At 46.0% G+C, this 57,671-nt stretch carries 48 protein-coding genes and 1 other annotated feature (1 of these 49 running past the window's edge); of the genes, 12 read left to right on the top strand and 36 right to left on the bottom strand.

What is annotated here, in order from left to right; translation table 11 throughout:
* From NIE88_RS14405 to NIE88_RS14380, 6 genes are all read right to left on the bottom strand, one after another.
* A protein-coding gene (locus NIE88_RS14405) for an MFS transporter (RefSeq protein ID WP_290446510.1) crosses the window boundary here: on the bottom strand, window positions 1–1,030 show its 5' portion. It extends 203 nt beyond the left edge of the window; 1,030 of the gene's 1,233 nt are visible here — the first part of the coding sequence; its start codon is at window positions 1,028–1,030; its stop codon lies beyond the left edge, outside the window.
* A gap of 862 nt (window positions 1,031–1,892) precedes the next feature.
* Window positions 1,893–3,077 carry a trans-sulfuration enzyme family protein gene (locus tag NIE88_RS14400; protein WP_253063146.1) on the bottom strand — a complete coding sequence of 395 codons (1,185 nt, stop codon included), beginning with the start codon at window positions 3,075–3,077 and terminating at the stop codon, window positions 1,893–1,895.
* 256 nt (window positions 3,078–3,333) lie between these two features.
* Window positions 3,334–4,464, bottom strand: a complete 1,131-nt coding sequence (locus NIE88_RS14395) for a glycosyltransferase (protein ID WP_253063145.1) — start codon at window positions 4,462–4,464, stop codon at window positions 3,334–3,336.
* Window positions 4,445–5,632 (bottom strand): glycosyltransferase family 4 protein, encoded by a 1,188-nt coding sequence (locus NIE88_RS14390; protein ID WP_253063144.1) that lies wholly within the window; start codon window positions 5,630–5,632, stop codon window positions 4,445–4,447. The genes NIE88_RS14395 and NIE88_RS14390 overlap by 20 nt, the downstream gene beginning before the upstream one ends.
* A 314-nt stretch (window positions 5,633–5,946) precedes the next feature.
* On the bottom strand, window positions 5,947–7,176 hold the full coding sequence (locus NIE88_RS14385; protein ID WP_253063143.1) for a peptidase U32 family protein: 1,230 nt from the start codon (window positions 7,174–7,176) through the stop codon (window positions 5,947–5,949).
* Between the two features lie 331 nt (window positions 7,177–7,507).
* Window positions 7,508–8,410, bottom strand: a complete 903-nt coding sequence (locus tag NIE88_RS14380; protein WP_253063173.1) for a peptidase U32 family protein — start codon at window positions 8,408–8,410, stop codon at window positions 7,508–7,510.
* 236 nt (window positions 8,411–8,646) lie between these two features.
* On the opposite strand from NIE88_RS14380, the gene NIE88_RS14375 reads away from it, so the two are divergent.
* A complete protein-coding gene (locus tag NIE88_RS14375; protein ID WP_253063141.1) occupies window positions 8,647–9,510 on the top strand; it encodes an NAD(P)-dependent oxidoreductase in 864 nt (287 codons plus the stop codon).
* A 46-nt stretch (window positions 9,511–9,556) separates the two neighbouring features.
* Here NIE88_RS14375 and NIE88_RS14370 read toward each other — a convergent pair whose 3' ends face one another.
* Both NIE88_RS14370 and manA read right to left on the bottom strand, forming a co-directional pair.
* Window positions 9,557–9,964, bottom strand: coding sequence for a hypothetical protein (locus NIE88_RS14370; protein WP_253063139.1), 408 nt, complete (start codon window positions 9,962–9,964; stop codon window positions 9,557–9,559).
* Entirely contained in the window at window positions 9,965–10,924 is a 960-nt protein-coding gene (manA, locus tag NIE88_RS14365) for a mannose-6-phosphate isomerase, class I (protein WP_253063137.1), read from the bottom strand. It abuts the gene before it with no gap.
* Window positions 10,925–11,266: 342 nt separating this feature from the next.
* Between manA and NIE88_RS14360 the strand changes: the two genes are divergently transcribed.
* Window positions 11,267–12,607: a nucleobase:cation symporter-2 family protein gene (locus NIE88_RS14360; RefSeq protein ID WP_253063135.1), complete on the top strand. Its 1,341-nt coding sequence runs from the start codon at window positions 11,267–11,269 to the stop codon at window positions 12,605–12,607.
* 76 nt (window positions 12,608–12,683) lie between these two features.
* Here NIE88_RS14360 and NIE88_RS14355 read toward each other — a convergent pair whose 3' ends face one another.
* Complete coding sequence (locus NIE88_RS14355; protein ID WP_253063133.1) at window positions 12,684–13,103, bottom strand: YjdF family protein; 420 nt, start codon at window positions 13,101–13,103, stop codon at window positions 12,684–12,686.
* A gap of 232 nt (window positions 13,104–13,335) precedes the next feature.
* Between NIE88_RS14355 and NIE88_RS14350 the strand changes: the two genes are divergently transcribed.
* The 4 genes from NIE88_RS14350 to NIE88_RS14335 are packed head-to-tail and all read left to right on the top strand — an operon-like array spanning window position 13,336 to window position 14,741.
* On the top strand, window positions 13,336–13,926 hold the full coding sequence (locus NIE88_RS14350) for a TetR/AcrR family transcriptional regulator (protein WP_253063131.1): 591 nt from the start codon (window positions 13,336–13,338) through the stop codon (window positions 13,924–13,926).
* A complete protein-coding gene (locus NIE88_RS14345; protein ID WP_253063129.1) occupies window positions 13,923–14,237 on the top strand; it encodes a carboxymuconolactone decarboxylase family protein in 315 nt (104 codons plus the stop codon). Before NIE88_RS14350 ends, NIE88_RS14345 begins: the two co-directional genes overlap by 4 nt.
* On the top strand, window positions 14,234–14,482 hold the full coding sequence (locus NIE88_RS14340) for a zinc ribbon domain-containing protein (protein ID WP_253063127.1): 249 nt from the start codon (window positions 14,234–14,236) through the stop codon (window positions 14,480–14,482). Before NIE88_RS14345 ends, NIE88_RS14340 begins: the two co-directional genes overlap by 4 nt.
* Window positions 14,475–14,741 (top strand): TfoX/Sxy family protein, encoded by a 267-nt coding sequence (locus tag NIE88_RS14335; protein WP_253063125.1) that lies wholly within the window; start codon window positions 14,475–14,477, stop codon window positions 14,739–14,741. Before NIE88_RS14340 ends, NIE88_RS14335 begins: the two co-directional genes overlap by 8 nt.
* A gap of 406 nt (window positions 14,742–15,147) precedes the next feature.
* Here NIE88_RS14335 and NIE88_RS14330 read toward each other — a convergent pair whose 3' ends face one another.
* From NIE88_RS14330 to NIE88_RS14285, 10 genes are all read right to left on the bottom strand, one after another.
* Complete coding sequence (locus NIE88_RS14330) at window positions 15,148–16,605, bottom strand: NCS1 family nucleobase:cation symporter-1 (protein ID WP_253063123.1); 1,458 nt, start codon at window positions 16,603–16,605, stop codon at window positions 15,148–15,150.
* Between the two features lie 330 nt (window positions 16,606–16,935).
* Window positions 16,936–18,288: an allantoinase gene (locus NIE88_RS14325; protein ID WP_253063121.1), complete on the bottom strand. Its 1,353-nt coding sequence runs from the start codon at window positions 18,286–18,288 to the stop codon at window positions 16,936–16,938.
* 41 nt (window positions 18,289–18,329) lie between these two features.
* Window positions 18,330–19,574 (bottom strand): pyridoxal-phosphate-dependent aminotransferase family protein, encoded by a 1,245-nt coding sequence (gene pucG, locus NIE88_RS14320; RefSeq protein ID WP_253063119.1) that lies wholly within the window; start codon window positions 19,572–19,574, stop codon window positions 18,330–18,332.
* A 29-nt stretch (window positions 19,575–19,603) separates the two neighbouring features.
* On the bottom strand, window positions 19,604–20,845 hold the full coding sequence (allC, locus tag NIE88_RS14315) for an allantoate deiminase (protein ID WP_253063117.1): 1,242 nt from the start codon (window positions 20,843–20,845) through the stop codon (window positions 19,604–19,606).
* 132 nt (window positions 20,846–20,977) lie between these two features.
* The gene (locus NIE88_RS14310; protein ID WP_253063172.1) at window positions 20,978–22,618 is read right to left on the bottom strand and encodes a PucR family transcriptional regulator; all 1,641 of its coding nucleotides are present in this window, start codon (window positions 22,616–22,618) and stop codon (window positions 20,978–20,980) included.
* Between the two features lie 167 nt (window positions 22,619–22,785).
* Window positions 22,786–24,138: an allantoinase AllB gene (gene allB / locus NIE88_RS14305; protein ID WP_253063114.1), complete on the bottom strand. Its 1,353-nt coding sequence runs from the start codon at window positions 24,136–24,138 to the stop codon at window positions 22,786–22,788.
* A gap of 16 nt (window positions 24,139–24,154) precedes the next feature.
* The gene (locus NIE88_RS14300) at window positions 24,155–25,204 is read right to left on the bottom strand and encodes an ABC transporter substrate-binding protein (RefSeq protein ID WP_253063113.1); all 1,050 of its coding nucleotides are present in this window, start codon (window positions 25,202–25,204) and stop codon (window positions 24,155–24,157) included.
* Between the two features lie 24 nt (window positions 25,205–25,228).
* Window positions 25,229–26,092, bottom strand: a complete 864-nt coding sequence (locus tag NIE88_RS14295; protein ID WP_253063112.1) for an ABC transporter permease — start codon at window positions 26,090–26,092, stop codon at window positions 25,229–25,231.
* 59 nt (window positions 26,093–26,151) lie between these two features.
* On the bottom strand, window positions 26,152–26,898 hold the full coding sequence (locus NIE88_RS14290; RefSeq protein ID WP_253063111.1) for an ABC transporter ATP-binding protein: 747 nt from the start codon (window positions 26,896–26,898) through the stop codon (window positions 26,152–26,154).
* Between the two features lie 276 nt (window positions 26,899–27,174).
* Window positions 27,175–28,323, bottom strand: a complete 1,149-nt coding sequence (locus tag NIE88_RS14285; RefSeq protein WP_253063170.1) for an amidase — start codon at window positions 28,321–28,323, stop codon at window positions 27,175–27,177.
* Window positions 28,324–28,361: 38 nt separating this feature from the next.
* On the opposite strand from NIE88_RS14285, the gene NIE88_RS14280 reads away from it, so the two are divergent.
* From NIE88_RS14280 to NIE88_RS14270, 3 genes are all read left to right on the top strand, one after another.
* Window positions 28,362–28,622 carry a hypothetical protein gene (locus tag NIE88_RS14280; RefSeq protein ID WP_253063110.1) on the top strand — a complete coding sequence of 87 codons (261 nt, stop codon included), beginning with the start codon at window positions 28,362–28,364 and terminating at the stop codon, window positions 28,620–28,622.
* A 530-nt stretch (window positions 28,623–29,152) separates the two neighbouring features.
* Entirely contained in the window at window positions 29,153–30,148 is a 996-nt protein-coding gene (locus NIE88_RS14275; protein ID WP_253063109.1) for an ATP-binding cassette domain-containing protein, read from the top strand.
* Window positions 30,145–30,966 (top strand): ABC transporter permease, encoded by an 822-nt coding sequence (locus tag NIE88_RS14270; RefSeq protein ID WP_253063108.1) that lies wholly within the window; start codon window positions 30,145–30,147, stop codon window positions 30,964–30,966. The genes NIE88_RS14275 and NIE88_RS14270 overlap by 4 nt, the downstream gene beginning before the upstream one ends.
* 45 nt (window positions 30,967–31,011) lie before the next feature.
* Here the strand turns inward: NIE88_RS14270 and NIE88_RS14265 are convergent, their stop codons facing one another.
* From NIE88_RS14265 to NIE88_RS14235, 7 genes are all read right to left on the bottom strand, one after another.
* Window positions 31,012–32,301 carry an MDR family MFS transporter gene (locus tag NIE88_RS14265; protein WP_253063107.1) on the bottom strand — a complete coding sequence of 430 codons (1,290 nt, stop codon included), beginning with the start codon at window positions 32,299–32,301 and terminating at the stop codon, window positions 31,012–31,014.
* A 620-nt stretch (window positions 32,302–32,921) separates the two neighbouring features.
* Window positions 32,922–33,776 (bottom strand): D-amino-acid transaminase, encoded by an 855-nt coding sequence (gene dat / locus NIE88_RS14260; protein WP_253063106.1) that lies wholly within the window; start codon window positions 33,774–33,776, stop codon window positions 32,922–32,924.
* A 183-nt stretch (window positions 33,777–33,959) separates the two neighbouring features.
* A complete protein-coding gene (locus tag NIE88_RS14255) occupies window positions 33,960–35,021 on the bottom strand; it encodes an iron-containing alcohol dehydrogenase family protein (RefSeq protein ID WP_253063104.1) in 1,062 nt (353 codons plus the stop codon).
* Complete coding sequence (locus NIE88_RS14250; protein ID WP_253063102.1) at window positions 35,008–35,679, bottom strand: MtnX-like HAD-IB family phosphatase; 672 nt, start codon at window positions 35,677–35,679, stop codon at window positions 35,008–35,010. The genes NIE88_RS14255 and NIE88_RS14250 overlap by 14 nt, the downstream gene beginning before the upstream one ends.
* Before the next feature lie 244 nt (window positions 35,680–35,923).
* Window positions 35,924–36,514: a competence protein ComK gene (locus NIE88_RS14245; protein ID WP_253063100.1), complete on the bottom strand. Its 591-nt coding sequence runs from the start codon at window positions 36,512–36,514 to the stop codon at window positions 35,924–35,926.
* A 470-nt stretch (window positions 36,515–36,984) separates the two neighbouring features.
* Complete coding sequence (locus tag NIE88_RS14240) at window positions 36,985–38,049, bottom strand: PTS sugar transporter subunit IIC (protein WP_253063098.1); 1,065 nt, start codon at window positions 38,047–38,049, stop codon at window positions 36,985–36,987.
* Between the two features lie 185 nt (window positions 38,050–38,234).
* Window positions 38,235–40,562: a YfhO family protein gene (locus tag NIE88_RS14235; protein WP_253063097.1), complete on the bottom strand. Its 2,328-nt coding sequence runs from the start codon at window positions 40,560–40,562 to the stop codon at window positions 38,235–38,237.
* A 325-nt stretch (window positions 40,563–40,887) separates the two neighbouring features.
* On the opposite strand from NIE88_RS14235, the gene NIE88_RS14230 reads away from it, so the two are divergent.
* The 3 genes from NIE88_RS14230 to NIE88_RS14220 are packed head-to-tail and all read left to right on the top strand — an operon-like array spanning window position 40,888 to window position 42,410.
* Window positions 40,888–41,322 carry a DNA alkylation repair protein gene (locus NIE88_RS14230; protein ID WP_253063095.1) on the top strand — a complete coding sequence of 145 codons (435 nt, stop codon included), beginning with the start codon at window positions 40,888–40,890 and terminating at the stop codon, window positions 41,320–41,322.
* Entirely contained in the window at window positions 41,316–41,483 is a 168-nt protein-coding gene (locus NIE88_RS14225; protein ID WP_309247042.1) for a DNA alkylation repair protein, read from the top strand. Before NIE88_RS14230 ends, NIE88_RS14225 begins: the two co-directional genes overlap by 7 nt.
* A gap of 21 nt (window positions 41,484–41,504) precedes the next feature.
* On the top strand, window positions 41,505–42,410 hold the full coding sequence (locus tag NIE88_RS14220) for an aldo/keto reductase (protein WP_253063093.1): 906 nt from the start codon (window positions 41,505–41,507) through the stop codon (window positions 42,408–42,410).
* Window positions 42,411–42,465: 55 nt separating this feature from the next.
* On the opposite strand, the gene NIE88_RS14215 is transcribed toward NIE88_RS14220, so the two are convergent.
* The 10 genes from NIE88_RS14215 to NIE88_RS14170 all read right to left on the bottom strand — a co-directional run bounded on the left by NIE88_RS14215 (window position 42,466) and on the right by NIE88_RS14170 (window position 57,233).
* Window positions 42,466–43,296 (bottom strand): energy-coupling factor transporter transmembrane component T family protein, encoded by an 831-nt coding sequence (locus NIE88_RS14215; protein WP_253063091.1) that lies wholly within the window; start codon window positions 43,294–43,296, stop codon window positions 42,466–42,468.
* Window positions 43,268–45,001: an ABC transporter ATP-binding protein gene (locus tag NIE88_RS14210; RefSeq protein ID WP_253063089.1), complete on the bottom strand. Its 1,734-nt coding sequence runs from the start codon at window positions 44,999–45,001 to the stop codon at window positions 43,268–43,270. Before NIE88_RS14210 ends, NIE88_RS14215 begins: the two co-directional genes overlap by 29 nt.
* Window positions 45,002–45,029: 28 nt before the next feature.
* Window positions 45,030–45,587 carry an ECF-type riboflavin transporter substrate-binding protein gene (locus NIE88_RS14205; RefSeq protein ID WP_253063087.1) on the bottom strand — a complete coding sequence of 186 codons (558 nt, stop codon included), beginning with the start codon at window positions 45,585–45,587 and terminating at the stop codon, window positions 45,030–45,032.
* A 206-nt stretch (window positions 45,588–45,793) separates the two neighbouring features.
* Entirely contained in the window at window positions 45,794–46,633 is an 840-nt protein-coding gene (locus NIE88_RS14200; protein ID WP_253063085.1) for an SAM hydrolase/SAM-dependent halogenase family protein, read from the bottom strand.
* A 70-nt stretch (window positions 46,634–46,703) separates the two neighbouring features.
* Window positions 46,704–46,969 (bottom strand) — a binding site (T-box leader).
* Between the two features lie 53 nt (window positions 46,970–47,022).
* Complete coding sequence (locus NIE88_RS14195; RefSeq protein WP_253063083.1) at window positions 47,023–47,703, bottom strand: YczE/YyaS/YitT family protein; 681 nt, start codon at window positions 47,701–47,703, stop codon at window positions 47,023–47,025.
* A 331-nt stretch (window positions 47,704–48,034) separates the two neighbouring features.
* Window positions 48,035–49,441, bottom strand: coding sequence for a dipeptidase PepV (gene pepV / locus NIE88_RS14190; RefSeq protein ID WP_253063081.1), 1,407 nt, complete (start codon window positions 49,439–49,441; stop codon window positions 48,035–48,037).
* A gap of 259 nt (window positions 49,442–49,700) precedes the next feature.
* Window positions 49,701–50,495: an alpha/beta hydrolase family protein gene (locus NIE88_RS14185; RefSeq protein WP_253063079.1), complete on the bottom strand. Its 795-nt coding sequence runs from the start codon at window positions 50,493–50,495 to the stop codon at window positions 49,701–49,703.
* A gap of 769 nt (window positions 50,496–51,264) precedes the next feature.
* The gene (locus NIE88_RS14180; protein WP_253063077.1) at window positions 51,265–52,641 is read right to left on the bottom strand and encodes a sugar phosphate nucleotidyltransferase; all 1,377 of its coding nucleotides are present in this window, start codon (window positions 52,639–52,641) and stop codon (window positions 51,265–51,267) included.
* 166 nt (window positions 52,642–52,807) lie between these two features.
* Complete coding sequence (locus tag NIE88_RS14175; protein WP_253063075.1) at window positions 52,808–55,363, bottom strand: AAA family ATPase; 2,556 nt, start codon at window positions 55,361–55,363, stop codon at window positions 52,808–52,810.
* A 568-nt stretch (window positions 55,364–55,931) separates the two neighbouring features.
* A complete protein-coding gene (locus tag NIE88_RS14170) occupies window positions 55,932–57,233 on the bottom strand; it encodes an MFS transporter (RefSeq protein ID WP_253063073.1) in 1,302 nt (433 codons plus the stop codon).
* Window positions 57,234–57,671: the final 438 nt, after the last annotated feature.

The raw sequence follows: 57,671 nt of genomic DNA, 5'->3' as shown, positions 1-57,671 counted from the left end.
GTGCACGGATTTCGGTTGGGAACAGTTCGGCTTTAACAATCGCATTGATTGAGGTATAACCGGTAACGATGATCAGACCAACCATCATCAACAGAAATGCGGCAATAACGCTGTGCGATGAGTGCATCAGCATGAACAGCGGTACGGTCAGCACCGTCCCGGAAATACCGAAAAAGAACAGCAGCGGTTTGCGGCCGATGTGATCAGATAGCAGGCCGGCAAGCGGCTGTAGGATTAAGAAGATAAGCAGTGCGACAAAATTGATAATGCTGACAACTTCCTTATCAAGTCCGACTGAGTTGATCATGAATTTCTGCAAATACGTTGTGTATGTGTAAAAAGCGACCGTGCCTCCAAGTGTTAGTCCGACAACCGTTAAGACAGCACGTGGATATTTCATCAATGCTTTGATTGTTCCGGCGCTCTTTTTCGACTTGCCGGACATGTTCTTAAATTGATCGGATTCATCCATCGACAGTCGAAGCCAGAGAACAGCCAGCGCGCCAAGTGCTCCGATCACAAACGGAATGCGCCAGCCCCATAATTTGAGCTGCGCCTCGTTCAATAACAATTGAAGCACAATTTGGACACCAAGTGCGACTAATTGGCCACCGACCAAGGTAACATATTGGAAGCTGGAATAAAAACCACGGCGGCCTTTATTCGCCATTTCGGACAGATAGGTCGCTGAGGTTCCGTACTCGCCGCCAAGAGAAAGCCCTTGGAAGAGCCGGGCTAAGACAAGAATGATTGGTGCGAAAACACCAATTGTCTGGAAGTTCGGCGTGACGGCGATCACCAGTGATCCACCGGCCATGATCGTAATCGACAAGGTCAGCGCAGCGCGACGACCATGGCGATCCGCATAACGACCCATGATCAAACTGCCGATCGGCCGCATTAGAAAGCCGATCGCAAAGATAGCGGCTGTGTTCAGCAGCTGTGATGTTGTATCTCCTGAAGGGAAAAAATCAGTCGAGAAATACACTGCAAAGGCAGCGTATACGTACCAATCGTACCATTCAATCATGTTACCTAATGATCCTTTTAAAATATTTCCTGCAATACGGCGCGATTCTGCGCGTTCCACATGCTTTGCGTCAGCCACATGAACATCCCCTTTAAACATGAAAATTCGCCCGATCCTTATCAATGAAGAAATAGATTTTCGCTGTCAACAAGTTAACTCTATTAACTACTTTACACGACTCGTCCTGTTGAAGGGAAAAAATACGCTCAAAAGATTTGGACGCACAAACTCCACCCAAAACGATGTCGGTTTCCGTACAACATTCTCGGTTCGGCAATCATTCTTTTTTGTTATCAATACAATAACATACAAATCATCATTATTCATCTATTTTAGACGATAATTTCAAATTTTTTTCATTTTCTTATCATTCTATCGAAATTTTCTTCGACATTCTATTTATTATTAAAAACTTATATCCAGGATGAATCCTTAATCGGAAACGGGATTACGCCTCCAAATCCGACTGTTCTCCCTTATTTTGAGCATTTGATCGCGTTCTCTGAAGTGCCGATTGATTTTTTCCAATAAAATAAGCGGAATTTTTCCGCTTATATGCATCACGGCACTTGTTTCACGGGTAAATAAGAGTAATTTTTCCGTTTATTCAAAGAAAAGCCCTCCATTTTCATGTTTTTCGATTCGATAAACGGAATTTCTCCGTCTATTTAAACAATTTCTCTCATTCATTTTCTATTAAACGGAATTTTTCCGGTTATTTCGCAGATTGGGCGCTTACCTGATCACCCAACTGAATCTTATAACCTTATCGTCGTATCAACAGGCCAAAAAGCCAAACTCTCTTATCTTGTAAAAAAAGAGAATCCATTAATGGACTCCCGAAAAATTTGACTCGATTATATTACAATCCTACTTTTTCAAAGGCCTGCTTTAAATCGGCAATAAGATCATTGGCACTCTCGAGTCCGACACTGAACCGCAGAAATCCATGTTTTCGGAACTCAGCAGGATAAAATTGAATGCGTTCATCATCAGGACCGGTATAGACGATCAGACTTTCATCGTGCCCAATCGAAACAGCGGAAATGATCAGCCTGAGCGAATTCACAAAATCATTATGCAGCGCAACGTCACCGTCAATCCCGAAAGAGAGGACACCGGAATAGAAACCGTGCATCTGTTTCTTGGCAAGTTCATGCTGCGGATGACTCTTGAGTCCCGGATACGCAACGAACGTCACACCAGGATAGCTTTCCAAAAATTCGGCGACCTTAAGTGCAGTCTCGCTATGCTGCTTCATACGAAGCGGCAGAGTTACAACGCCACGGGTAATCAGCCATGCATTGAATGGACTGATCGCTCCGCCGATATTGACCATCGCTTCACGTTTAATTCTATCGATCAGCTCTGTTCTCCCGATCACCGCTCCACCCATTGCATCACCGTGACCATTAATGTATTTGGTAAGGCTGTGAATGACAAGATCCGCACCAAGTTCAAGCGGTCGCTGAATATATGGTGAAGCAAATGTGCTGTCCACGGAAACCAGCGCCCCTACTTTATGAGCGATTTTTACGATTGCAGCTATATCACTGACACGAGTCGTCGGATTTCCCGGTGTTTCTAAATGAACCAGCTTCGTGTTCGAACGAATCGCTTGCCGTACTGCCTCGGGATCCGAAGTATCTACAAGAGAGACGTCAACGCCATATTTATTCGGAAAATATTCATGGAGCAAACGATAAACCGCTATGTACGAGACATCGGTGCAGATGACATGTGCGTCCTTGTCGATAAAGCTGAAAAAGACACCTGCCAGTGCCGCAACACCCGTTGCAAGAACCACACAATCCTCACCGCCTTCAAGCGAGGCAAGACGTTCCTGCAAATAAATTTGATTTGCAGATGTGGTTCGTGTGTAGATCAAATTGTTCGGATCACTCCAATTGAGTGTCGACGCATCATCCGGCAGACGATAACTGTTTGCCATGGTAATTGGTCTGCGGATCGCCCCCGTCTCACGATCAATATCATTACCGACATGAATGCAGCGCGTGATAAAATCAGATTTGCTAAAATCAGCCATGCCTTATCTCCTCCTCCGACCTGCTTAAAAATCACGGTCACTTTGTTGATAATTCCATCGTATAAGTCATCAATAAAGAAGTCAATCATTATTCACAGTATTCAGCTGTTAATAATTTTGTATTTTCTTTATAACAAACGCAGGATTCATGGGTAATTCAGAAATAACTTTCCCTGCACCTAAAAAACAAAAAAAAAAAAATAATGTCCGTGACCAATTGGTCCGGCACATCACTTTGAATAAAACAATCGTTTTTTTACAAAGAATAGCCGCGCTGCTGCTCAGAGCCCTTGCTTTCCTTTGCGGTTCGCCAATAAATCAGCTCAGTCATCAGATAAGCGATCGTTGACTCAGCACCTTGATTTTGATTGATGCCGCCCGCCTCTAAACCGTCGCGGCCGCCGCATTCTTCAGTGTCTGCAACCGGAAGATGCAGATCGTTTGCGCCATGGAACCAGTTGCGGCAATTTTCAATGACTCCGAGATATTTTTCCGGAGTACTGAGGGCGGAGACGGCTTGTTCTGCGGCAAGTGCCAATTTCATCACTTCAAGCGGCTGCTGATCCCACTGAGCGCTGCATTCCCTTGTGCACCATCCATGATTGCCGATCGGATGAATCAAACCGTCCTCACGCGTCATTTTATTCATGAGAAAGTCAAGCGATTCCTCCGCAATGAGCAGCGTGTCACTGTTGCCACTGACGCTGAATGAGTGGAAAAGCGCCCAGGGCAGCACTCCGTTTCCATAGGTCATCACCGGTTCAAACCAGTGCCAGCTCGTATCTGAATGACACTCAAACAGAGCAAGCAGCCGAGCCTCCAGTTTTTCAATACATTCCGGCATTTCTTCACGAATAAAATTTTGAAATTCAGGTGCCCAACTTAGTTCGCCGCAGCGAATGTTAAGCAAACTCGCTGCTGAAAGAGCATAGGCTATTCCGCGCGGAAAGTGCAATTTCTTGATCGACTGAAATGCTTTTTGAAACAGTGCTGCTGCAGCCCAGCGACTATCCGGATTCGGAAGATCAAGACAGGCGACCGCGCAGGCCCAAAGAGATCGCCCGAGGCAGTCCTCAGAGGGCTGTTCTTCTTCCGGAGTTCGATCATAGGCGTAATTATTATGAAAATGTCCATCAGCTTGCTGCGCGTATTCGAGAAAGGACAGGTAAACGGTGGAAAGCCGGAGCAGCTGCTTACTCTCCATTCTTTTCAACGGATCTGCAGCAAGCAGCTTTTGCCATTCGGTGGCGAGCCACAATGCGCGTGCATTATCGTCCGTTGAATAGCCCTCGCTTCGACGTGGAATATTCCCGAGCGCATGCTCGACCATTCCGGTATCGTCGGTCATCCGCTCCAGATGTGTCAGTTTAATCTTGAGTCTTGGCAATCGACTCCACCCCGATTGACGGCTGATTCACTGCCGCTTCCGAAAAAACTTTATTGTATTTTTTCCCGACTTGCGGCCAGCTCATCGGCATTCCAATATGCGCCATTTTTCTTTGATAGGCGGCAAGCAGCGTGTCATTAGAAAGCAGCGCATTCATCTTTTCAACCCATCCGGCGTGATCGTCATACGCAACAAATAATTCTTCACAGCCCTTGAGCAGATCTTGTGCGTACCGGTACGGCGTCGACAAAACCGGCCTGCCTAAGCCAATCGCATAGGCCAAAGTGCCGCTCGTAATCTGATCAAGTCCCGGATAAGGAGTAATATATAAGTCGCATGAAGTGATATAACGGACAAGATCCTGCTCCGTCATGAATTCATCAATCATCTGCACATGATGTTCCAAATGATGCTGACAAATTAATGCCTTCAATTCATTACGGTAGGATTCGCCTTCCAGCTTTTTCACATTTGGATGCGTCTGCCCGATAATTACGTAAAGAGCTTTGGGCACCTTTTTAACAACTTCGGGAAGCGCGCGGATCACGGCCTCAATTCCCTTATTCCTGCTCAGAAATCCGAACGTCATGATCACCTTGCGATCCTGCCAGCCGATCTTTTGTCGAAAATCTGCACGCTTTTTCATATCCGCAATCGGTGTACCGTGGGGAATAAATTCAATTTTATCTTCAGTGATGTGAAAACTGTCTTTTAAATAGGAAATCGCCTTGTGGTTCATCACAACAATTTTGTCACTGCGCTCAGCAAGCTCGCGTTGGATTGATGCATAGGGTTCCACAGGCTTCTTGAAGACAGTGTGAAAGGTTGTGACAAGAGGTTTTTTCAGGGCACGGACAAAATCAAGAATATAGCTGCCGGCTTCGCCTCCGAAAATACCGAATTCGTGCTGAAGCGAAACGACCGATACCAAACTCTTATTCAGCCGCTCAGCGACTTTGGCATAGGCCTCTCTGTTCTCCTTCACAATTGCCCAGTTGAAAAACGGATCATTCGGATACTTTGTATCCTTGTCTTTAATGACGACAACCGGATCGGCCAAAGATTTACGCTTCGCCTTCTGCACTGTCTGTCTCAAATGATACGTGTATGTGGCGATCCCACACTTTTGAGGAAGATACGTACTTACATAGGCTACCTGTTCACTCATATCGAAACCGCACTCCTTTAATTTGATCTTCACCAGCGATACAGGAAAGGTAGATTAGCACTCGAATTGATCGACTGCTAATTCAAGCGTAGTCTTTTTTTTCGGAAAATTCAAGGGGGTACCTGTCCGAAACCCCCCGTCCCTGTTGGCTTGGTGGCTGTTAGACCATTGAATGATCAGGGCAGAGCGGTGTACGAAATGATCAAAAATTTACTTCACAGCAGATAAATTAAAATCAGCCTATGTCAGCGCATACATTTATTTCACAACAAAAATCCTTCACCTATTTGGCAACAGGTAAAGGATGAAGGGGATTAAACATCTGCTTTTTTTCGCATCAAAAAATAGGGTTCAACCGGCGCATCGATGGTCATCGTCACGGTCATCATCGGATTAGGCGCACGATCAATCGGTTCGCCGTCCTCGTTCCGCAGATCACGTACTGTCTGTTTGAAATGGACAAATCCGGGTCCGTAAAATTCAACTTCCTCACCGACACCGAAATTGTTGCGCTGCTCCAATGTCGCGATCTTCGTATTCGGATCGTAATCCAAAACCTGGGCCGCAAATGTGTATTTCGGTATTTTACGCGCCCTACCGAAGAGCTGTTCCTTCTCGGTCGGTACGCCATAATAGAACCCGGTCGACAGGTCGCGCTGGGCAACCTTCCAAATTTCCTCATCCCATGCCGGATTAAAGACAAAATGCTCCGGATCACTGCAGTAAGCATCAACCACATTGCGATAGACATTGGCTACCGTCGATACATAGTGGATCGATTTCATTCGTCCCTCGATTTTCAGACTGTTCACGCCTGCGTCAATCATCTCAGGCAGGTGATGAAGCATGGACAGATCAACCGCGCTCATCGAAAAGGGTTCGTCTTCGCACAAATGGCTGTTCGGTTCACCGTTGTCCATATCGAACAGGTCATATTTCCAGCGGCACGACTGTGCGCAGCCGCCGCGATTTGCGTCGCGATTCACCATATGATTGGAAAGTGTGCAGCGTCCGGAATAGGCAATACACATTGCTCCATGAACAAAAGCCTCGATTTCGATATCCGTATGGCGGCGCATTTCACGGATTTCTTCAATCCCGACTTCCCGCGCAAGCACCACACGTTCAAGTCCGATGCCTTTCCAAAATTCAAGCGTCTTGTAGTTCGTTGCCGAGGCTTGTGTCGACAAGTGGATCGGCAGTCCCGGTGCGGCGTTGAAACAGACAACAATCAGCGCCGGGTCGGAAATAATGACCGCATCCACGCCAATGGATTGCAGCGTTTTAAAAAATACGTCTGCTCCGTTACTGTCGCCTTCGTGCGTTACCATGTTTGCCGCAACAAAAACCTTCGAGCCATGTTCATGAGCAAAAGTAACGCCTTCGGACATCTCTTCATAGGAAAAGTTACCGGCACGTGAACGCAGCCCGAACGCTTGCCCACCAATGTAGACCGCATCCGCACCGTAACGAATCGCTATTTTCAGCTTTTCTAAATTGCCCGCCGGTGCAAGTACTTCGGGCTTTCTTTCAATCTTCTTCATCATTGTTCTCCTTCTTGCATGCGATAATCTTAAGAAAAACCGGGTAAGAAACACCTGGCTTTGAATACGCTCCGGTTGCTCGCAACCAACTGGTGCGCTCGCGGGCAGTCCGGAAGCCTCTTCAAACAAGCAAATGCCTGCGAGGGAGGGCTCCTCTGGCCTGCATTCCCGCAACAGTCTCACATCTGCATGTTTATTCCACGACTTTTTGCTTTACTGTAAAATCTCATATACTTTTTTAACTTGTTCGAAAAACTTGGCAAGGCCAAATTCTTGAAATCGGCGGAGCCGTAGCTTTTCTTATCCTTTTAATCACTTAAGAAACCTTCAATTAATGAACATCTTCCGGATTTTTCAGGTAAAAACCGGTACTTAGCGGCCGATACGCAGGCTGCAGCTTAACTAAACGATTGCAAAAGCTCTCCGGTACAAACGCGCCGGATTCAATTGCCCGTCTTGCTTCATCAAAAAGTGCCGTGATTTGAACAAAGCGGCCGCCATGGAGCAGCACGCCGTCAAGCTTCCATTTAGTCAATCCGTTCTCATACATTAATTTCAGCTGTCCCATCAGTGATAAATCATCCGTTGAAAAGATATGCGTCCCATCTGTATCTTCAAAAATAGGATAGTGGCTATCCGAATTTTTCGGATCGCGCAAATACAGTGTCTGATCGTTCTTCGGCACTTCGCCGGTGTAGTTAAAATAATTCTTTAGAAGCGGACGTCCGGATTGATGAATGCACGTCGGCCCGTATACCTGAACCTCGATGGGGCGATCCAACTTTTTCTGCATCGCGATTAATTCTTTCAAGGTCAGTTCACGGGCGGAAATTGCGCCAGAGGCGCCCTGGCTGATCCAGAAAGCGATCTGTTCCGCCGAAGTCACCAAGGTCCCGGCATCATAAATAAAAGGCAATGGGAGGCCCAATTCCCTCAAAATAAAAATGGCGCCCGGATCTCCAATCGAAACCGTATCCACGGCGAATTTTCCAAGTTGAGACAAGTACGGTGCCAATTTATGAATCTGTTCGTTATGCATCAGCGCGTTGCAAGCGACCGTGATTTTCTTTCCATGACGATGCGCCAAGTCGGCGATCTGACCGATGCTTTCTAAATTGAGCGGTTTTGGAAGGCGCAGACCAAATGGATGGCCGCCGACATAGAGCCTGTCCGCCCCGGCGTTAATAAGCGCTTCAGCTTGTTCCAATGATTCGGCCGTAGCAATAAGTTCAATCAAATGAAAACCCCCGTATCCAAACATTCATGCTTTACATTATATCATGATCGTTTGCACTCGAAGCAAGTCGATGTGTATTTACGGACTTTTGTGCTATTCTGACTGTAGAGAATACCATCTAACAAACTGTCAAGAAGATTTGGCTGAACAACATACGCAACATGAGACCTTCTTTGAACCTTTGTATTTCATTATTTTTGATTCAATAAGCAGCAAACAAGGAGAGATGAACGATGATTGGATTTATTGGAATCGGCATTATGGGCAGCCGCATGTCCGGCCGGTTGCTTGATGCGGGGCATGAATTGATCGTTTACAATCGTACCCAATCGAAAACTGCCGCGCTGATTAAAAAAGGCGCGCTGTCGGCGGATTCACCTAAAGACGTCGGAGCACGCGCCAATATCGTCTTTACAATGCTCGCGGATCCTCAAGCGGTAGACGCGGTCGCTTATGGCAACAACGGATTGCTTGCCGGTATGAAACAAGGCGCACTCTGGATTGACAGCAGCACGATCAGCCCAACTCAATCAGTAAAATTGGCTAACGATGCAAAACATGATGGTTTTCGGTTTTTGGATGCACCGGTCGCGGGTTCAACGGGACCCGCTGAAAAGGGCGAATTGATCTTCTTCGTCGGCGGCGAATCCCGAGATTTGGAAGATGCGCGTCCACTGCTCAGCATCATGGGAAAAGAAATCCATCATAAAGGGCAAAATGGAGCAGGGACGGCGATGAAGCTGGTCAATAACCTGATGCTTGGACAGACCGTCGCCGCTTTTTCAGAGGCGCTTGCTTTCGGTGAAAGCCTCGGGTTGGACAAAGCCGATGTGATCAAATCGCTGTTTGCCGGACCCACCGCCGCGCCGATTCTTCATTTCAAAGAGAGCAAACTCATGAAGGAAGACTTTGAGAATGCGGATTTTAAAGTGAACAGTATCTACAAAGATATGGAACTCGCTTCTGAGGAAGCATATAAGCACGGCTTTGCCCTTCCGCTGTCGAACTCAGTAAAAGCAATGTACGGCTTATGCCAGCAACAAGGCAAGGGCGACTACGATTTTGCGACCATTTATGATTTTCTGAAGAAAAAATAACTGCATAATGGTAAACGGGAGCGGGGAACAATCCCCACTCCCGTTTTTATATATGCCGTTTGCGCCATTTTTTAGCGGCAGTGTGCTTTTTCCGATCGACATATTTGATCTGCTCGGCGGCCCGTCTAATCTTTTCCATCAATGTAAGCATCGGTTCCGGATCAATGATTACGTTCACATTGTGTGTTTTCGCAATCGCGGCCGCCTGTAAAGCGACACCAACAGCCGCATCCTGAAGAAGCAGAATTAAACTGCAGCGCGTGATGCTCCGTTTAACGATTGACCATTCATTATTTCTAAATTCAACACCGTTGTTTTCAAGGAAAAAAACGATTGTGTTTCCTTTCTTTTTGCGACTGATCAGCAACTGCTTTTTATGTTTTGCGTGAAGGCCCCGAACAGATTGATGCGCTCCGATTACCATGATCGCCGGATTTTTTCTTCTGCCGCTCATTTATACCGGATTGGACACAATCAAGTCTGTGTGACCAATGATCTGCAGCGTTTCAACAGAAGAAGGCACAACAAGATGATCGCCTTTCTTTAACTCATACGCCGTATCCTCGATCTGAAGTTTGCCCTCACCATTCAAAACACTGATGAGCAGAAACGGCCAGTTTTTCTGAATCGGGTTCGTGCGGCCGCGTACCTCCCAGTGAGAAACGGTAAACAAGTGCTCACGCAGCAATTCGGTGAATTTCGCCTCGGCTTCCTGGTGCACATGATAGGTCAGCTCAGGATCGACATGTGGACAGTTCGCGACATCAATTGACTGTTGAATATGAAGTTCGCGCGGTTTTCCGTCCGCTCCCGGCCGGTCATAGTCATAGACGCGATAAGTTGTATCCGAACTTTGTTGTGTCTCAAGGATCAGGCAGCCGCCGCAAATTGCGTGAATCGTCCCACTTGGCACATAGAAAAAGTCTCCGGGTTTTACCTTTATACGGCGCAGCAGGCTGTCCCATTTTTTCTCGGCAACAGCCTTACGAAATTCCTCCCGCGAGTGCGCCGTATGTCCGTACACAATTTCCGCATCCGCGTCACAGTCAATAATGTACCAGCATTCCGTCTTGCCGAACGGCACATGCTCTTTAGCCTGCGCATAGGCATCGTCCGGATGAACCTGCACGGAAAGATCCGTACGCGCATCAAGAATTTTAGTCAGCAGCGGAAAATCATCTCCGGCATAGCTGTCGAACAATTCTCGATGCTCTGACCATGCGTCGGCCAGCGTTTTACCGGCGAGCGGCCCGTTTTTAATGACAGCCGGGCCATTCGGATGCGCCGAGATGCCCCAGCATTCTCCCGTCGTCTCACTCGGGATCTTATAGCCGAACAAGTCGCGCAGCCGCGTGCCACCCCATATTTTATCGTGAAGCGCCGGTTCTAGAAAAAGCGGTAATTTATCCGTCATTGAAATCGTCCCCCGTTCTATTCAATCCGTTTTTATTATATCATGATTTTAAAAAGGAAATGATTGCGTCTTAAATAGTATTGATTGTTTTACAAATCCGGATTTCTTCAGGATTTCTAATTTACGGAAAAACGAACCGCTCCAGTAAGACGAGTGATACCGGCCACCTTCCTTGTTTCTCCACCAATTGCACTTTAAGCCAGAAAATTTGAAAGATGATCGAACACAGTATCGCAGTTTTTGTCAATTTATTATAAAATTTGAAGTATTACTTCTCATAAAAAAGAAGGCTGAGCTATCATTTTTCTTATTCTCAAATTTAATTGAACAGGAGTGTGTTTCATGGATGCAACACAAAAGCCGGGGAAAATTCTATCCTTAGGCATCCAGCATATGCTGGCGATGTACGGCGGCGCCGTGATTGTGCCGCTGATTGTCGGCGGTGCGGTCGGTCTGAGTGGTGCGGAACTGGCGCTGCTCATCTCGATTGATTTAGCCGCCTGCGGTCTCGCGACATTGCTGCAAGCTTGGAAAAACCGTTTTTTCGGTATTGGCTTGCCCATCGTTATGGGCTGTACCTTCACAGCAGTTTCGCCAATGATTATTATTGGCAAGTCGTATGGGATGCCCGGTATCTGCGGCGCCATTCTCGTTTCCGGTCTGGTCGTTCTCGTTCTGTCGACTTTCTTCGGTAAAATCGTCCGATTCTTTCCTCCGGTGGTTGTCGGCACGGTGGTTATGATTATCGGGCTGACGCTGATTCCAGTCGCCGTCAATAATTTAGGCGGTGGTGTCGGCGCGAAAGACTTCGGCAGTCCGCAGAATTTGATTCTCGGCTTCGGCGTACTCGTCCTGATCATCATCATGAATCGCTTTTTCAAAGGATTTTTGCGCACGATTTCGATCCTGCTCAGCATTGTCATCGGTACGATTGCTGCGGCATTGATGGGTATGGTTCATTTTTCCTCGGTCGCGGATGCGGGCTGGTTCAGTATGATCAAACCATTCAGCTTCGGAGCACCGACTTTTCATTTCGACGCGATTATTGCGATGTCGATCGTCGGCATGGTCAGCTTAATCGAAACCACCGGTGTCTATATGGCCCTCAGTGATATCATCAAACAGCCGATCGATGAAAAATCGATGGAACACGGCTATCGCGCGGAAGGGTTGGCGATTCTCGTCGGCGGCCTTTTCAACGCTTTTCCGTACACGACCTTTTCGCAGAACGTCGGTCTCGTTCAGATGACCGGTGTCAAAACGCGTAAAGTCGCGATCGTATGCGGATTCTCTTTAATCGTCCTTGGTTTGATTCCAAAGATCGGAGCGCTGACCGTTCTCATTCCCAATGCGGTTATCGGCGGCGCGACGCTGGCCATGTTCGGCATGGTGATCGCTTCCGGCGTTCGTATGCTTGGTAAAGTGGATTTCGCACAACAGGACAATCTCTTGATCGTTGCTTGTTCCATTGGTGTCGGTCTCGGTGTTACCGTTCAGCCGGCGCTGTTTGCCAAGCTGCCGAGTCTTGTACAGATTCTTACCAATAACGGAATCGTTGCCGGCAGTCTTACTGCGCTTCTTTTAAATTTTGTCTTTAATGTCGGCCGGAATCAAACAGAACGTGAATCAACGGATCTCTCAAAACAAATGGTCGCTGAAGCAAGTGCCGCAAAATCTGAATAAGAAGCAGACGTTCAAAAAGAATACGCGGAGAGAAAAGTTGAACTTTTCTCTCCGCTTTTCTTGTTTATTGGAGGAATCAGGCTTTCCCGCGATGCCTCAGCCTGGCTTTCTTTTTTCTCAGCTGATATTCCTGTTTCTTTAAAATCTCTCTTTCTTCCCTTTTGTGCGCGTGATTTATTTTCTTTTTTTGTTCAAATGCTTCTTTCAACGCTTTTTGCGCTTTTGTCCCGATCCCTGAACTCCGTGACTCTTTTTCAGCCATCCGTCTTAATCGTTTCGCATTGATCCGTTTGCGCGGGCGTCTTGTTCTCTTCGCCGAAGGCATAGATAGACTTTGATCAATCAGTTGATCCAAATCACGAAGAACAAAAGATAAGACATCGGGATTGCTCGGTTCAGGTCCGAACACATGCCGCGCGATCACCATCTGTCCCTTTTTTTCTGCTTCAACAACACCGACCCAATACTGTTCATCGAAATACACCGTTAATTTCATAGAAAGTGCCTCCTCAGTTGTTTCATGAAATGACGGACATCCCGAGGAGGGAAGGATACTGATATCATCATTGATACATCCGGACTACCGACCGGATCGTGTTTTTTCATCTCATAACATGATTGAAGCATAGCAAAAGAATGCTGTCAACGCCGTTAGCTGACCGGTGACTTGCGGAATTCAAACAACAGATTTATAATGACTATACAGTCAGTGAGTAAGGAGTCATTAAATGAACAAGCGAACGCAACAAAGAGAACAGACACGCATAGAAATTCTTACTGCCGCCGAACACATTTATGCAGTCCATGGCTTTATACGTCCATCGACACAGATGGTTGCCAAAGAAGCAGGAGTCGCTCACGGCACGGTTTTTCTCCATTTTCAATCGCAGGAAAAATTAATCCTGGCAGTGATTGAAAATCTGGGACAGTCGCTGACCTCGCAAATTCATGAATCATCAGTACCGGGGCATTCTCTTAACGAAGTTCTGCAAACATATCTAACCGCGATTGAAGCAAACGAATCACTTTATACACATTTGATTATGGAATTGCCGCAATTGCCGAAAGAGGCACAACAAACAGTAATTGGTATCCAATCGGTAATCGCCCATCATTTGGATCAGGTCATGAGTCAATTGAAGAAAGAGAAAAAAATAAAGGATCTCAGCTTTCCTTTCTTGTTCAATACATGGATCGGACTCATCCATTACTACTTGATGAACCGCAGGCTGTTTGCACCACATGGATCAGTTCTCGCTGTTTATAAAGATCAATTAATCGCAAATTTTATAACACTGCTGGAGGTGGATTGTACATGAATATGATGGACTTTTTTATGAAGGAAGCGCCTGAAGCCGCACAAGCATTTAATGGGCTCATCAAATCGCTATCAGAATCTAAAGGACTTGATCCCAAAACAAAGCAGCTCATCTATGTCTCGATGAGAACGGCGCAGGGAGATACGGCCGCCACGGTCGCCCATGCCCATATGTTGAGAAAACTTGGCGCCTCGCGTGATGAGCTTAAAGAAGCAATTTTAATGACGCTGACCGTATCCGGGATCAAAGGCGTTGCAACCTGTTTGAAACCAGCACTTAACACCTTTGATTCGGAGGTCGACGAAAAATGAAACAATGCATCGCATGCGGCATGCCAATGAGAAAAGTTGACGATTATCCACTTGGCGACACAACGAAGAATTATTGCAAATACTGCGCGCGAGCGAATGGAAGTATGCAAAGCTATGATGAAAAACTGGCATCAATGACCGAGTTCATCATACGAACTCAGGGGCTCGATGCTCATGTCGCTCAAAAATCTGCAGCGTTCATGATCAGTAAGCTTCCCGCGTGGAAGCGTGGTTCCGATGACTGAGCTATCCGGTCTGCCCAATCTCGGTCCGGTACTTATTAAAGAATTGTATCGAATCCATATCAGCACTGCCGAAGAATTGCGTGCTGCGGGAAGCGAGCGCGCCTACCTTGCAATAAAAGAAATTGATCCGTCAGCCTGCCTATGCAAACTCTACGCACTGGATGGAGCAATCCGCGGAATTCGCTGGCATTCGCTGCCCGCCAATCGGAAAAAAGAATTGAAAAAATTCTTTAAAAGTCATACGGGAAAGTGTTCATAAAATAAGAAAGCCCGGGCAAAAAGCGTCCGTTCCTCGCTTCCACAGGACGCAATGGCTTTCGCGTTGCCCCGTATAAAATAAGCGGAGATTTTCCGGTTATATGGATCATAGCGCCTGTTTCACGGGTAAATAAGGGTAATTTTTCCGCTTATGCAATGCAAAACCCTCCATTTTCACGTTTTTCGATTTGATAAGCGGAATTTCTCCGTCTATTTAAACGATTTTTTCATTCATTTTCTATTTAAGCGAAATTTTTCCGTTTATTTCTCAGATTTGGCGCTTACCTGAGTCGCCTAACCGAATCTATGATGCTTATCGTCGTATCGGCAAAAATTTCTTTACCCCAAAAAACATGAGTGGGCAGCTGCTCACTCATGTTTTTTGCCACCTATTTGTTTTGGAACCTTTACTCTGCTCCGGAAAATTCAGCACCTGCGGCAACCTGTTCGCTGCGCATCATCACACCATATACAACTCCGGTAATGAGCACACCAATTGGCCATGAGAATGCGGCAACCGCTGAAAACACCGGAATGAGCGCCAGGGGAACCGTAATGATAATTCCTACAATAAATGCAACGAACGCTTTTACATGGTACCCGTTCTTATACCAGTAGTCGCCCTTCTTCTCTTGATACAGCACCTGTACATTAATCCGCCCGTGCTTGATAAAATAGTAATCAACAATAATGATTGCGAAGATCGGTCCGAGAAAAGCACCGAGTCCACCAAGAAAATAGTTGACGGCAACTGGATTGCTATACACTTGCCATGGCATGACGACGATGGAAAGAATCGATGTAATCATTGCGCCGCGACGAAAGCTAATATGCTTTGGCGCCAGATTGGCAAAATCATAGGCAGGAGACACAAGATTTGCGACAATATTCACACCCATCGTCGCAATGATAAAGACGATCGCCCCCACGATGAGAAAAAAAGGATTGCTGATGCGCTGAATGAGAAGAACCGGATCTGTGATCGCTTTGCCGAAGACAGTAATGGTTCCGGCCGTTACAACAACAGAAGCCAATGAGAAGGCGGTAAAGTTGACCGGCAGGCCCCAAAAATTACCGCGTTTCGTCGTCTTTACAGACGGTGAGAAACGAGTAAAGTCACTCACATTCAGAATGATTGTTGAGAAATAGGCAATGACCAGTGAAATAGCGCTGAAAAATTGAATCACTGCCTGTCCGGACGAAATTTTTACCGGACTGATACCGATATTGATTTTTCCACCGGCCTTTACCGCAATCCAGCCAATTAAGATCAGCATCATCAAATAAACAACAGGCCCGCAAAAGTTATCGAATTTACGAATGAATTCCATGCCATAATTAAAAATGACGAATTGCAGCAGCCAGAGAAAGAGGAAGCCGATCCAGCCGGGAAGCGAGAGGCCAAGGAAGGTATAGCCCATTAACGATTTCATATCCGGGAAAATAAGAAGTAGCATTGCAACTACAGCAACCGATGAAAGATACGTCTGAATTCCATACCAGAAAATAGCGATAAATCCGCGAATCAATGCAGGCACATTCCCGCCGAACACACCAAATGAGATACGCGACAAAACCGGATAGGGTACGCCAAGCTTTGTTCCCGCGATACCGGTCATATTTGCCAGATACATGACAACGAACGCACCGATGATTTCCGCAACGAGCACTTCCCAGCCTGTCAAGCCAAGGAAAAACAAACCGGCAGCAAAGGTATAAGTACCAATACTGTGCACATCGGACATCCACATTGACAATAGACTGTAAGTCGTCCAGCGTCTTTCTTTGGCCGGAGCCAGATCTTGGTTGTACAGGCGGGAACTCGGTTCCTTGATCGTACCTTTGAAAATTTCATGTGAATCCATACTCATGCCTCCATCATCCAGAATATTTTGATATTTTCACAGCCAAACGAACCATCATCGTCCACCTTTCTTCCAATGTCCTTTCCCTTTTGTAAAAGTTCCCGTCATTGTTTCGTAATCTAACAATATACGTTAAATTATATTACACAAATTATATTAAAGAGCATTTACTAGTTTGTCATTAGCCATAATGAATAAAAAAGTATTTCTTTTTTTGTACTTATTCAACTATTTCAGCAAAGCCGGATAAAAATAATGTTATATTTTATAACACAAAAAGACCGTGTCCATTTAACACGGTCAATTCATTACTATTAGGTATATAGGCCATTACTTTTCCGGACAAAGCCATTTTCCGGCAGCCGCACCATTGATGCCATCTGCCTTAGAATAGACAATGTTCCCACGATTAATTGTCAACTGAATGCTTGAAGAAAACGTATGCCCCTCGTACAAACTGAATTTATTTTTCTGATAAAGTTTATCCTTTGTCACTCGTTCAGGTTTATCAAGTGCGACAATCGCCAGATCAGCATCAGCGCCTTCGCGTATCGTTCCCTTTTGCGCGGCGAGTCGAAAGCGCTCTGCCGGCCGCTTTGCTGTCCAATCCGCCACCTTGGTGAGTGGCAGATGATGGGTCAAAGCAATTTCAATCGCGCTTAATAACGAAAACTGACCGCCGCTGATGCCGCCCCAGGCAGAAAATATATTTTCCGCTTGCTTATCTTTCCATTCGCATGGCGAGTGATCCGAGGAGATCATGTCAATCCGCCCTTGAAGCAAAAGATCGACCAAACCGCTCCGTTCGGCCTCCGAACGAAGCGGAGGCGCACATTTGCCCACGACACCCGCTTTGCAAAAATCTTGATGATTATAGAGCAGATAGTGCGGACAGGTTTCCAGTGTCACATCCTGTCCCCGCTTCTTCGCAGCTTGAATCAACGCGACTGCTTTTACCGTGCTGATATGAACAAAATGCAGCGGGCAGCCGGTCACTTCCGCGAATGTCAAAGCTCTCGAAACCGCCTCCGTCTCTGCCTGCACCGGTCGAGACGCCGCATAGTCATCGTACCCTGTCAGCCCTTCGGATTCTTTCTCTTTTTGAAGAAATGTGACGAGCGGCGCACTCTCCGAATGAAGGGCAAGTACCGCTCCGGTTCGCGCGATCCGCTTCATCCCTTCAAGAAGCGACGCATCATCAACAGAATGAAAATAAGGGTTCCCCGAGGGCGACAGAAAGGCTTTAAAGCCAATCGCGCCCGCACCGGCCAAATCGTTCAAGTCATTTAAATGCTCCGGGACAAGTCCACCCCACAGGCCGAAATCGATATGTGATTTTGCTTCGCCAATCGCCACTTTATCGACAAATGCCGCTTGAGTCACCGTGGACGGGATTCCGTTAAGCGGCATATCAAAAAAAGTGGTGCATCCGCCGGCGGCCAACATCGCCGAACCGGTTTCAAAGCCTTCCCAATTCTCTCGACCCGGTTCATCAAAATGCACATGAACATCAATCATCCCCGGAAAAACGGTCATCCCTTCCGCATCAATCGTCTGCTTTGCCTGATTGCTCAGCACGTCGCCAAGATCGGCGATTTTCCCGTTTTTAATGCCGATATTAAGCCTTTTCACCTCATCCGGCAGCACAACATCACCATTTTTGATCAGCAAGTCGTAAGACACAGTCTTCACCTCCTTAAAATGAAACGATCCGAACCGTTATTTTATTCAGCCGCTTCGTCGTAGACATCCATCGCCGCCTGCAGCCCTTCTCCTCGATTAACGGAGACGCCGCAGCGAATCAGTGAAGCTTCCAATCCGGCAAGAACAGCGAGCACATTTCCTTTGCGGCAGCCGTAACCCATGGTACCGATCCTCCATATTTTCCCTTGAAGTGAACCGAACGATCCAGCAATTTCAATACCGAATTGATTCAGCAATATGCCGCGCACATCATCGGCATTCGCGCCCTCAGGGACCGCCACGCAAGTGACTGTCGGCATTTTGCAATCCGGATCCCCGAACAGCTCCAGTCCCATCGCTTCGATGCCTGCCATCAACGCTTTTTCATTTAATTGATGCCGGGCAAAACGCTTGGTCAGCCCTTCTTCCAAAACAAGCCGCAGTCCCTCGTGCAGCGCATACTCCATCGACGTCGCTTCGGTATGATGATTCAGCCTGCGTTCGCTCCAATAATCCTGAAGCTGGCTTAGATCAAAATAATTGCTTCGAATTGGACGAGCGGCAGCTGCCTGCTTGTCTGAATCCGTCGCAATCCCGCGTTCAACTTTCTTACGGCTTAAAATAACATGTTCCACGCGTTCGTTGTACGTGATCGGCGTGATTCCCGATGGTACGGAGAGACATTTTTGCGCGCCGCCGATCACCGCGTCAAGGCACCATTCATCAGTGCGGACATCCGCACCTCCGAATGTCGCAACACTATCGACAACGAGCAGCGCATTCAATTCTCGGCATGCATGACCAATTTCATACAGAGGCTGCATTCGCCCAGTCGAGGTTTCCCCGTGAACAAGTGCTACGACTTTTGGCTGCACCTTTTTTATTTCATCAATAACGTCTTGCGGATCAAAAACCGTTCCCCACGGACAGGTCATCGTATGAATGTCCGCGCCGTAACGCTCGCCGATTTCAACAAACAAGTCGCCAAAACGGCCATAGATCGGGACAAGCATCCGATCCCCAGGCTCTATAAGACTGGCAATAACAGCTTCAAGTCCAGCACGCGAGGTCCCATCAATCGGATAGGCCCAATGATTTTTTGTTTGAAAAGTCTCACGCAGCATAGTCATGACTTCATTCATGATCTGCGTAAACGCCGGATCAAACTGACCAAGAATCGGCAGTGACATCGCGCGCAGCACACGCGGATCAACCTCAACCGGTCCAGGAGTCATAATTTTACGTGGAGGCACATTTAGCATTCGTTGTTCCTTCGTCGTTTCCATAATTCCACTCTTTTCCGCAAATGATTGATTTAGTAAGCCATTTCGTGCAAGATCTTCATCAGCATACGGACACCGGTAGCCAAATCGTCTATTCTTGTAAACTCTTTAGGAGAGTGGCTGATTCCGTCATGACTGGGCACAAACATCATCGCCGTCGGACAATACACGCCGAAGATTTGCGAATCATGACCCGCGCCGCTGACCATTTTTTTAAAAGGAACACCTGCCCGCTGAGCGATTTTTCCGTGGCGCTCCGTCATGGATGGGTCCATCTTCACCGGCGCGTCATCAAGCCATGTTTTGATATCAAGTTCAACAGCCGCTTTTTCTGCAATCCGCCGAAAATTTTCAAGCTCCTTCGTGCAGAAATCATGGAGAACATCGTATTCATGATGACGCACATCGAGTGCAAACGTGCAGTCGCCGGGAATTACGTTGCCGACATTGGGCCGAATGCTTATCTGACCGACTGTAGCAACTAATCCGTTGCTCTGTTCTTTTGCATGGCTCACCACATCGAAAATCATCTGTGACGCAGCGTACAGAGCATCTCGGCGATCTGCCATAGGCGTTGTGCCTGCATGATTGCTTTGTCCGGACAGGCGAATGATGATCCGTTTCATCCCAACAATATGACTGACCGGTGCCCATGCCAGATGTTCGCGTTCCAGAATCTGTCCCTGCTCAATATGCGTTTCCAAAAAGCAGGCAATGTCCTCGCGTCTGGCCGGCGGATATTTGCCTTGCCCGAATCCCATTTGATGCATGGCATCTTCAAGAGTTGTGCCTTGTCCATCCGTCACCGTACGTGCGTCGTTCAATTGATAGCGTCCGGTAATTGATCCGGATCCCCAAAAGGCCAGGTGAAAGCGGCTGCCTTCTTCTTCGCAGAGTGCGACCGTCTCAATCGTTTTTTTCGGCGCCCCATATTCCTGCTTCAATCTGCTGACTGCAATCATTGCCGCAAGAACGCCAAAGGCTCCGTCATATTTTCCTCCGTCAACAACTGTATCAATATGCGATCCTGTAAGAATCACGCGATCACGTTCTTCTGTTCCTTCCACTCTTCCGAAAACATTGCCGACATCGTCAAAATGAGTGGAAAACCCCATTTCTTCCATCGTCTTCTTTACGGCAGTCTGGGCACTCAGCCATGAATCGCTGTAAAGCAAGCGGGTCACGCCGCCGTTTTCGGTTCGTCCAATCTGCCCTAACGCATTGATTCGTTCAGCGATCTCTTCCGTTAACGGTACTGAGGTTCGAAAAGTCATTCGACGAGCCCTCTTTCTGTGTTAAGTTACATAACATCTATCAAACAGCTTCATTTTAGCAAATTTTTATCGTGTGACCATTGACACAATCTCTATTTTTTTGATCAGCATTCAGTTAAACTGCACAATCGATCAGTACGAATGATTCATTGGGTTCGACTCATCAAGGAGCGACTTTAAGCGAAAGGCGAAGCGAATCACAAAACCCGTCTCAGGATCTTTCAAATCCTTCCCCAGAAGCTGCTCGCATTTATCGAGCCGATAGATAACTGTGTTTCGGTGAATAAACAGTTTCTTAGCAGTTTCTGATATCTGGCAATTCGATTCAAAAAAGACAATCAGGGTATGAAACAATTCCTTATCTTCTTCCCTTTCCGGAAATGCCAGCCCTTGAAAGGTTTCACAGTACAGCTTGTTCAAGTCATCCATCGGAACCATACGCAGAAGATCGGAGAAACCCTTCGACTGATAGATTTGAATAAATTTACGACGCCCGGAACGCAGGCCTGCCTGCAGTGCATCGACCGCCGACTGATACGCGCGCGGCAAATCGGAAAAATCCACATGGACGTTGCTGACACCGAATGATAAGGTTTCAGAGAAGTATTGCTCAACTCGCTCTTGAACATGACGGAGATAAGGAGTCAATCGGCGTGAATCGTTTGTCCACCCCTCCCCAACATCAAGCAGACAGATGCAAAAGCTGTCTTTCACAAAACAGTAGCCGTGAAAAGGAAGATTTTCCATTTCTCCTTCAATAAACTCACTGACTTCATTTGTTTTCGTTCTGAATGTTGTAAAACTGATTCTGCTGTCATCAAGATCAAGTTTCCCAACAACGGCAATCATCTTCTGCTCATCAGACATACCGAACTCTCGTGCCCGATTAATGATTCCATCTTTGGAACTAAATTCACCTGCAACAAGCTTTGATAAGTAGGCATCGCGTATTTTTCGTTCACTCTGCCTTAACGCCTCATCCTTCATGAGTTCGAAGGCAAGGACATTAGCCGCCTGCTCAATAGTCAGTACCATGATTCGTTCTTCTTGAGGGACAAATCCCTCTATAATCAAAAAGTGACGCTTCATCCTATACGTATAAAGAGGAAACAATGTAAATACTTGACGCGTTTTTGTAACGCAAAAAGCATTGTAAGGTTCCTTCATTTGCGCAAAGGATGAGCCTAGTTGTCTGAGTATACGAAAACGGTCCGTTCCATCTTTTTCACTCGCATCACTCGAAGCTGCGATTGGTTTGAAAAACGTGTCCAGAAGTGCGGTAGGACAGCCAATGATTTTCGACAAGTCCAGTAAAAGGCGTTCAACTCCCTCGCCATTCATAATGTGGTTGGAAAATTGCTGATGCGTATCAATGGCAAGCTGTAATTCTTCCGTACGAGCGTGAAGGATAGAAGTCAGTGTTTGATTAACGATATCAACCAATGGAATGCGATTTGGAATAAAGATCAAGGGAAAGTTAATCTGATCGGCAAGTTCGATCACTTCATTTGGTACCCCATTCATGAAACGATCCGTTTTGATGCCAAGCGCCGCGCAGCCCTTCACTGCCATTTTATCGACAAGTTCAAGAAAGAAATCATCCTGATTCTGCAAATGATATCCGGAAGTAACGAGCCAGTCGTTCGGCTTCAGATAATCAATAATATCCGGCGCATCCATCATATTAATGTTGCGAATTTCTCTTTCTCCGCCTTTTTCTCCTGCAATCCATTTAAATCCTTTAAAAACGGGTTCGGAAAAAATATCGCGCACTTTCAAAACAAACACTCCTATCCACATCCTTGTTACTCATCATTGAACCATTTTTCGAATGTTTTGTCGATTGTGCATCAAAAAAGGGTTATCAAAACAATTTGTTTCGCAGAAAAACGCGCCTTATTTTGCACAATCAAAGACGCGTTTGCTTTCTATAATGCGAATCAACATTCTCTTCTGATTAATTGGCCTTCTCCCGATGCTCCAACCACTGCTCCGTTCACCGCAATCACTTGACCGCGTAAAACAGTGCAGGTGGGTAGCCCCACTCCTTTATAACCGATAAATGCGGACTGTTTATTTAAATAAGCTAACTGATCTTCCTTAATTTCCCACTCAATTTTGGGATCAACAAGAACAAAATCAGCATCATATCCCGGAATCAGTTCGCCCTTTCGCGTTTGCATACCAAAAATTTCCGCTGGATTTCGCGACATTATTCTTGCAAGAATGGTTGGAGACCACCCTCTTTTCTTTAGTTCGTGAAACATAACCTGCAAGCTTGTTTGAACGCCGCTAATCCCGCCCCATGCTTTAAAGGAACCTTCGGATTCCGATTTTTCTTTCGGCGCGCAGGGAGAATGATCACTCGCGATTAAATCTAAAGTACCGTCTTGCACATAACTCCACAGCGCCTCGCTCGCCTCCTTACTTCTTAGCGGAGGGGCACATTTAAAATACATTCCTTCTTTAAGAAAATGCTCCGCATTGAAAACCAAGTAGTGCGGACAAGTTTCAGCGGTAATCGGAACGCCTTCATATTTAGCGCGTTTGATCGCTTCGGCGACTGATGGATGCGACACATGGCAAATATGCACACGTGTGCCGATTTCGCGCGACAGCTCGATAATTGATTGTACGGCGATTAACTCAGCAGCCACAGGTCTTGCCTGCAAGTAGTCTTCTCGCGATACGCGCCCGCTCTTAACAGCAGCTGCTTCATTATAAGAAATGATGCCGAAATCTTCACAATGAAACCCGGCAAGTCCATGAAACTTCTTTATCATCGCAAGTCCCTTTCGTACCCTGCCGTAATCAAGTGATGTATAATCGCTTGATACAGGAGCAAGAAATGATTTAAACGATGTCACGCCGCATTCATTTAATTCATTAAGTTTATCAAGGTTATCATCAATCATTCCGCCCCAGAATGCATAATCGATATACGCCTTATTCTTTAACAGCCGATGTTTTCGTTCAAAAATGGTTCGATCCGTTAGTGCCGGATCATTCTGAAGCGGCATATCGACAACAGTCGTCACTCCTCCAAGCGCGGCAGCCTGCGTCGCATGAGAAAAGTCTTCACGCCATTCGAAACCAGGATCATTAAAATGCACATGCGCGTCAATAAATCCCGGGAAAAGAAAGGCATGATCTGCATCGATGAATGAATGGGCGGGTTCGGCCGTATCCGCTGGCAGCAGTGCCGCGATTTTTTCTCCGCTCACTGCGACACTGCCTGAAAAAACACAGTCAGCGCTAATAATGTTTGCATTTCTTACAATTAAATCAAACAAAGGGCGTCACTCCCGTTTATTCATTCACTTCAATTAACTTGCTGTCTATTTTTTTAAGTAAGCTGGTTGTAGAATAACTGCTCAATGCCGGCACTTTTTTAATGTTTTTATTTGCCTTCATGAAATTCCCCATAACGCTCGCACTGTCGGTAAAATCTTTATTCCAAGCCATCGAATAATTATTTTTTGCCATGATTCTTTGTGCGTCACTCGTTGAAATTTTAATCTTTTTCGCAACTATTTCCGCAGCTTCATCCGGATGTTCATTAATAAATGCGGTTGCCTTTTTTAGCGCACGTAGAAATTTCACCGCTTGATCAGGATGCTGTTTATAAAATTGAGCAGACACTGCCGCTGTCATATAAAAATTGAGCCAATTAACATCGCCTTGTTTATCCGGCAAATATGATTTTTTACCCGTAAACAGTATCTTCCCTCCAGCGGCAACTGCTTTTCCTACCCAAGGCTCCCATACGGCTATAGCGTCCACATTGCCTTTTTCAAGAGCAGTCAGCTGATCGGCGGCTTGCAGATTGACGAATTTAATCTTGCTGTAATCGACACCAAGCTCCTTGCACATACTCTGGATCGCAATAATGACTCCCGATCCGGTGGTAGCACCAATTTTCAAGTTTTCGAGATCTTTAGCAGATTTTATTTTCAAACCTTTACGAGCAACAATACTTTGCGTATTTCCGGCATTAGCGAGCGGAGCAATTAATTTTGCATGGACACCATTGGCCGCTACCGAAATATTATTGTAAATGGATCCGAAAATCACTTGAGCACTGCCGCTTGAAATGAGCGAAGCGTTCTGATCTGGGCCAGCCATAAGATGATTTTTCACCTTCAAGCCCTCTTCCTTAAAATAGCCTTTTTCTTGAGCAATGATTTGTTGACCCGAGACTTGCGGATCAAGTTCTCCGTAAGCCTGAATAACATTTGAATTTTTACTTGATGAATTCCCCGATTTATTTGATGATGCGCATCCCGCCGTAAACACAGAGATAACGAGCAGCAATATAATTGCTAAGATGAGTGATTTATGCTTCATAAATGGTTTCATTTTTGTGATTTCCCCTTTTTCATTTCAGCGTTCAACTGCACTTTGAATTCCGTCCTTTTTCCAGCGAAAGAGAACAGATTCCAAAAATAACAAAATATAATTAAACAGTGTATAAAGCAACCCAATTAGCATACATGACATGAACATGTCATCTAGCTTAAACCAGTTTCTTGCATTGACAATAATAAAACCAAGCCCCTCACTTGATCCCATCATTTCAGCAACAATCAATGCGCCGAAGGCAAGAGCAAGACTGATTCGCATTCCGACAAAAACATTAGGAAGAGCCGCTCGTAAAATAACACGGGTAAAAATTTGATAACGCGTTGCTCCTAAAGTCATCGCGCTCCGGATCCATGTGGGATTGACATTTTTTATACCATCCATCGTGTACGTCAAAACAGGTAAAAAAGTCGCGTAGGCAATCAGCATAACCTTCGACAGCTCACTGATTCCAAACCAGATCATGAAGATTGGAAGAAAAGCAAACACAGGAATCGGACCAAGCATGTTGAGCACAGGACTAATCAAATCGTTGGACAGTCTCGATTGGCTCATCATAATGCCGAGAAGAACACCGACGAGTGAGCCAAACGCAAATCCGAGCAGCACTCGAATGACACTGGCACCGATCGCTTGAATCAGCGTCCCATCGAGCAGATAATCCCATGTTGTATGTAAAACAATCATTGGCGATGGAAAGAATTGAGGATTGAACCAAATAAAATGTGCATTGATAGCACTGAAAAATTGCCAAAGTATTAAAAATACAATTAATGAAAGTGCCTGAATAAATTTTGAATGATTTTTTCGATTGACACGTTTACCTGACGCCATTGATTTTTTGGCGACAGCCTGAATTGGGCCTTTCGTCAATTCATCAATCATTATGTCACCCCTAGCCTTATCACTTGATCTTTCTTATAATGCACACGTGAAGTAATGCGTCAATCCAGAACAAGTTCATCATGTTCAAACAATACTTTTTCGAATTTCTTTGTATAATCCATGAACTGAGGTGCATGAACGGAGCGAGGACGCTCTATTTCAATTTTTTCATCCAAGCAAACACTGCCTTCTTTCAACACAATGACTCGATCTGCCAAGTAGACAGCCTCGGCAATGCTGTGGGTAATAAACAGGATCGTTTTTTTGGTCTCTTTCCAAATGCGCAGTATTTCAATCCGCATCTTTTCCCGTGTCATCGCATCAAGCGCACCGAGTGGCTCGTCCATCAAAAGCAGCTGTGGATTCGTAGCTAATGCTCTTGCAATGCCAACTCTTTGAGCCATACCTCCTGAGAGACTGGAGGGAAATACCTTTTCATAACCTTCAAGATCTACCATTTTAATCAGACGTTTTGAAATACGATAGGCATCCTTATTTTTTAGCGCCTTGGGACCGAATGCGACATTATCTAAGATGTTATACCACGGAAATAAGCCGTGATCTTGAAACACAACACCTCTTTGTGACGAAGGTTTTGAAACGAACTGTCCATTGACACTTATTTCACCCTTATCCGGCTTAATAAATCCCGCCAACAAATTTAACAAAGTCGATTTTCCACAACCGCTGTGACCGAGCACACAAACAAATTCATTCTCGTTGATCTCAAAACTCACATCATTAAGAACATATTTTCCAGCGTCACCATAGGATTTAAAAAGATTCCTCACATTAACAAACGGCACTTTTCTACCTCCTTCGTTTCAATTTTCTCCTCAATTTTTCATCACTCATATTTCAAATCAATTGTCTAATAAATCATAAATTAATAATAATTCCAACAGCACATGCATGTCATTATACATAACACACAAAATATGAATATACTATTGTGTAACTTATACATACATATATTGTTAAGTAATTTAACGATTAACAGCATTAAAAAAACCTCTGAGTCGCAGATCATTTATTCACTGCACACTCATAAGGCTTTATAAATGAATTGTTATCAATTATGTTTAGATGGTTTTAATATATTGGAGCAGCTTTCTGTCCGTCCCATAGCCTGAAACAAAGGACAAACCAAGCGGGCGCCCACAATCATTGAGCGGAACGGTCACTTGCGGCAGCCCGGACACTCCGGCGATACAGGTCAGTTTCATCGTTCGGGCACGCACTTTTTCGCTCTCTTCAAAGCTGGCATCGCGTTTCGGCGCCGATCCATATGTGGTTGGAATGATCAGCACACCATCAGCGCGGAGAAATGTCCGAAGCTTATCAGTGAACTGTTGTTTCAGCATCGCCGCATGATGATAGGCATCATCTTTTCTCATTTTTGAAGCCGCAATAAAACGTCCTCCTACATCTTTAGCGAAGTGCGGATGATACTGCTCAATCCAAGTTCCATGCGACTGCCAGGCCTCATAGCCTTGCAAGATCCGAAAGGTTTCCGCAAGCTCGTCAGGTGCTGGTTCTGAGAGTGAAACATTTTTTAACTGCTCATTCGAAAAATGTTGATCAATAAACGTACGCAGCGCTTCTTGAGTAGACTCGGAATCAACTTGGTTCCAAGCTTCATTTAAAAGATAGAAACGTTGAAACGGTGCTGTAGATTCTGATTCAGGGAGCAGACATCGGCCCACTCGTTCGAGAATTTCCGCATCCCGAGCCATCCAGCCGACCGTGTCAAAGCTTGGTGCAAGTGGAACAACACCTTGCGCATGCGACGGACGGATGCCGAACAAGCCGCAATATGCGGACGGTATGCGCACCGAGCCGCCCGTATCGGTGCCAATTGCAAAGTCGACCGCTCCGGAAGCCGTTGCAACGGCGGACCCGCTTGATGATCCACCGGAGAAAGCATCTGGTACACGGGGATTAATCGTCGGCGGATAATGAATATTATCTCCCTTAAGGCTGTACATCAGTTCATCAGTTACCGTCATGCCGCGCAGACTTGCTCCCTGATCCAATAAACGATGAATAACCGGAGCGTGATTTCTTGCTGCCGAATGCGTTTTTCCCCAAAGCGGATTACCGGCGCTGTTCACATGCCCCTTCACGGCAAATAGATCCTTTGCTGCGAATACCAACTCGTTGAGTCTGCCGCTGCCTGTAGGTAATATGTTCATTCCATCTCGTATAAAAGCACCAAATGTTTTTTGCATGTCCAAAATCGAGCCTCCCCAAAGCAAACAATTCCATCATGATCAGAATAATTGAAAACAGCAGCTTTGTCATGATTGAATATGCACAGGCGCTGCTGTTCTATTTAGGCAAAGTGACCATTCTGCCGGCCAGAGGATTGCAGTCTACGGTCACCTTCCTCGATAACGTCGCTAAGTTCTCATACTTTTGTCTGTACGTAATTTTAGCATGCACCTCTCGACGATTCATCTCTTGGCCGTCCGTAAGAATTTATAAGGGGGAGCAGCTAAGAAAACTCGGTACTATACTGCTGAGTTGAAACAACAGTTTGGATTTTTTTTAATGCCTACACCTTGAATCAGCTCCTTGCAGCACCAGTATGCGGGATACTGATCATGATTTAGCGGAGGTACAAATGGTTCTTTAAACAAAAATATAAATTTCCAAAATTTATTAAGCCAAAGAAACTTTTCAAACAATCATATCAACGCAAAAAAATCAAGCAAACACGAAACAGATATTTAAAATGCCTCAAATTAGCGATTCTTCGTTTCTGAGCCACGAGTACCCTTCCTGAGACCATTAAACCGGTGACCATCAAGCATCGTTTACCGACTAATACCATGCCATTCTTTTTGTTGAAAGTAAAAACCAAACCTTCACGAAGACGAACGAATCTATTGGGTTTGGTGTTGGTGTTTCCGGTATTCACATTTGGACAGTTTAAATTCGCCTTCGTTGACAAAGTTTCATATAATGGACACATATTCACGTTTTTCATAGATTAGAAAATGCTCAAAAAGATAATTTTATCATTGACTAAATTTTCCCACTGAGCGGAGGAGAAAGATGAACAACGACATGGATACTAACAATCAGCCGCTTGCTATTAAAGCGACCGGATTAGTTAAATGTTTCGGCAAACATCGTGCAGTGAACGGGATTGATCTGGCCATCCCGCAAGGCACAGTATACGGTTTTCTCGGACCGAATGGCGCTGGAAAAACAACGACCATGAAAATACTGGCCACCTTGCTGAAACCTGATGAAGGTCAGGCTAAGGTTATGGGGCATGATTTAATCAAGGAAGCGGATGCTGTTCGCAGCCGAGTCAGTCTAACCGGGCAGTTCGCTTCCGTCGATGAAGACTTAAACGGAATTGAAAATTTGATTTTGATCGCGCGATTGATGGGCTACCCTTCGCGATCTGCAAAAAAACGGGCATCTGAAATACTTGAGGCATTCGGTTTGCAGGATGCGGCAAAACGCCAAGTTAAAAAATATTCAGGCGGCATGAGACGGCGTTTAGATATTGCAGCCAGTATGATTGTACGACCGGATCTGCTTTTCTTGGATGAGCCGACAACAGGACTTGATCCGCGCAGCCGCAATCAGATTTGGGATATTGTACGTGCACTCGTCAGTACGGGAACAACGGTCTTATTATCCACACAATATCTGGATGAGGCAGATCAGCTTGCCGACCGGATCGCTGTTATCGATCATGGAAAAATTATTGCCGAAGGAACAAGCGGTGAACTCAAGGCATCGGTTGGATCAGGAGTGCTTCATGTTCGGCTTCTCGATCCGTCAACGCGCGACCGGGCACAGCAGCTTCTCTCAGAAGCGCTCAGCGCTCCGGTGCATCTGTCTTCCGATCCTGTCGCCCTTTCCGCGCAGCTTACAAGAACAAAGGCTGCTTCAGAGGCACTTGCCGCGCTCGATGCAAACCAAATTGAAGTCAGCCAATTTTCGCTTGGTCAGCCAAGTCTCGACGAAGTGTTCCTCACACTGACTGGTAAACGAGCGGACAGTGAAAAGCAGAAGGAAGGTGCGAAATCATGAGCGAGGAACAGAGTATGACCAAAATGCGTGCTGCACTTGTTGAACAAGAACGTCCACCGTGTCCAAACGGAATCGCAACATCGCTTGCCTTCGCTTGGCGCGCTCTTCTGAAAATTAAATACATTCCGGAACAGCTGCTCGATGTCACTTTTTTCCCAGTGATGTTTACGTTAATGTTTACTTATTTATTCGGCGGTGCGCTCGCCGGATCAACGAGTCAGTACTTACAGTTCCTGATTCCCGGAATCCTGGTCCAGACGGTCGTCTTCACCACGGTGTATACCGGTGTTTCTTTGAATGACGATATCTCCAAAGGAACCTTCGACCGTTTTCGATCGCTGCCAATTTGGAGCCCATCGCCATTAGTCGGTGCACTGATCGCGGATACGGTGCGTTACATGATTGCTTCAATAATCGTGATCATCTTGGGATTGATCTTAGGATTTCGTCCGACCGGCAGTATCCTTGGAATAATCGCAGGTATCGTTCTCGTCCTAATCTTCGCGTTCAGTTTATCCTGGATTTTTACGGTCATCGGACTGATTCTGCAAACATCGAAAGCGGTAATGGGCATCAGCATGACACTTCTGTTCCCGGTCACATTTGCCAGCAATATTTTTGTCGATCCGGCGACCATGCCCGGCTGGCTGCGCACGGCAGTCAACATCAATCCGGTGTCGTTGCTGACCACCGCCGTTCGCGCTTTGATGGGCGGTCACACTGCTTTTACAGAAATCGTTTGGGTACTTATCGCCTCGGCAGTGCTGATGCTCATTTTTTCACCCATAACCATGTATCTCTACCGAAATAAACACTGAAATGTGAAAGAATGCGAAGCCGTTTTCACGGTCGCATCCTTTTTATTATAAGCGACTCGAGTGAGCGGACACCGTCAGCCTTTTCCGACCATAGAGCGAGAACATTGCACCGTAAATGATCATACCGAGAAAAGCAATGGTTCCAAGAATGACAAAGGTCCATGAATAGCCAAACCAAACCGTCATCGGTATGGCAAGCGGAGCGAGCGATCGTCCGAGTGAAAAACGCAAGCCTGATGCTGCAAAATATTGAGCACGTAACTGCTTCGGTGCCAGCTTGGCGATGAAGCTGTCTTGAACACCGACAGTCATCAGCTCAGCCCAAGAGAAAAGCACAATGCAGAAGAGCAGCAGCCAGATGTTCGATGTCGAACCCATTAGAATCATAGCTATACCGTAGCACAATGCAGAGCCCATGAACACACTGCTCTCGCGATATTTCGTCATCCATTTGGTTACAATGACCGTCAGAAGTGCTACGCAGAGTCCGTTCATCGATACCATGACACTGAACAGGTTTCTTCCACTCATCTTCACTTGCCAGTCCCCAAACGAAAACAAAGTCTGAAGCGGCACCTTGTCGGTTGTATACACCGCAATCAGCATATCAAGCTGCAAGAATGTCTGAGCGACCAGAACGCCTGCCAATATGTAAAGTAGAAAAACGTGATCCGTGAAAATCACCCGATAATCACTCAGCTGAGCGACCAAATGCTTCATCCAGCTTGACTTTATCCCTCGATGAATTTCCCGCTCGGCTTGTGGTGCCGTCTCATGAATCCAGTGCTGAAGTGCCCAAATTAATCCGGCACTCACGACGGTACAGATGATCAAAAACAGAAAACGTTCATTAAAAAAGAAGATCGCCCCCAGCAGCGGCCCAATGACAACCGTCACGTTAATCGACGTATAAAACACCGCAAACACACCCGCCCGATGTCGCTCAGGAACGACATCGGCAATCATCGCGCTGCTCGCCGGCCAGTACAGCTGCCCGAACAAACCAAGCCATGAAAAGCTGATGAAGGTCAGCCATGGCGAAACAAGCCACGGTGAATTCGCAAAGGCGAAAAAAGCGAAACATACCGTCTGGCCAATTGCAGAAAAGACCATCATCCGTTTTCGCCCAAAATGATCGGCGCAGTAGCCGCCGAATAATCCGATCACTACGCCAAGAACCTGCGAAAGAATCAGTAGCAGTCCGGCCATTTCCGGACCGAAATGCTCAGAAAAATAGATCGACATAAATGGAAAATACATCCAGTAAAGAATATTAAATAGTCCTTCACCGATCAGCCGAACCTTTAAATTTATATCCCAATCACGCCATTTCATGAAATAAACCACCTTTACGACAAATAAAAAAAGAGTCCGAGCACAGCACCAAAGTGCCAGGCAGCAGACTCTTCTCATTTAAAAGTCATGTTACTTTACTGGCACAGCTACCTTGCAGGCAACTCTCCATATGTTTTCGCGGGCAAATCAATCGCGGGTGTGATTGTACTAATTCGTTTGTCGTTGAGAAAATCATAACCGTTTTGCCCAGCCATGTTCAACCCTCATTTTTTAATAATTGACTCTGTCAAATTTGGCTTTTGTTCTCCGCCTCAGCCAAGTGCATCAACCAGACACGTCGCAAGTATGACCCGTGATCCTTCTCGCGCAGGCGTCTCGCATCTTCCGCTCAAGCGGTGGAGCGGCAAAGCAACCTTTATTTAAACAGAGCTAAATGATCAATAAATAGATACATTCTGATTAAAGAGCAGTTCTTGCATTATACTTCAATTGGCTTCAAATAACAATTGGTGATCATCAACTTTTGCCTAACCGCTAAAAGCACATTGTTCACACAAGAAAAAACAGCTGGTCGTTTTCGCTCGAAACAGCTGCATTGTTTACGATCTTCTGTTGAAAATACGGTTCAATCAAAGCTGGGCTCAGCCACTTTTAAATGATCAGGCCTCTGCAATGAATTGTTCCACATCAAGATTAAATGCGCGAAGCAAGCGCAAAGTGATCAGCCCTGGTTTCCCATCACCGACGGACTGGTCGTCAATCCGGATGACTGGGGTGACACGCACACCGGTGCTGGTAATAAATGCTTCATCCGCATTCCGTAATTCTTCTGTTGTGTATGTACGTTCCTCAACCGGGATACCGAGCCGTTCCGCAAGTTCCAGCACAAAGATACGCGTGATCCCATTTAAGATGAAATGATCGGCAGGATGGGTAATCAACACGCCGTCCTTAACTATAAATGCATTGCATGTTGTGCCCTCAGTAACCACACCGTCACGATGAAGAATCGCATCATCGGATCCTTGTTCAAATGCCTCTTGATTGGCAAGCACATTGCCGAGCAGATTCAGTGTTTTAATATCGCAGCGCAGCCAGCGGATATCATCGAGAAGACTGACTTTAATACCGTCTGCATGCAAATCCTCATCTTTTGATGCTGCTTCGACGCTTCCGGTCAGCACACAGTCAATCTTCTGCTCCGGAAAACGGTGTTTCCGTGCAATCGCGCCTCTGGTAATCTGAAAATACACATAGCCGTAATCTATTTGATTTTCTCGAATCAACCTGTCCAGATTCTCGGCCAGATGATTCGTATCATATGGGAGTGAAAGTCTCAGCTCGCGTGCACTCCGATTCAATCGTTTCATATGTAGATCAAGCAGGAACATTTTCCCATTATAAACACGAAGTGCCTCATAAATGCCGTCACCGAACTGATAGCCGCGATCCTCCATGTCTACCTTGCCTTGTTCTCTCCTGAGAAACGAATCATTATACAGAATTGTACTCATATTCCCTGTCCCCTTCCTTATTGAAGCTTTTTTGCCGAACTGCACATCGCATCAATAAACGTGATTCACTCTCAGCTCATTATAACTTGCGTGAAGCCCGCGCCACAACTACAAATATTGTGTCAATTCTACATAAAAAAACAGAGACAGTAAGTTGTCTCCGACTGATGTGCCCTATTTAGATTATACGAGTACTTCTTTTAAAATCGGATCATCATGCAAAATTCTGTGTGCAAGCTCTCGATAGTCGGCTACATGTAAGAATGTATAACGCATCGGTTTCATTTCAGGTGCACGGTCGATCGCCATATCAAAATCATCCATCGTCATGCCGACCGTTTTAGCGAATGTGAAGAAACCTGTATCTTGAAGCACTTTCGTAATTCGTTCATAGCGATGATTCTGAACCTTGCTCATCAGATAGGTAGCAACACCGACTTGAATGCCGTGCAGCTGCGGTTTCTTCGAGTAAGTATCAAGTGCATGAGAAATCAGATGCTCGCTGCCGCTGGTCGGCGCACTGCTCCCGGCAATCTCCATTGAAATCCCGGCCATAGTGAGCGAATCGACCAATTCTTTTAGAAATAGGTCGTCTCGAATCGTACCGAAATCGGTGCGAACGAAACTGTTGACTGCCTTCTTCGAGAGCATCATCGCACAATCGTCCACGCGCGTGCGTCCGTTCTGTTCTTCAAAAATCCAATCCTCAGCCGCAGTAATTTTCGATACAAGGTCGCCGACTCCCGAATAAATAAAGCATTCCGGCGCATTTTTAACGACATCAATGTCAATCAAAATTCCATATGGCATTTTCGCATGTACAGAAATGCGGCGGCCATGAATCGTCAGGGAAGTGTTTGAACTTGAAAATCCATCGTTGGATGTCGAAGTCGGAACACTGATAAACGGCCATTTCCGCAGCAAGGCAGTGTACTTTGCCGCGTCCAGCGCTTTCCCTCCGCCAATACCGATCACCGCCTCAGTCTGAAACGGTAATTGAAAGGCGTGATCAACAACACTGTCAATATCAATGTCGCTGACCTCTTTTGTTTCAAGAACCTCAATTCCGGACGCTTTCATCGATCCGAATACTTTCTCACCAAGCATTTCTGTTAGGCCCATACCAAAGAAAATAACAACTTTCTTAAATTGGTGACGGCTGAGCAGCCGTCCGATTTCCGCCATATTTCCTTTACGAACATCAAGCAATGAAGGAACTACAATCTGATGATTATCGGCTCCCATTAATTATGGCCTCCTCATGAGTATCTAGGAACTGCTCTATATCTTTAAAATTATTGATGGCAACATAATCTTTATTTTCCTGATCGAGCAGCGGTTGAAGCTTTCCCTTGGCAAAGACCGTATCAGCCAGCATGGCAGCCTTCAAGTCCGGAAGACTGTCTCCGGCAAAAAAAACAGTATCATAATCCTTCATCAAGTCGCGCGCCAGTTTTTGCTTGTCAATCCCGTAAAGTTCGGAAAAATAGGGTCCGTTCGGATCGGGGCGCAACTGTATGCCTCTATTCTCATAGACGCCGGGATTGGAATAAATTTTCACTCCTGTTATACCCTGTTTTTCAAAAATTCGTTTAATGTAGTAGTCTGTACCAGCACTAATGACAACAAAATCACCGCCAAGTTTCTTGACCTGTTCAATAACCTCTTTTGCATCTGGATCAAAAGGAACAGCATCAATATCTTCGTCAATCTGAGTTTGATCACGATCTATAGAACGGAACAAACGGCTTAAATACTCAAGGTCAGTCATGACTTTCTTATCCCAGTCATCGTAGAGTTTCTGGCGCTGGTCCGCAAAGTGGCGGTCAATGATGACGTGAAAAAAGTCTTTATCAGATAAAGTGCCGTCAAAGTCGGAAAGAAAGAGGAAAGATTTTGCCATATAATAATGCTCCTTTTTTCATTCTGTTATATTACAGAAATAGTATAACAGAAAAATAATTAATTTGAATTTTATGGAAGCGCCATCAATGTGTCAAAGTAATGACGTTCAGAAAATTTATTTCTTTTTAGTATGCCATATCGATTTGCTTTTCATCGCTTCATCAGCCAGATAAACAAAAAAATACCCCGATGATTTGCGAGGATCACCAAGGTCATAATATCAAGTGATATAGGTTCGCTGATTAGGTTTCATTTTCGATAAGTTCATCTTCAGACAGATTTGAATCAATAGAATAGGTTCCGTTACTCTTAAATCCGATTTTCTTTGGAATCATCTTTTTTTCCGATTTATCAACCGTGTTGTATGATGAAATTCGCTCACGGAGCTGATGCCGATATTGCATCGCACGCATTACACGCCCGCTGAACGGTCCGGGGTTCATCGGCAATTCAATAATCTGGCCATTTGTTAAAGAAACTGCAACTTTATTCTTTTTATCCACTTCCCTCCATTGACGAACATGAATGAACGCGATCCATGCACAACGATCAGAGCGCTCGGTCATTGAGGAGATGAAGACAATTCCCAATTCCCCACATACACAAATGGGCGGCATGCTTTTATAGCCCATTTCTATGGCTATTTTTTTTCTGCCTTTATAAGTTGACCCATAGTAGCCGCATGACTTTTCAACAATTGTTTTCGGTGATTCCACGACATAATGTTCACGGGTTTCTTCAATAACCAGCGTCCCCAGACTTCCATCAGAAAAACAATAGGGAAGCAAAGCCATTGTCTCCGGACGAATAATATACTGATGCAATAGTTTCATTCACATGCCTCTTTTCTTTGTTTGCTTTTGCTGCATTGATTAAGATTGCTCACAGACAAAATCGACTCTGCATGAATTTGGAATGAACCGCCCTCGGGGGAAAGAAGAAATTCGGCGATTCTCAAAAAGGAGAGAAAAACAAAAGAGAGTATTTAGCCCTCTAGGTTTATACCTATAATTATACAATATATGTAATTGAACTCAATATTATATTTACATTATATTCTGATCTATTAAGCTATTTTCACAATTTGTTCATAAATGAACGAATACTTTCGTTCTTAATATCGTTTCTGCCCCGCATGATCATGCGAGAGCCATCCTCAAACAGGTACTCTCAGACAAGCAGTAATTGCGGAGCCTTAGTTGCGCCTTCAGTAAATTCCTTTAATTTTTTATTCTTTCTTTTTGCACACAAAAGACCCCGATGTTCTAAGACATCAGGGCCCCTTCCAAAAATAAAACGTTTATCATGCCTTTTCTCTGTAATCTTCCTTTGAGTACAAGTGCAGCTTGGTACGGCACAGCCATTCGAAAAACCAGCCGAGTGCAAATGGAAGGATAATAAAGACAAGAACAATAACCAGCAGATTGACCGCTGTTGCTCCGCCCGGCATAAAGCGAATAGCATTGATCGGTCCGACGAGTCCGGAGAATCCGAATCCAGCACTGATCGGCGTACCTTTAATTTGAAACACGGCCGCTAAAACACCAAGAACAGCCGCATTTAAAATAACCGGTACTAAAATAACCGGTTTGCGCACAATCGCCGCAATCATAATTTTTGGTGTGCCGAGCAGTGCCGACAATGTCAGTCCAATCGGGTTGACGCGCAGGCCGCCGATGAACATGCCAACCGCTGCGGCGACGACACCAAGGTTGCCCGCTCCCGATGCAATGCCGCTCATACTGATTGCTGTCGCAATCGCAACAGTCGAGATTGGTGAGACAATGATAATGGAAAAACTGACGGCAACAAGTATGCCCATCAGAATCGGCGCCAGTGCAAAATAACTGTCGACCAACTGACCGACCGCCATTGTGATTTTGCGAACATAAGGCAGAATCCAGAATCCGATACCGCCGGAAACCACACAAACGATCGTCGGTAAGACAAGTGGCGCGAATGCCTTTAACCGGTCACCGATAATCAAGACAACACCAACGGCTATACTCGCGGTCAGCAACGTGTTAATTAAGTCACCCATTCCAGTCACAAGGACACCGTTCGGCGTAAAATTTAACGCACCGGAGCCGATATAGGTTGCAGATGCCACCGAAACCATTTGAATCGGATTGAATTTGAAACGGAATGCAATCGCAGTTCCAATCAGCAGTGGCACTGCATACATGATGATTGTCACAATTTGTAAAATAAAGCCAAAAATTGGCGCGTGCGGTGCAAGCGCTTTACATATTTCGCTAAGTAAAGCCGACGGAACTAATCCAGCCACAATCCCAACGGCGAGGCCGGTCAGCACATTATTGGTGTAGGACTTAACCGTCAATCTTTCGTTTTCCATCGCATTTGTCAACTTAATGCAACCTCCATCCTTTTGTACGAGCATCCTTTATTGTTATTACCCACCCTGCAAAATATACCTGCGCCTGCTATTCTATCAAGTAATGCCGCATTTGTCGATACAACCTTTGCATCATTAAATCCGTGCACTAAAAAAGCTGCCGGAACCACAAACCTCTTGTGATTCCGGCAGCTTGCTTACTCGTTTAGAGACGGACGGGAACGTCTGCGGTAAAATAAGCGTTCGGAGGACAGGTAGACTGTATATGCGGCCACCGAGAATAAAGCAATGACTACCCCGGATGCAAGTCCCGGAGTCCGATAATTGAATCGAATGTGGTTCTCACCATCGCTGACCGGAACAATCATCATCCCGTCCGCGTCAATAATCGATACAGAAATCCCATTAACTTTTGCAGACCAGCCCTTGTCATAGGGCACACTGAAAAAAGCGAATTTATCGGTATTTGCTCGAATGTCTGCTGAAAAACCAAAACGATCACGACGGAACGAAGTCGACGATTCCTTTGCACGCTCCTGAAGATCCTGCCGATATTCAGTTTTTGTTGTCGTAAACATTTCGGACTCGGGCAGCGGCACAAGATAATTTTTTACCTTTGGTACGTCACTGTCCTTAATGACCACGGCCCGAAGCATGACCTGCGGTTTATAATCATCCGTAATATGCTGAAATTGACTTTGCGTCACATAGTAATCATAGGTAAAACCGATTGGTAAAGCATCCTTATTTTCATAAACATAGACCATCCCCGTTCCGTTATAAAAGTTTGTGTAGAGTGGGTTGCCTTCCATTTTCACCGTATTCACAAAAAATCGCTCGGAAAGCAGCGGTTTCAGCGCATACGCATCCTCCGGAATAATTGTCTTCACTCCTCTGGGCGATCCGATTGACTTGTAGAATTCAAAAATCGATCCGTTCACCATGCTTGTAAATGAATTAACGGTCGGCAGGTCCGCGACCATCGCCAAGTTCCAACCGTCGTCACTGATGCCGATACGATAGTCCTCCGTTTTCGGCAGGCGCCGTTTCAATTCCTTACCTGTTTTGACCACCGTATCCTGAATGGCCTTGCCGTCCTGATAATCATAAATGCTGTGTGTTGCAAAAATATTAAACAATCCTAATCCGGCGCAAAAGATCACGGTCAGCGCCAGAGCGGATGCATGCCAGTGTCTGGCACCGCGGAATCGCCAGACAAGATAATAGACTGTAATAAGCCCGGCAGCAGCCGCAATCAAGTAGAACAAAAACTGATCATAGTGATAAACCGCGTTCCGCTGCGTCTGGCTCCAAGGATAAAAAAGCAGGAAGGCAGCCAGAACTGCAAGTAAAGAAGCAGAAATCAACAGGCTCTTTTTCACTGGGAGTGTGTTCCTCTGTTCCAGTGCCACAGCCGACATCAAGGCCATGATCAGCACAGGCATATAAAACCAGCGCGCGTAATACGATGCATTCAGAATATAAAACAAGCTGTTCAGGAGCGGCACCCCCGCCATGGTCAGGCAGCCGAGCATCACCCGCCGCATCCAAGTTCTGCGGCCGAGCATCAGGGCAATCATCAGCACCGGACCGAACAAAGGCAAATAGGCGCTGCTCGACGAGAAATCGGACGGAAAAATTGCCGACTGATGTGGCATCAGATCCGCAGGCATGAGGAACGATTTGACAAGCTGGAGATAGCGGCTGCCGGTATAAGCAAGTGCGTTTGGTCCGTATAAGAATGAGTCCAGACGCGGGTTCTGAAGCGTAAACAGAATTGCCGGAACAAATAATAAGCTCGCCATGCCGATCCCAAGCAATCCTTCCCAGACAATTCGCGGCAGACGGCGCAGATAAAGTTTCCAATCCTCCGCCACATAACGAAGCACGTAGTAAAGAATTAAAAAGATCACTTCGCCAATGAAGAAAAAAAAGTTTAAAAAAGCGTTTAAAGCGACCGCCGCAGCGAACCATCCTTTCTTCCGATCCAGCATCAGCCGGTCAAGTCCGGCAAGAAGCATGGGGAAAAAGGCGACCACATCGTGAAAATGATTGAACATCAAATTGACCGTTGAGAATCCGGAAAAAGCGTACAGCAGTGCGCCAATCATTGCATATCTGCTGTCCGACACATAGCGGCGCATGTAACCGTACGCCGTCATCCCGGCTGCACAATACTTCAACAAAAACATCGGACCGATGACATACGGAAAAAAAGAAGATGGAAACAGCAGACTCAGCCAGAAAAACGGGCTTCCCAACGTATAAAAGCTGTAGGAAGCGATAAAATTGCTGCCAAGATCAGTCGACCAGTTCCAAAACCAATCCCCGCTCTTAATCGCATGATTGCTCAGCATATTAAACGGGATCTGCTGATAGTTGAAATCTCCGACTAATGTGAACAAGCCTTTATTGGCAATAATTGATGGAAGAAACATCATTCCGGAGGTGACAAGACAGAGCAGAAAGACTTTCATATAATTAGAATGGATGATTTTTTTCATAAACACAGAACGCATCACCATGCAGTAACTCCTTGTCTTTCATTCTCGCAAATTTGTTTGATTGATATTTTTTATTTTACAGCAGCAAAGTTTGATATAAAGTAAAAATAGTTGGAAGATTGATCGAAAAAATATTCAGTTTGACACCATATCATTCGTATGTATCGTAGAATTGTGGGATGATCATATCATAGAAACAGAGCAGAATTTTACTTTTGATTTTGTGCACTCGTTACGTAAAAAATGAATGATTGATACGAAGTGAGGCCATCACACATGAATTTTTGATATCCGACCGCTCATTGCAGAGTTAGAAATCCATCAAAACGAGGGAAACGCGCAGTCGATGGAACACTACATGCGTAGTCAATTCCTATTTTTCGGTATCAAAGCTCCGGAACGGCGCGTGATCATCCGTGATTTTATTAAAATGCATGGGTTACCTGAATCGGACCAGCTTTCATTTGTTGTCAGGCAGCTATGGAATCATCCGATGTGCGAATGCCAGACCGCTGCTGTTGATTTGCTCGTACACGCGAAAAAGCGGCTGAATGCAAATCACCTGCCGTTATTGGAATGGATGATCCTCACAAAATCATGGTGGGACACGGTTGACTTTATCGCACCTCAATGCTGCGGGCCACTCTTAAAAAAAGATCCGTATTTAACGGAACTTTATCCAGACAAATGGATTGTCGATCCAAATATCTGGCTGCGGCGTGCAGCACTATTATATCCATTGAAGTACAAGGAGACGACTGAAAAAGCGCGTTTCTGCTGAATGCAGGCTCCGATCAATTTTTTATTCAAAAAGCAATCGGCTGGGCGCTTCGCGAATATTCAAAAACAGATCCGGATGCAGTACGGCAATTCATTCAGGAACACGAACTTAAACCGTTGAGCAGTCGAGAGGGTTTAAAGTGGCTGAATCGTCATGATTGATTATAAGGAGCGTGATTATTAATGGAATGGAACGATTATGCGCTTGATAGCGTAATGCAGGAAGTAAAAAGGCGATTAATCAAGCTTCCTGATGGGGCTGAAATTCCGGTGATCGGTCAAGGTACATGGCATATGGGGAACGATCCGTTTCATCGCGCCTCGGAACAAGAAGCACTCCGCCTCGGGGTCCGTCTTGGTTTGAGTCTGATTGATACAGCGGAAATGTATGGCGAAGGGCGATCTGAATCACTCATCGGTGAATCGATCACTGACAATCGTGACCACATCTTTCTCGTAAGTAAAGCCTATCCTAATCATGCGACCCGAAAAAAACTCGCCATAGCCTGCGATCACAGCTTGAAACGGCTCGGTACCGACCATCTTGATCTTTATTTGCTGCATTGGCGCGGGGCGACACCCCTTGAAGAAACGGTTCGAGGAATGGAAGAATTGAAACAGGCCGGTAAAATTCTGCGCTGGGGCGTCTCTAACTTCGATACGAAAGATATGGAGGATCTTTGGGCGGTTCCGGACGGAAAGCATTGTGTCGTAAATCAAGTGCTCTATCATCTCGGCTCGCGCGGAATCGAATTCGAACTCCTCCCCTGGATGCGTGAACATCATGTTGCGGTTATGGCTTACTGCCCACTGGCAGAAGGCGGATCGCTTAAATCTCAATTGCTCAAAGATCCCGCTGTAATTAAAGCGGCTGCCGACCATCAGGCAACACCGCTGCAAATTCTTCTTGCCTGGGCAATTCGCAACGCTGAATCCGACGGCATTGTTGCGATTCCTAAAGCCGGCCGCTCAGAACATGTCCTGTTGAATGCTCAGGCAGCGGCAATTCGGCTGTCAGAAGAGGAGCGGCGCTCATTTGACCTCGCGTTCCCGCGTCCGTCACGCAAGCTGCCGCTGGATATTGTATGAAGGAACCATAAACGGAGACAAAAGTAGAAAACCACCGAACAATATCGGCGGCTTTCTACTTAAATGGGTTATAATAACGACTGCCGCGTTTCATTAAGATCCAAACGGAAAGGAGCAGTAGCAGAACCGTAATACCTATCGCCAAGTAGTCGCCACGTGTAAACGACCGTTCCTGATACCATGTTCGTTTCTTTTTCTTTCCAAATCGGCGCAGCTCCATTGCATTGCTGACAATCTCAATTCGGTCGAGGCTGGAAAAAATCAGCGGGATGATGATTGAAGCCGCTTGACGCATCCTGCGGCCAAACTTTGCCTTTTTGGACAAATCGACGCCTCGCGCCTGCTGTGCCTGAGCAATTTCATGATAGCTCCGCTGCACGTCCGGAATGTAGCGCAGTGTGATTGAAACTGCGTACGCAATCCGGTAGCTGACGCCGATCCGATTCAACGATGCGGCAAATTCGCTCGGTTGTGTCGTGACGATAAATAAAAGTGCAAATGGGGTAACCGCGAAATACTTGATTGTGATATTCAGTTGGTAGAAAAGCTGCTCAAGTGTCAGCGAATACCGGCCAGGCAAAGGAAAAACAACATGACTCGTTCCGTAAATGACCGTCCCTTGCTGAGGTGCAAACGCGTAAATCGCCAAATCATTGAGTAACAGAAAGATCAAGATAAATGTGAGAACAAAGGAAACCTCACGCCAATGTATTTGAGACATTTTGAAGACGATGAGGCCGACAATGAGCATAACAGCAAGAATTTGTGTATCAAACGTGCTCATAGCGATGACCGACCAGAGTATAAAGCAAATCAGCTTAGCCGCTCCTGTCAGACGGTGAATGGCAGACGTGCGTTCAATATAGCTGAGCATTCGCAGATTCATCAGCCGCGCGCCTCCCCTTCTCATCGGCAATAAAATGACGAACAAATGAAATCGGATCATGAAAATCTACCTGCTCCGCTAATTGAAAAAGCGAAGTGGTTTTCAAATTTGCGCGTTCCGCAGCTTTAGAATTCGACAGCAATTCGGCGGGCGGTTGATCGGCAATCAGTTTTCCATCCGCCATGACAAGCGCGCGATCCGTGTATTCAAGCATGAGGTGCATATCATGAGTGATCATGATCAGCGTGACACCACGGCTGCTGAGTTGTTCCAGAAAATGCATCATTTTCGTATAATGCCGATAGTCCTGTCCCGCAGTCGGTTCATCTAAGAATATTAGTTTGGGTTCAATGACTAAAATAGAAGCGATCGTCACACGCTTCTTCTGTCCGAAACTGAGTGCGGATATCGGCCAATTTCGATACGGATACAGGCCGCATATTTTCAATGTTTCATAGACACGGCGCCGTATTTCCACCGCATCGACGCCGCGCAGCCTGAGCCCGAATGCTACCTCGTCGAAAATCATATTCTGCGAAATCATTTGATTCGGATCTTGCATGATCAGGCCGACCTGCTCCGAGCGTTCCTTGATCGTCTGCTCGCCGATATCCTTGCCATCAACATAAATGGTACCCGAATCCGGCCGTTCAAGACCGCAGATCAATTTTGTAAGCGTTGACTTGCCCGCTCCGTTCTTGCCGACCAGCGCGATTCGTTCCCCTTTGCGAATCGAGAAACTGACATCTGCAAGTACCTGCTGGTCCGGCTTATAACAGAAGTTGATGTGGGAAAGCTGCAAAATCCGCTCACCCAACAGCTGCTCACGTTCCGGAATGTCATTGCTTGCCCATCGAAGCAACGACTCCCGGATACCACCCAGGCTCATTTTATCCAGACGCTCCGGATGGAGCTGCGGTGTTATTTGGATGCCGGCGCGCTTCAATGCAGTCAGGTAGAGCGGCTCGCGGATACCATACTCCTGAAGTATTTCCGAAGCCAGCAGCCGATCCGGAGACTCATCGGCAATGACCCTGCCGTCTGCAATGACCAGAATGCGGTCAAGATCAATCGCCAATACCTCTTCAAGCCGGTGTTCAATGATAATCACTGTTACGCCGGTCTCACGTTGAATTTGATCAATCAGACGCATCGTCTGTCTGCCTGAGGCGGGGTCAAGATTTGCGAGTGGCTCATCGAACAAAAGGATCGTAACCGGATCAACCAATACGCCTGCCATGGACACCCTTTGCTTCTGTCCTCCCGACAATTTCTGTGGCGACTGATTGAGAAAATGTTCCATACCTACTTTTTCAGCAGCTTTGAGAACTGCCCGCTTCATCTCGTCCAGCGGAACTGCGTCGTTCTCCAACGCGAACGCGATATCTTCACCAACGGTCAGCCCGATAAATTGGGCATCGCTGTCCTGTAAGACAGTTCCCACTTTTTTTGATAAGTCAAACAGGCTTACATCGCTCGTGTTTACATCCATCAGCGCTAATGAACCTTTGATTTCACCCTTCAAAGCATTCGGAATCAGCCCATTGATGCAATTTCCGAGCGTGCTTTTTCCCGATCCGGACGGTCCGGTGATCAAAATCCGCTCGCCCTGATGAAAATCCAGGTTGATGTCTCTTAACGAGCTGTTCTCCTGACTGTTATATTTAAAACTGAATTGTTTAAAAGAAACAACGGTTTTCTTCATAGCAGTCCTTTTCTTACCAGAATTTAAGTTAGGCTTCTTTTTTCAAGCTTCCTGCCTTCGTCCGTGTCCGAGAGTAGATCCAGATCAGCAGCGTTCCGAAAATACCGACGGTTACGATATCCAGAATTCCTGCCACAAAACCTTGAGCAAATACTTTATTTGCCGGTTCTCCATAAATGATGATGTCGAGCACGGGGGCAACAAGGAACCATCCAACCGCCTGCGTAACTACTTGAAAAGCATTAAAAATCGCGATCGATTTCCACCCGAATTCGCCTGTCGATAATTTAAGAAAATGAGAAGCGAGACCAAATCCAACACCGACAAGTGCCGAGACAACAACCCAGCTCCACCAGACACTGCCGTACTGAAGGGCATCACCAAGTGAATGACCGATTAATCCGATCAGCCCGCCGGCAACCGGTCCGTAAACGACAGCAATTAACGCAAGAAAAATATAAGCCAATTGGACCGTTGTGTTTGGAACAAAACCAACCGGGATCGAGATGTAGCGAAGAATAATAAAAATAGCTGCGCCGATACCTGCGGCGACAATCGTACGAATGGATAACCAATCTTTTTTCATCGAATCATTCCTTTTATTTAGATTAGTAGAAATAAATAAGTTCATCTGCCTTGATTGTGCTACACGATTCATGAAAAGTATAAATCAATTCAATGCGATAAAATATATTTTTTTCAAAATAATCTTATTTTTTTGGATCACCTCCTGTCGAATGATAATGTGATTATTGATCATGATCGAACACCACCTCCTTTTCGCTTGCATTTTCAGGCTTTATCAATGGATATGTGCCAGTTTGTTCCTGTGCCAATGCTGTATGCTTTTGCGAACGATCCCTGGTTAATAGCAATACCAACATTTTCAAGCGAATTGATGTAGAGCAGCGGTTCACCGATCGCCACCTCAGCAAAAGATCGTGCGAATATCATTGTATTTTTATAGACCGTACGTGTATCGTTCTTGATCTTGATCGTCAATCGATCGCTGCGTGACACATTTAATTCATGAAAAAGATGATGATCGATATTTGTCCAAAGGTTGCCGAATCGAACATCCAGTACATCAATGGTACCAATGACCTGACCGCCTTCCCGATAAGAGGGAATAATCGGCAGTTCCACAAGTGAATCTACCGAAACCGATTCGCCAAAATCGTCATAATCGATGATTCCGGAAGCAAGTTTTGCACCATTAAAAGCATAAATGTCTCTCCCAAAAAATGTGAACGATTCTCCCGCTGTCGGCAATTTGTTTGCCCGCTCATCAAAGGTGTGCGCACTTTCAATCCCCTCAATCCGCTTGATATGGGTGAGCGTTCCGTTGTCCGGAGTGATAATGTATTGATTCCGGCGCGTTCGAACAATCACACTGCGGCGTGTGGACCCTACTCCTGGATCGACAACCGATACAAACACTGTTCCCTCCGGCCAGTAATCAATGGTCTGCCGCAATCGATAGGAAGCTTCCCAAATGTTGTATTGCGGGATATCATGCGTCAGATCATATATTTTCAACTTCTGATCAACTGAGTTCGCTACCCCGTACATCGCGCAGACCGCTCCGTCTGCAAGTCCGAAATCCGTTTGAAACACAAGTGCTCTACTCATTTCAATCACCTTTCCTTTTACCCTATTCTTAACTTTTAAACAGTCAAAAACCCCCATCCTTAATCGAATGACTAAGGACGGGGGTTGTTCCGCGGTACCACCTTGTTTTACCGGACACTCACATGACCGGTCTCAGCGAGTACATCCGCACAAAGGCGCTATACTCCGGTTTTTACAACAAGAACCTTAACTCGTCACAACTTACTTCGGCAAACAGCCGTCGTTCGGTCATGCAGCTCAGAGGCCATGTTCAAGGCTTGTTTTTGTTCCTTTTCACCAACCGGAACTCTCTGTGGAAAAACGTCGCACTCTACTTCTTCTCTTCATCGCTTTTTTTATTTTTGTATATCCTATTATTAGTTGTCTTCATTCACTTGTCAAGCATAACATTATGCTTTTGAATGTTTTACATGATGAAACAATTGCGGCATGCGTAAATGCTTCATTGATTCACGCTTCAAATGAAGATGGATGCAGTGATCAAAGAACAGGATAAAATAGCCCATGCATAGAAAACTGATTGCCGTACCGAAATTAATTCCCAGCAGCTGATGGCGGAAAAGACCGACCGATAAACCCAATGCAAGAGGAATGCCAAGTGAAATACGCTGGGCAAGAACCACATTGCCCTTCAGGTATTTCTCACGCAAGATTTTAAGCAAATCATCAAAAGGATGCAGCACCAGGTTGACCTGAAAATAGATGGACAGCGCCGCGGCAATGCAAAGAACGCCTAATACACAAACAACAGTGCGAAGCACCCATCCATTTACCGTCACCGACTGCATAACAAAGAGCCATGCATCGATTAAATAGCCGAAGGACAGCATGTAGAGAAAATTAAACACATCCTTGATTCCATTCCAATGCCGTCTGAGAAGATCATCTGCGATCAGAACGATAATGCCCATAATAATCAGGACATTGCCCACCGTCAAGCCTGTAGCATTCGAAATATTGATGCTCGCCGCCGTCCATGGTGCCGAACCGAACGCTGCCTTCACCGTCAGTGCATTCCCGAACGCATTCAAGAATACGGAAAGAATCAGCCAAAACACACCTTTTGCCATTACTTGTCATTCCTCCATCAAAGCTGTCATGTCGCTTTCACCGCCACGCACGTCAAGTCGTCTGTTCCTTTTTCACCGTCTGTCAAACGTCCATCCTCGTTATACAACCGATTGCGTGAACACGCATTTTTTATGCTTCATGCCATTCAGAAACCTGAACAAAGTACAAACTTTTCGTACTCACATTCTATCAAGTTCTTTCTAAAAATGTAACCACCAATTTTCATGAAAGTGTATTAAATAAACAGCGAGGAAAAAAGCATTCACTTTTCCTCGCCGCAAGTACTGTCATTCTATGCAATTGGGTTTTGATAATCGCTTAGACACTCATTTATTTTTCAAGATTTCCAAGTTCGGCCATTGCATCCGCATAGATTTCCGACGCCAGCAGCAGATCGTCTACTTTGACATGTTCATCCACCTGGTGACCGGTGTACGGATAGCCCGGCATGCAGGCGCCGAACGCAACCCCTGCGTCAAGATACTGCGCGTAAGTACCGCCTCCGCTGGTGAGCAGTTCGACATTCTTCAGACCCATATGCTTTTCATAAACATTCTTCAAAATTTGCACGGCCGGATGCTTTGGGTCCATGTACAGCGGTTTGCTTGTTCCAAGTTCGCCAATGGACAGACCGAGCTTTTCTACAGAAGCTGTGAGTGTCTTGGTTAATTCATCCAATGAGGCTTTGATCGGGCAGCGAATATCGAGCGAGACGGTGCCGCCCGCTTCTCCAAAGCGGATCACGCCGACGTTCACGGTCAGTTCACCGGAAACGTCGTCATGGTACTTGATTCCAAGGCGTTCGCCGCCAAAATCATTAGTCAACGTATCAGCGAGCAGATCAATAAACGCCTGTTCAGTTGGAATAAGCGGCAGTTCTTTTAAAGCCGCGGCGAGCAGAAATGCCGCATTGACACCGCCCGCTGGTTCCGAGCCGTGTGCCGATTGGCCTTTTACAGTCAGCTTTATTCCCTGTTCTGTATTTTCCACAGTGAGCGGTACTTTTTTTGCTTTAAGTTCAGCTTGCGCATGTGCAGACCACTTTTCTGCTTCTGTACCGGCCAAAATAGCATAGGCATGATCCGGCACCATGTTAATCCGCTCGCCCGAGTAGAAGGAGCTGATATGCACCGGAGCGTCACCGACAGTCTGCGGAAGCTTGATCCACGCACGAATTTGGCCTTTTTCAGCAAAAATCAGTGGAAATTCGGCATCAGGAGCAAAACCGAACAGCGACATCGGTTCCAACTCATTATACTTTTGCATGCATGCACAGCCGCTCTCTTCGTCTGTTCCGATGACTAGGCGAATTCGATTCTTAATCGGCGCGCCGGATTCCTTCAGCGCTTTGAGTGCGTAATAAGCAGCCATCGTCGGTCCTTTGTCATCAATTGCTCCGCGCGCGTAGAGGGTCCCGTTTTCCACGTGTGCGGTAAACGGATCATGCGCCCATTTGCCGGTCGCAGGAACGACATCCACATGACCAAGCACGGCGATGTAATCCTCCGCATCTTCCGGACCGTACTCAATGTAGCCGGCGTATCCTTGAAGCATTTTTGTGCGAAACCCATCCCTGTCGCCCATTTCCAATATTTTTTCCAATGCAGCGAGCGGCCCCGGTCCGAATGGAGCGCCCTCCTTTGCCTGACTTGCATCCTTCGTGCTCGGAATCGAAATGAGCGCGGAGAGATCTTCCAAAAACGCATCTTTATTTGATTTCACGTTCACTTGGCTCATTGTTAACCGTCCTTTTTATCAAATAGTTGCCTGTTCGCAAAGTATTCAAGCGATAATCCTTTGACGCGAACAGCTCATCTATTAAGCATTCTAGCACAAAGCAGTAAACAAGGAAAAATTCGGAAACGTATCTTGTGCTGCTTTGCAGCAAATCAAAATTGGTTTAATCATTATTTTGTAGTACAGACATGGTGCGCAATATTGACATGGACTGAATGAATCAGGTTTCTTAACAGAGGGGGCAAGAGTTGGAATTACATTAACGCCTTAATAAAGTTTCCAACGAATCAGCCACCGAACGCCACGCTGATGACGACGGATCAATAATCTTAAAATGATCTGCTTCCGGACACACGATCAAACCGGCCCTATCACCCCATTCAATAGCCTTTCGATGATAGTTAACACTCAATTCAACTGGAACATCGCAATCAAGTTCACCATGAACTAAAACTTGCTTAATATGCATAGGCAATAATTCATAAGGTGAAGCGAAGCAATAGCGCTCAGGTACTTCATGTGGAGTTCCACCCATAAAAGAAGCTACGGGACTACTAATCCCCTTCTTGATATCACTTTCCCACATTTTTTGTAAATCCGAAACCCCTGCCAGACTTAGGACACCTTTAATTGGAATCTGCAAAACATTGCCCATTTCATCCGCCTCAGTCTTACCAAGTCGAGATGCTAACCAAAGAGCTAAATGTCCTCCCGCTGAATGTCCGAGAATAATCACACGAAATATATCAAGTGGGTACCGTTCTACAAGCTTGTTCAAATGATTAACAGCATCCACGACATCATGAAATGTCCCTGTCCACCCTCCCCCGTCTTCTCCTACACGACGGTACTCAATATTCCAAGTAGCGTAACCACGTTGAACTAAATCTTCATCAAGAGGGTCAACTTCTTCAAGACCGTATTTTGATTTCCAGAATCCCCCATGAATCGTAACAACGACAGGACAACGCCCGGTCAACTTGGGAACACGTAATACGCCAAATTGTGATTGGGCATCTCCATATGCTAGATGAACAGGAGAACCAACTGTCAATGTAGCCACCCCTTTCTTATTACTGTTATCTATTAAACATTTTCCACTTACTACGAAACTAAAAAGATGACAAATCGTTTCCCAATTATTCTTAATTAATGAGCCATAGATTATAATTGTGGGGCGCTGTGTAAAATTTCAGCCAATGAAAAAGCGGATAAAAAACGCCCGGTTCTTACTTCCGCAGGAGGCCGTGGCTTTCGCGTTGCGTGCAGGACGTACTTTCACAGAACGTGATGGCTTTCGCTCCAAATGCGGTTTTGAATCATCAACCTTGAACAGACATTTCTATTTCATAAATCACTTTGGTTCTTCATTAAGTAACGAAATATAAACGGAGATTTTCCAGTTATTTCGCAGATTGGACGCTTACCTGATCACCCAACTAATCTTATGATCTTGTCGTCATATCAACAGTCCAAAATGCTAAACTTTCTTATCTTATTAGAAAACTTGGCTTCGCCAAGCCTCTGACGAAGGCGAAGACTTAGTTGCACTATTTTCCTTAAATTTATATACTTTCTTATAATATTAGAAAAACCGGGCAAAAAACGCCTAGTCCTCTGCGGCCGCTCGGGACGCGACTTGGATTCTCAATCTTATTCCTGAGCGACACTTCAGCTGCTCGCTTGCCGCAGGCAGTCCAAGAGCCTCCTCAGACAGGCTGAGATCTGCGGGGTCTCCTTTTGGCCTGCACTCCCGCAGGCGTCTCGCGCTTACGTATCTGGAATGAACTTAGTGTTCAAATGCCGCTCAGCTTGCATCTATTTTATCCGCGCACCTGTGAACAATTCGCTTCGATGTCTCCCCACTTCATGTACTTGCGGTCAATGTCCTCTTCAATCAGTTGACTGCCGATCTGTACCTCAATCAATTCGAGTGCTTCATCGGCTTTAATCGCATGAAGTGTTTCTGCTGTAACGATGACAACATCGCCAGGCCTGATCGAACGGATCACGCCGTTTTCCGCATAACGGCCGTTTCCTTTGATAATCGTCCATACTTCCTTGCGCATGTGATGGCAATGATAGCTGAGGTTCACGCCTTCTTTGATCACGATCTTTTTAGTCAGTACTTCTTCATTATTAACCGAGTAACGTGAATAATCGAGAACGCGATAGGAACCCCATTGGCGTTCTTCATACATCGGACGCTGATCAAAGCCCTTCATCACTTCTTTAATGCGCGGACTCTGTTCCTTATCCGATACGAGGATGCCGTCCGGGCTGACCGCAACAACCGCATTGGAAACACCGAGTACTGTAACCGGCAGATCAAGTTCATTAATCAAATTTGTGTTTTCCGAATCGTCGCTGATGATGCCTTTGCCGATCTGCTTGGTTGCCATCTCTTCCGTCAGCGTATTCCAAGTACCGAGATCCTTCCAAAAACCGTCATACGGAAGCGCGACAATGTTCTTCGCTTTTTCCACAACCGCATAATCAAAGCTGATTTTCGGCAGCTTGGTGAACTGCTGTGAAAGCTCCTCATAGTTGAATGGCAGACCAAGTGATTCCAAAATAGAAATGACATAGTTCAAACGGAATGCAAACACACCGCAATTCCAGAGAGCGGAATCTTTAATTAGCATCTTCGCCAGCTCCGCATTTGGTTTTTCAGTGAAGTGGTCGACTTTAATAAACGCTTTATTCGCACCTTTAACGGGAACGATATAGCCATATTTTTCCGACGGATAGGTTGGTTTGACACCCATCAGTGCCAGATCGGCCTTCGTTTCACCGAGCAAATTTTCCAGATCAAGGATACGCTTAAAAAAGGCGGTGTCGACGTAAGGATCGACTGGGAGCACAGCCACCGCATCATCAAGTGATGTGTCCATCATTGTATAGAGATAGGCAGCGGCAAGTGCAATAGCCGGAAAAGTATCCCGACGTTCCGGTTCAACAATTAAGGGCACGTCTTTGCCAAGCTGGCTTTCAAGCATTTCCACCTGACCTTTTCCGGTGGCGATCACTGTTGACTTTCCAAGTCCCACTTCTTTCAGCTGGCCGAACACTCGCTGAACCATTGAAGACAGCTTATTATCCTGGTCTTCAAGGACTCTCAAAAATTGTTTGGATCGCGCATCATTAGACAATGGCCATAGTCGTTTCCCTGACCCGCCCGACAACAGAACAAAACGCATATTCATCTCTCCTCATAATCTTTTATCTGCATAGACTGAGCCGCTATAAAAATTCACATCATTCATCGTTTTTCACGCAAACGCTCATGACAATAAAAAAAATTTGCCATAGCTTCATTATGACACTAAAAGGAAATGACAATCAATATGCTATCGGTCACATCGCTTACTTTGATCCCGTACGGATTCGATTCATTAAGTATCTCCCCGTTAGACTCTGCGAATTTTTCGCAACCTGTTCTGGAGTTCCTTCTGCAACAATTTTCCCTCCGAACGGACCGCCGCCGGGTCCGAGATCGACGACGTAGTCGCAATTCGCAATCAAATCAGGATCATGGTCGATCAGAATAACCGTCGAATCCTCAGCCATCAAACGATCCAATACACCAAGCAGCGTCTCAATATTTTGTGGATGCAATCCTGTCGACGGTTCATCAAGCACATAGAGCGTTCCCGGATGATGTTTCTGCAGCTCACCGGCAAGTTTCATACGCTGCGCCTCCCCGCCTGAAAGCCCCGGTGTCGATTCACCAAGTCGCAAATAACCAAGACCGACGCTTTGGAGCAGACGGAGCGGTTCGGCTAATTCAGGAACATTTGCAAAAAAGGCAGCGGCTTCATCAATGTTCATTGCCAATACATCGGCAATCGACTTGCCGTGAATTTTAACCGTCAAAGTTTCCTGTTCGTAACGCGTGCCGCCGCAATGCGGACAGCAGACGCGCTGCTCCGGCAGATACTGCATGTCAAGCGCCATTTCCCCCCGGCCTTCACAAACCGGGCAGCGACCACCTTTCACATTAAATGAAAAATAACCGGCAGCCCATTTCTTGCCTGCCTCCGCCGCAGCTTTGGCATACAGAGCGCGAATCAGATCAAAAATTCCTGTATAGGTCGCCGGAGTGGAACGTGCATTGCGGCCGATCGGTGCCGCATCAACAATGAGAATACGTCGGATTTCGGTCGCGCCGGCCAAATGGCTGACCGATATCGGCAAATCCGTTTTATTAAGATGGGCACGGATCGCCGGAACGAGCGCTCCCTGAACCATTGCCGTCTTTCCCGCTCCGGAAACACCGGTCACTGCTGTCATTCGATTAAGTGGAAAGCGCGCCGTTACATCATGAAGGTTGTGGAGATCATGAACGCTTATCTCCACAAAAGACTGATTCCGCTTAATCGATCGTCGTTTTCGGCCATGTACAACGCGGCGTCCTGATAAATAGTTGCCGGTCAATGAATCCGGCATGTGTGCCACCTGATTCGGTGTTCCCTCGGCAACGACCTGTCCGCCCTGTTCGCCGGCTTGCGGTCCCATCTCGATCATGTAATCGGCTCCGCGAATGATTTCCAAGTTGTGATCCACGACAACCAGACTGTTGCCGTTCGTGACCATCCGCCGCATGACTCGCTGCAAACCGGCCACATTTGCTGGATGCAAACCGACAGAGGGTTCATCAAGTACATAAAGAATGCCTGTTGAATGGCTTTTCGACATGTTAAGCAATTCAAGCCGCTGCCGTTCTCCCGTTGAAAGGGTCGCGCCGGAACGATCCAGCGTTAAATAGCCGATTTCAAGCTCCAGTATCGGAGCAATTTCGCGGCGCATCTCCTCCGCCAGCTTCTTTGCGACAGGCTGAAGCGACGCTTCCAAATAGTTCGATAAATCATCTGTAAAATTCTTCAGTTCATCAATCGTTAATGCCGCAGCCTCTGCGATGGACAGCCCGCACAGCCGCGTGAGCAGCGCTTCCGGTCGCAGACGTATTCCATGGCAATGATCACATCGCCGCACACTTAGAAATTTTTTCATGCGTGCATACCGGGTCTGATTGCGGTCGCCGGCGAGCAATTGCCGCACCGCTTCAACAGCATTGTCGTAGGTAAACGTGATCGGATATTCCTCGCCTGTTTCACGGTTGTGAAACGTCAGCGGACGCTTTGTCTGTTTGCCATGAAGGACAATCTCGCGCTCCTTATCGCTCAGCTCCCTCCATGGCACATCAATGCGCACACCAAGCTGCGCAACCAGACGCACCGTATAGCCTCGGCCTGCCGCGCGCCACGAAGCCACTGCGCCTTGTCGAATCGTTTTATTGGCATCTGCGATCACAAGTGCCGGGTCTACTTCCGCGCGTTCACCGAGTCCGCCGCATACAGGACACGCACCAAGCGCAGAATTGAATGAAAATGCTTCGGCGCTTGGCAAAGGAAACGATGCACTGCATTCCGGGCACACACATGCTTCATTTAAAATAGCCGTCAGAGACGGAGGAACCCTATGTCCATTGGGACATTGATGTGTGCCCAATCGAGAAAACATAAGTCTCAGGAGATTATAAATCTCCGTTATGGTTCCGACCGTACTGCGGCGACCGAGCAGCGGAGGACGCTGGCGCAGGGCAAGCGCAGGTGGAAGAAATTCAATCTTTTCTGCATCTGCACGCTCCATCTGATGAAGCTTGCGCCGTGTGAACGCCGACAGTCCTTCGAGATAACGGCGGCTGCCTTCAGCATAGAGAACCCCCATTGCAAGTGAGGATTTTCCCGATCCCGAAACACCGGCGATTACAACCTGTTGACGTAGCGGTATCTGAACAGTCACATCCTTTAAATTATGGGTACACGCGTGGTCTATGTTAATCGTTTGTGGCAAATTTTCTTTCCGTAAGTGCATAAGTAAACGTAATGGGCAGCGGATCACGTCTCTGCGACTCCGCATTCACTCATCCTTCCTCCCATCAAAAAATTGATTTTGTTTTCATTATACCGTTATTTAACTGCGCTCACCCATTGAGCGCGGCTTGGTACGGCATATCTTTTTCCGCACAAAAAAGCGCGTCGGAATGACCGGCACGTCTTAGCTTTTTCATTTTATGAAATTGTTTCTTTCTTTAATTGAACAGCGTTTTTCCAGGCTCCGAATAACTGCCGGACTGTCCTGCCAGTCATTCCTTTCCACGGCAGCTTCGGAATCATCGAGGAGCCATCACCGACAGCGCATGCCCCGACACTTAGAAAGTTCGTACAATTTGATACATTGATGTCACCCGCAACCAGCAGCGGAATTTCACTGAGCGGACCGTGAAGACTTTTAATAAAACCAGCACCGACGTAAAAGTCCGAAAAATCACGTTTGATTAAGCTGCCTCTAAAGACTCCATCGTAATCTCAATCGTATGAAAGCACCTTGCTGCAACAAAGGGCACACAGAAACAACAAATGCAGCTGTTTCCTTACGAAATAAGGGCACAATATAAGGGCACAATCATTCCTCCTCCGCGATTCTCTTATTTCCCAACAATGATCTCTTTGTTTGCACCGAGTGGATCATTATCTGAAGAAATGTTTTTCCCCGCCTTTACGATTACGGTGAAAATCACGGCGATGCCTAAAGAAACAGCCATAAACATGTAAGAAGCTGAGAATCCACCGGTTACCCCATTTAAGAAACCGACAAAGTAAGCGCCCACAAAAGAACCAAGCGCACCCATACTATTAATCAGAGCCATCGCTCCTCCTGCCACATTTTGCGGAAGCAGTTCAGGAACAATGGCGAAAAACGGTCCGTAAGGCGCATACATGGCACCGCCGGCAATGACCATTAACGAAAAAGAAATCCAAAAATGTGACGGACCGATAAGATATGAGGCATAAAATGCCAACCCGCCGACGAACAGGAACGGCCAAACAAATAGTTTTCGATTCAACAATTTATCTGAAAAATACGAGGAAACGACCATTAAAATAGCTGCCAGCAAATAAGGAGCGGAGGAGAGCCAGCCCGTTTCTACGATACTGATGTTTGGCGCCGATTTAATAATCGACGGAAGCCACATGACAAAACCATAGACGCCGATGCTCCAAAAAAAATATTGCAGACACAGATAAATGACATTCTTTTGCTTAAAAGCTGCCCGATAATTCGGTACCGATTTAAAGCCTTTTTGTTCGTCGGCCAGAACTTGCTTCAATGCCTGTTTTTCATGATTCTCAAGCCATTTTGCTTCATTCGGTTTGTCATCAACCAGTTTCCACCAAATGAATGCCCATAAAACAGATGGCAGTCCTTCGATAATAAACATCCAGCGCCAGCCAAAGCTGTTTAATAGATAACCGGATACAACCGACATCCAAAGCACTGTAATCGGGTTGCCTAAAATTAAAAACGTATTTGCCCGCGAACGTTCTTCATTCGTGAACCAATGGCTGAGGAAGATCAGCATAGCCGGCATGATCGCCGCTTCAACAATGCCGAGCAAAAAGCGAATCACAAGCAGCATATAGATGTTTGTGACGATACCAATTAAACTCGCTAGGGTCCCCCATGTAATCAGCGACCAGAAAACAAGTTTTTTTGCACTTCTTTTCTCTGCATAGCCGGCGCTTGGCACCTGAAAGAAAAAATAACCGAGAAAAAAGAGAGCACCAAGCAACGAGGACATACTTGCGGTAATATTCAGATCATGCGCCATACCTGAGGCAGCACCAAAACTGTAATTTGCTCGATCAAGATATGCGAGACTGTACGTGAAGAAGACAATAGGAATTAATCGAGCCCAGCGGACGGACGGCAAGCCATTACTTTTCATGGAATAGACCTCTTTCCTTATTTAAGGTTTTGTCGTTATATGCTGATTAAATGCCCAAACTATCTGTTAACGATTACCCGAACTGTCCTTTTCATTACTGCCATGCACCTTGATCTGTTTTTATTATTTCTATATATTCATTGGTAATGTACCAACCGGTTCAACGTGTTTTGACTTGTTAAATCGTTCTCTAATTCTTGACACAGGGGACAAACAGCCCCTCGCATACCGCAATTCATCAAAACAGTTCCATATGCTCCAGAAACAAATTTGCAATAAAAATCTTTTTTAGCGATTTTATAGATAGCGCTTACATTTTGTTGTTGGCTGAAGGATGTCTCGTTCCTCTCTGATCCAAGAAAAAAGACATCCCTCAATTTAACTAAATCGATTAATTAATGAATCATTTGACACTTTGCAATGTTCTTCTTTAATACA

Source organism: Sporolactobacillus shoreicorticis (genome assembly GCF_024125445.1).
Classification (GTDB): domain Bacteria; phylum Bacillota; class Bacilli; order Bacillales; family Sporolactobacillaceae; genus Sporolactobacillus; species Sporolactobacillus shoreicorticis.
This window is presented reverse-complemented; position numbering and strand designations above follow the sequence as displayed.

What these genes read in the sequence shown, in the direction of transcription:
- NIE88_RS14400 (WP_253063146.1), bottom strand. Translation starts at nt 3,077, where the DNA reads ATGGCTGATTTTAGCAAATCTGATTTTATCACGCGCTGCATTCATGTC.
- NIE88_RS14390 (WP_253063144.1), bottom strand. Translation starts at nt 5,632, where the DNA reads ATGAGTGAACAGGTAGCCTATGTAAGTACGTATCTTCCTCAAAAGTGT.
- NIE88_RS14385 (WP_253063143.1), bottom strand. Translation starts at nt 7,176, where the DNA reads ATGAAGAAGATTGAAAGAAAGCCCGAAGTACTTGCACCGGCGGGCAAT.
- NIE88_RS14375 (WP_253063141.1), top strand. Translation starts at nt 8,647, where the DNA reads ATGATTGGATTTATTGGAATCGGCATTATGGGCAGCCGCATGTCCGGC.
- NIE88_RS14370 (WP_253063139.1), bottom strand. Translation starts at nt 9,964, where the DNA reads ATGAGCGGCAGAAGAAAAAATCCGGCGATCATGGTAATCGGAGCGCAT.
- manA (WP_253063137.1), bottom strand. Translation starts at nt 10,924, where the DNA reads ATGACGGATAAATTACCGCTTTTTCTAGAACCGGCGCTTCACGATAAA.
- NIE88_RS14360 (WP_253063135.1), top strand. Translation starts at nt 11,267, where the DNA reads ATGGATGCAACACAAAAGCCGGGGAAAATTCTATCCTTAGGCATCCAG.
- NIE88_RS14355 (WP_253063133.1), bottom strand. Translation starts at nt 13,103, where the DNA reads ATGAAATTAACGGTGTATTTCGATGAACAGTATTGGGTCGGTGTTGTT.
- NIE88_RS14350 (WP_253063131.1), top strand. Translation starts at nt 13,336, where the DNA reads ATGAACAAGCGAACGCAACAAAGAGAACAGACACGCATAGAAATTCTT.
- NIE88_RS14345 (WP_253063129.1), top strand. Translation starts at nt 13,923, where the DNA reads ATGAATATGATGGACTTTTTTATGAAGGAAGCGCCTGAAGCCGCACAA.
- NIE88_RS14340 (WP_253063127.1), top strand. Translation starts at nt 14,234, where the DNA reads ATGAAACAATGCATCGCATGCGGCATGCCAATGAGAAAAGTTGACGAT.
- NIE88_RS14335 (WP_253063125.1), top strand. Translation starts at nt 14,475, where the DNA reads ATGACTGAGCTATCCGGTCTGCCCAATCTCGGTCCGGTACTTATTAAA.
- NIE88_RS14330 (WP_253063123.1), bottom strand. Translation starts at nt 16,605, where the DNA reads ATGGATTCACATGAAATTTTCAAAGGTACGATCAAGGAACCGAGTTCC.
- pucG (WP_253063119.1), bottom strand. Translation starts at nt 19,574, where the DNA reads ATGGAAACGACGAAGGAACAACGAATGCTAAATGTGCCTCCACGTAAA.
- allC (WP_253063117.1), bottom strand. Translation starts at nt 20,845, where the DNA reads ATGACTTTTCGAACCTCAGTACCGTTAACGGAAGAGATCGCTGAACGA.
- NIE88_RS14300 (WP_253063113.1), bottom strand. Translation starts at nt 25,204, where the DNA reads ATGAAACCATTTATGAAGCATAAATCACTCATCTTAGCAATTATATTG.
- NIE88_RS14295 (WP_253063112.1), bottom strand. Translation starts at nt 26,092, where the DNA reads ATGATTGATGAATTGACGAAAGGCCCAATTCAGGCTGTCGCCAAAAAA.
- NIE88_RS14285 (WP_253063170.1), bottom strand. Translation starts at nt 28,323, where the DNA reads ATGCAAAAAACATTTGGTGCTTTTATACGAGATGGAATGAACATATTA.
- NIE88_RS14280 (WP_253063110.1), top strand. Translation starts at nt 28,362, where the DNA reads ATGATCAGAATAATTGAAAACAGCAGCTTTGTCATGATTGAATATGCA.
- NIE88_RS14275 (WP_253063109.1), top strand. Translation starts at nt 29,153, where the DNA reads ATGAACAACGACATGGATACTAACAATCAGCCGCTTGCTATTAAAGCG.
- NIE88_RS14270 (WP_253063108.1), top strand. Translation starts at nt 30,145, where the DNA reads ATGAGCGAGGAACAGAGTATGACCAAAATGCGTGCTGCACTTGTTGAA.
- NIE88_RS14265 (WP_253063107.1), bottom strand. Translation starts at nt 32,301, where the DNA reads ATGAAATGGCGTGATTGGGATATAAATTTAAAGGTTCGGCTGATCGGT.
- dat (WP_253063106.1), bottom strand. Translation starts at nt 33,776, where the DNA reads ATGAGTACAATTCTGTATAATGATTCGTTTCTCAGGAGAGAACAAGGC.
- NIE88_RS14255 (WP_253063104.1), bottom strand. Translation starts at nt 35,021, where the DNA reads ATGGGAGCCGATAATCATCAGATTGTAGTTCCTTCATTGCTTGATGTT.
- NIE88_RS14250 (WP_253063102.1), bottom strand. Translation starts at nt 35,679, where the DNA reads ATGGCAAAATCTTTCCTCTTTCTTTCCGACTTTGACGGCACTTTATCT.
- NIE88_RS14245 (WP_253063100.1), bottom strand. Translation starts at nt 36,514, where the DNA reads ATGAAACTATTGCATCAGTATATTATTCGTCCGGAGACAATGGCTTTG.
- NIE88_RS14235 (WP_253063097.1), bottom strand. Translation starts at nt 40,562, where the DNA reads ATGGTGATGCGTTCTGTGTTTATGAAAAAAATCATCCATTCTAATTAT.
- NIE88_RS14230 (WP_253063095.1), top strand. Translation starts at nt 40,888, where the DNA reads ATGGAACACTACATGCGTAGTCAATTCCTATTTTTCGGTATCAAAGCT.
- NIE88_RS14220 (WP_253063093.1), top strand. Translation starts at nt 41,505, where the DNA reads ATGGAATGGAACGATTATGCGCTTGATAGCGTAATGCAGGAAGTAAAA.
- NIE88_RS14215 (WP_253063091.1), bottom strand. Translation starts at nt 43,296, where the DNA reads ATGAATCTGCGAATGCTCAGCTATATTGAACGCACGTCTGCCATTCAC.
- NIE88_RS14210 (WP_253063089.1), bottom strand. Translation starts at nt 45,001, where the DNA reads ATGAAGAAAACCGTTGTTTCTTTTAAACAATTCAGTTTTAAATATAAC.
- NIE88_RS14205 (WP_253063087.1), bottom strand. Translation starts at nt 45,587, where the DNA reads ATGAAAAAAGATTGGTTATCCATTCGTACGATTGTCGCCGCAGGTATC.
- NIE88_RS14200 (WP_253063085.1), bottom strand. Translation starts at nt 46,633, where the DNA reads ATGAGTAGAGCACTTGTGTTTCAAACGGATTTCGGACTTGCAGACGGA.
- NIE88_RS14195 (WP_253063083.1), bottom strand. Translation starts at nt 47,703, where the DNA reads ATGGCAAAAGGTGTGTTTTGGCTGATTCTTTCCGTATTCTTGAATGCG.
- pepV (WP_253063081.1), bottom strand. Translation starts at nt 49,441, where the DNA reads ATGAGCCAAGTGAACGTGAAATCAAATAAAGATGCGTTTTTGGAAGAT.
- NIE88_RS14180 (WP_253063077.1), bottom strand. Translation starts at nt 52,641, where the DNA reads ATGCGTTTTGTTCTGTTGTCGGGCGGGTCAGGGAAACGACTATGGCCA.
- NIE88_RS14175 (WP_253063075.1), bottom strand. Translation starts at nt 55,363, where the DNA reads ATGCGGAGTCGCAGAGACGTGATCCGCTGCCCATTACGTTTACTTATG.
- NIE88_RS14170 (WP_253063073.1), bottom strand. Translation starts at nt 57,233, where the DNA reads ATGAAAAGTAATGGCTTGCCGTCCGTCCGCTGGGCTCGATTAATTCCT.